This window comes from Croceicoccus sp. BE223, assembly GCF_031457155.1.
In the GTDB taxonomy this organism is placed as follows: Bacteria; Pseudomonadota; Alphaproteobacteria; order Sphingomonadales; family Sphingomonadaceae; genus Croceicoccus.
The window spans coordinates 57672-115075 of the sequence record NZ_JAVDWB010000007.1 but is presented as its reverse complement, the minus strand read 5'-3'; the positions used below and the strand labels follow the sequence as shown (position 1 = coordinate 115075).

The window sequence follows — 57404 nt, the reverse complement described above, 5'->3', positions numbered from 1 at the left end:
GCGATCAAGGCCGGGAACGGATTTGCGTGCATCACCTGGGCCCCGGAATGGGGCGGGGCGGGCGGCACCGCGCTGGAAGCGGTCATCTTCCGTGAGGAAGAGGCGCGACGCGGCGTACCTGACGCGTTCTTTGGTATCGGTCTCGGCCTCTGTGTGCCCACGATTATCCGCTATGCCACCGACGCGCAAAAGGAGAGCCTCGTTGCGCGGGCAGTGCGGGGCGAGCAGATCTGGTGCCAGCTCTTTTCCGAGCCGGCTGCCGGGTCCGACCTCGCCGGCGTTCGCGCCAGGGCGGTGCAGGATGGCGACGACTGGGTGATCAACGGCCAGAAGGTCTGGACGAGCGGCGCGCACTATGCGGACTATGGCCTGATCATCGCGCGCAGCGATCCGGACCAGCCCAAGCACAAGGGGCTGACCATGTTCTTCGTGAAGATGGATTCCCCGGGCATCGAAGTTCGCCCCATCCACCAGATGTCCGGCGGTATGGAGTTCAACGAGGTCTTCTTCAACGACGTCCGCATTCCCGACGAACAGCGTCTGGGCGAAGTGGGCGAGGGATGGAAGGTCGCCATTTTCGCGCTGATGAACGAACGTGTGCAGGGCGGCAAGGAACGCGGTGTCCCGGCAGCGGAGACAATCGCACTGGCTCGCCGGACCCCTACCGGTGATGCGACGTTGGCAGACGACGGCTCGTTTCGCGCGGCCTTCGCCGACTGGTACGTGCGTACCCGCGGCGTCCAGCTGACCCGCTATCGCACGCTTACCGCGATGTCGCGCGGCCAGACGCCGGGACCGGAGGCGTCGATCGGCAAGCTCGTTACCGCTTTCGAACTTCAGGAAATGTCGCGTCTCCTCGTCGAGGCGCAAGGGCCCTATGGACTGGTGGACGACCCCGCCTTGTCCATGCTGCAGGCCGAGGTGCACCACGATCTGCTGCACGCGCCCGGCATCCGCATCGCGGGCGGCACCGACGAGATTCTACGCAATATTATCGCTGAGCGCGTGCTGGGCCTGCCCAAGGGACCGCAACCCGACAAGGGCACGGCATTCTCCGAGACGAGATGAGATCAGTCGCGCTCGACTGCAACCCAGGCGCGAGAAGCGGCCGCGCGCCTTGTTGCATCGAGCACCGCCTCGACGTGAAAGGATGCCTCGAAATCGGGCCATGCGCTTTCACCATGCCGGATCGCGCGGATCATCTGTTTCACTGCTGGTGCGATATCATGCACTTGCGGAATTGTCGGCGGTTTCGCAAACACGATGCCGTCGGGTTCAAGCAAGTCGGGATCGAGGTCGAGTGAGGCAAGCGGCTTGCCGCCCGCGGCTCCCAGCAGGCGCAGGCGGGGTCCGCAAGCAAAACCTTCCTCGTCGATGGTCATTACCGTCATGTCCTGACAGGTAATTTCCATCTGCCAGCCAGTCTTCCCGGGTGAGGACCAGCCAAGCGCCAGTGTGCCCATCACTCCCGAACGGAAGTGCAGCAAAAGCTGCGCAGTGTCCTCGACTTCAGGTCGCATCACGGTGCCGTCGTCAAAACGCCATTCGGGCCGGGCAATCTTGACCTGTGCGGCAACCTCCTCCACCGGGCCGAGCAGGCAGGTCAAGAGATGCAGCGAATGGGTGCCCAGGTTGCGCATGGCCGATGCCCCATGCTTGCGCACGCCGAACCATTTCCAGCCGGCGCCGCCCGCATCGGCGGCAGCGAAATGGCTGATATGAAGCCGGGCGTTGACCGCGAAAGGCGCGCCGGTCGTGCCAGCCTCGATCATGCGCTTCACCTGCCGGTGGGCAGGCTGCCACGGGAACACGGAATCCAGGACGCAGACCTTGCCTGCCGCCCGCGCTGCATCGCGTATCCGTCGCGCGGAGTGGAGGTCGGCTGCAAAATTGGCGCTGGCGAACACATGCTTGCCATGTGCCAGTGCAGCCAGCACCATCGGCATTCGGAGATCGGGCCGGGTGCCGACGTCGATGATATCGAGTTCGGGATCGGCGCACATTGTGGCCGCATCCCAGAAGGGGCGGCCGATGCCATATTCGCGTGCCGCAGCCTCAGCCGTTTCCCGGCGCGAAGTGCATACGGCCGTGACCTCCGCCTCCTGCGTAGCGTGCCAAGCGGGCAGATGCGCGCGCATGCCCCAGTTCGCGCTGACGATGCCCACTTTCAGTTTGCGAGCCACGTTTTCTAACCCCGGCCGATGAAGGGCATGGCGGTGGCAATCACCGTCATGAATTGCACATTTGCAGAAAGCGGCAGGCCCGCCATGAACAACACTGCGTCAGCCACGCTTTTAATGGGCATGATAGGTTCGGCAACGATGCGGCCATCGGCCTGCTGCATTCCTGCGACGAGGCCTGCGGCAGCGCCCGTTTCCGCATTGCCGATGTCGATCTGGCCGCAGGCGATCTCGTGTGCCCGGCCATCGAGCGCGATCTGGCGCGTCAGTCCGGTGATTGCGTGCTTGCTGACGGTGTAGGGTGCCCCATTGGGCCGCGGGACGTGAGCTGAAACGGATCCATTGTTGACGATCCGTCCGCCCTGCGGTTGCTGCGATCGCATGATGCGATACGCAGCGCGGGCACACAGGAAGGCGCCCGTCACGTTGGTTGCCAGCACCCGCTCGAAATGGCTCAGTTCCACTTCGCCGAATTCCGTTTTCGGCGCCGAGGTTCCGGCGTTGTTGAATAACAGGTCGATGCGCCCGTAACGCGCGAGCGTCTGCGAGAACGCCAAGTCGACCATGGCCTCGTTCGCCACGTCGGTTGGGCAGACCAGAGGCGGCGTTCCAGCCAAGTGGCACTGCTCCGCGGTCTCTTCAAGGTGCTCGCGCTTGCGACCCAGCAGCGACAGTCTCCACCCCGCGCGATCGAGCGCTATCGCGGTCGCCCGGCCAATACCGCTTCCCGCGCCGGTGACGACGGCGACTCTTGCGATCGGGCCAGAACCTGTCATCGCAGGACCGTAAGGCCATTTCTGATGACGGTTTTGCCGCGTTCGGGCACCTGGGCCTCGAACGAGATCGTCTTGTCGTCTTCTTTCCAGAGCTTTATCCGCAGTGTGTCGCCGGGGAAGACCGGAGAGGAAAAACGCGCCTGGTGGCTGGCGACGATGCCGGGGTCGAAATCGCAAAACGCCTCGACGACCGCGCGGCAGGTGAATCCGTAGGAGCACAGGCCGTGCAGGATCGGTCCGTCGAAGCCTGCGGCCTTGCCGCGCTCGGGGTCGATGTGCAGCGGGTTGCGGTCGCCCGACAGCCTGTAGATGGCGGCCTGGTTGCCCGCGGTGCGGTAGTCCACGATCTTGTCGGGCTCACGCTCGGGGGTAGGGTGCGGCTTGGGCGTGGGTGCGATCGACCCGCCCGAACCGCCGTCGCCGCGGGCGACGATCGTGCGCTCAAGCGTGGCGATCGGCTCGCCGTCGGCCTTGTCGCGCAGGACAGTCTGGCGAACGATTATGGCACCCTTGCCTTCGCCCTTGTCGAAAACCTCGACCACGCCGCTGTCGGCGACGATCGTGGCAGCGACCGGCATCGGGCGATGCAAGATCGTCTTTTCCTCGCCGTGCAGCACGAGCTTGTAGTTCACGCCCAGTTTGTCGGTCGGCACACCCGCGCCCCACGCGACGACCGTGGCAAGCGTCGGCAAAGCCCGCAGGTCCTGCTCATAGACGAATGGCAGTTCGTCCGTGTTCATCGGATCGTTGCCCATGCCCACGCCCAACGCATAGAGCATCGTCTCACGGTCGGTGTAGGTGTATTCCTTTCCCGTTTCCCTGAGTTCGAGAATGGCGGGATAGCTGATCGGCATCGGGAACAATCCTCTTATAATGTTTCAATGCGCAGGGCGAGGGGCCTACTCGCTCTGCGGTCCGTATGCCGTGACCCATTTGGCGGGACGATCCGGGAAGAAGATTTGGCCTTCCTCGGCTGCCTTGGCGATGTCGTGGGCGCTCAGATCCTCGCCGGGAACGAAGCCGTCAGTCACCTCGAACCTGCATTCGCCGACCCAGCCACCGCCAGCCATAAGCGTCTTGCCGGTCTGCTCGCCAGACAGGTCGCTGACCATGTACAGCAGCGTCGGGGCGACGCGGTCAATGTGGAAGACCTTCTTGTATTCGTCGGGCATGTGTGCGGTCAGGGCCGTGGCGGCGGCCGGCGCGATATTCCATGCGCGGATGCCGAATTTCTTGCCCTCGATCGCGAGCGAATTGGTGAAGCCGATTGCCCCGCATTTGGCGGCGCTGTAGTTGCTCTGCCCGAAATTGCCGCGGATGCCGGCGGTGGAGGTCGTGTTGACGATGACGCCGCCCGATCCGTTCTCCTTCATCCAGGTGAACACCGGCTTCGTCGCGGCGTAGAGCGCCTTGACGTGGACGTGCATGACTGCATCCCACTGCGACTCTTCCATTTTGACGAGGGAGGCATCGCGCAAAATGCCCGCATTGTTGACGAGGATGTCGACCCGACCGAACGCGTCGAGCGCGCTCTTCAGCAAACTTTCGCCGCCTTCGATGCTGCCCACGTCGGCAACGTTGGCGACAGCCTTGCCGCCGGCATCGACAATCCCCCGAACCGTGCCTTCCGCCGCTTCGGGCGAGAAGTCGTTGACCACCACGGACGCACCTTCGCGCGCCAGGGCCTGTGCATACGACTGCCCCAGTCCGGCGCCAGAGCCGGTCACAATGGCGACCTTACCGTCAATCAGACCCATACCGTCAAATCTCCTTTGCCAATCCGACGGCCTTGGCAATCGGGTGAAGTCGCATGCACGACATTGACTGCTCATAAACGCGCACTCTCAACCCGCTTGGAAACGCCGGGGGAGATTGCGCGCCACCATCTTGGGTTACTTGGGCTCCCACACCAACTGCAGTTCTTTCATGCCCATAACGCCGCCTCCGAGTGTGACGGGCTCGAAGCCCGGCTTGAGCGAGAACTCGGGAATGCGCTTGAGCCATTCGTCGATCGCCACCTGGATCTCGCGGCGGGCCAAGTGCGATCCGAGGCACCGGTGCGGGCCGAAAGAGAAGGCGTTGTGCCGGTTGGGGCTGCGCTCTAGGTCGATGATCTCGGGGTTTTCGAACTCTTCGGGGTCGCTGGTTGATAGCAGGGTCGAGCCGGCGACCATGTCGCCCTTCTTCATCGGCACGCCGAACATGTCGGTGTCTTCGCTGACGATGCGGCCGGTGGTGACGACCGGGAAAGCGCGAAACAGCTCTTCCACCGCGTCGGGGATTTTCGATGGATCCTCGCGCAGCATCTTTTGCGCCTCGGGGTGCTCCGCAAGGTAGCGAAAGTGGAACGTGAGCGAGCTGACCACCGTGTCGAGCCCGCCGATGAACAGCAGGAACACCGTGCCCATCACTTCCTCGTCGGTGTAGGGACGGTCACCGGCTTTGAACTGCAGAACCTCGGAGACGAGCGTCCCAGGGCGGGGATTTGCGCGGTGTTCGGCGATCTGCTCGTCGAGAAAGGCCTTGACTTCGCCCATGGCCTGCCCGCGCTTGGTGCGATCATGGACGATCATGTCGGCCCAGTTGCGGAATTTGTCGAGTTCGTCGTCGGCCATGCCCATCAGTTCGAGGAAGATGCGCACGGGCATTTGTTCGCCGAAGGCACGGATGAACTCGCACTCACCTCTGTCCTTGATGCTGTCGACCAGTTCGGCCGCCATCTCGCGCATGCGCGGCTCGAGCTTGTTGATGCGACCTGGCGAGAGCAGGGGGTTGAGCGGTGCGCGGAACTGGGCGTGTTCAGGCGGATCAACCTCGAGTGGAAGAAGCTTCCAGGTTTCGCCCATCGCAAAGCTGCGCGGTTCGGCCGAGCTGAACAGGTTGGCTTCCTGCAGCATCTTGCGGATATCCTCGGCACGGGTCAGCACCCATGCGCCCTTGCCTTCCCCCCCTCGGTCCTGATGGCTCAGCGGCGAATAGAAGACCTTTGGACCCTTATGGAACTCGGCGATCTGCTGATGCGGGCAGGAACCCAGGCCAGTGCGGAAATCGAGGAAACGCACTAATTCCGAGGGGACGTGGTCAGGTATTTTCCACTCTGTCGTGCGCTGCGGTTCGTCGTGCGTCATGGGTGCGCTCATCGCGATTTCCTCTCGTTTTTGCGCTCGTGTCCGTTTGGCTCGACTCGGCGCGCGTTCAGTCTGGTTCCCATGTTCGACATTACTGATGGTTTTACAGTTTTCAAGCAATCAGGCTTCTCCTAGCACCCCTCTTCGCGCTCGCAACATGGCAGGGCGAAATTATTGTGTTGTAAAATTAGGCACTTAGCATTTTAATCTTATTAAGAGGCGATGTTCCCTAATACCGGGTTATGGAGAATGTCTCATCAAATGATAGTTGACACTCTTTCAGTTATGGAACATTTTCAGATTTAAGGAGACCGTCCCGCGAACACTGATCGGGACAGGTTTGGCGGGGTAGGGCCTGCAATTACAAGATCTTGGGAGAAGTCATGGCTGAAGCTGATTCGTCTGCGGGTCGGATTACCGACGAGGACATAGAGCGTGCGCGCCGTCAGATCGGCGTGCCGAAATTCGCCTACAACAAGCCGTTCAACGAATTGGCTTCGCCCGATGGCATGCGTCACTTCGCCTTCAACTACGGTGACGACAATCCGCTGTTCAACGACCGTGCCTATGGCCGCAAGACACGTTGGGGCGACCAGATCGCCCCGCCCCTGTTCCTGCACACCACCGGCACCAACATGACGCCCAAGCCCGACGCCGAACTGAAGGCGCTGTTCAAGGGGCTCTTCCGCGGCGTCGGCAAGTACTACACCGGCGTCGACTGGACATGGTGGCGTCCGCTCTATCCCGACCAGCAGGTCTTCGTGGAGCGCGTGACCTCGGACGTGTCGATCAACGAATCGTCATCGTTCAGTGGCGGACGCACAGTTACCGAGACGTATCGCGACCTCTATGTCGACCATGCTGGTCTGCCCGTCGGTAGGCGCGAGGAGCATTACCTGTCGGCAGAGCGAGGCGGAACGAAGAAGAGCGGGAAGTACGCCGACATCAAGCGCCAGACCTACACGCCGGAAGATATCGCTAAGATCGACGAAGTTTATGCGAAGGAAACGCGCCGCGGCGCGGAAACCCGCTTCTGGGAAGACGTCGAGGTGGGCGAGGAAATGACCCCGCTGGCCAAGGGGCCGCTGACCATGGTCGACATCATCTCCTACCACATGGGGATGGGCCTTTCCTCCAGCGGCATCGGTCCGCTGGGCCTGGGCTACAAGCAGCGAAAGAAAATGCCGGCTTTCTATGTCGAGGATTCGCACGGCGTGCCCGACGTGGTGCAGCGCGTGCACTGGGACCACGAGCGGGCGCAGCAGCTCGGCCTGCCCAGTTCCTATGACTACGGCCAGATGCGCACGAGCTGGCTGATCCACCTGTGCACCAACTGGATGGGCGACGATGCCTGGCTCTGGAAGTTTTCATGCCAGTCACGCGCGTTTAATTTCATGGGTGATACCACGATCTGCTCCGGCAAGGTCGTCGCCAAGCGCGAGGATGGCATCCACCGCGTCGTGGACCTCGAACTGGCGTCCATGAACCAGCGCGGACAAAACACCGCGCCTGGCACAGCGACCGTCATCCTGCCCAGCCGCGATGCGGGCCCCGTGGTTCTGCCGCAGCCCGAGAATGCGATGCTACTGGCCGGAGCGAAAATGCGACAGCCCCCTAATGGGAAAGCTTAGCTTTTCGGCAGTTTAGGACACGATGATCAGGAAGCGATCAAGCGAACAGTTACAAAACAAGAATGGGAGAGCGAGAGATGGCAAAGCTAAGCGGCACGAAAAGAGCCCAGGGCCAGTCTGTCAAGCGGGCGAAATTGGCTGCGTCGGATACCGCCAAGGGCGGCGCCTCACAGTTCAGCGTTGAATACCTTCTCTTCTTCAGGGCTGTGGCAGACAACCTCAGCTTTACAAAAGCTGCGCGCGAATTGAACATCGATCAATCCTGGCTCTCTCACAAGATCCGCCAGTTCGAGGAGATGCTGGGGATCACACTTTTCATTCGCAACACCCGCCATGTCGAGCTTACGCCGGCAGGCCGGGTGCTGCTAGAACCGGTACAGCGCCTGTCCACGTTGGTCGAGGAAACCCGTGCCGTTACCGAAGCGCTTTGCGAATCGATGAAGGGCGTGCTTCGCGTCGGCTGTTTGCCGTTCAGCTTTCCCGATCCGCTGCGAACCGCGTTGATGGATGATTTCATCGACCAGCACGAAAACATCCGCCTGCAGGTTACCAGCGGTCCGACGCCGATGTTGCTGGATCAGCTGCGGCTCGGCAAGATCGACCTTGCCTTCGTCTCGGCACCCTTCGACGAAACCGACCTCGACTTGCTGCTGCTGCGCGAAAACGAGTTCTGCTTCCTGATCCCCAAAGATCACATCCTAGCCTCGAAACAGGTGATCGAAGAGCACGACGTCGACGGCATGAAGCTCATCATTCCGTCGCCCAATTATCATCCGGCGGCGTTCGAACTCTACTACAAGCCACTCTCCAAGGCCGGGGCGATCCTGGAATCGATCCCCGAGTTCCAGAGCGCGGCCACCTATGCGCAGGACAGGCTGCAGCCCGTGGTCTGCACGCGCTATGCGGCGGAACGTTACAACAACGAGAACTTCGTGCGCCGCCCGGCTCGCTTCCTGCCGCCGTGCCGCAAGTATCTCGCAAGGCTGAGCGAGCGCCAGACGCCGTCGCAGATCCTGATGTGGGAATTGGCCGAAAAGTCGCTGCAGGAAGTGCACAAGGTAGCCGCCTGAAACTTCCGGCGTATCGTTGCCGAGACGGCCAACCCTGTATGGCGAGGGGCCACAACACGGCTTCCTCGCCGCTATTTTCCTACCTGCTTGGCGAAGGAGCGCAGTGATGGACCTCGGTCTGGCCGGTCGAAATGTCATCGTGCTGGGCGGAACCCGCGGAATCGGCTTCGAAACTGTGCGCCTGCTGGCCGAGGAGCGCGCCAATGTTGCCGTCGTCAGTCGAAATCCGACGGCGGCGCAGGCCGACCTTGACGCGTTGGCCGCGCGACATGGCGTGAACGTGATCGGGATCGCCGCCGATGCCTCGCAGGCGGGTGCGGTCGAGCGGGCAGTGGCAAATGCCATTGCCGCGCTGGGTACGATCGCGGGCATGGCGATTACCAACCACTGGATGGGCAAAAGCCGGGATTTCCCCTTGATCGACGACGACGAGTGGGAGAGCTATTTCCAGCATTCGCTCATGGCGGTGGTGCGCGCGGCGCGTGCCATCCTGCCGCACATGGCCGATGCGGGCGGGGGCAGCCTTGTCATCACCAGCGCCTATTCCGCGCGCGCGGCCAAGCCGTTCATCCCTGCCTATGCCGCGTTCAAGGCCGCGCTGAACAACCTCGTCAAGTCACTTGCCAAGGCCTACGGCGCGGCGGGCGTGAGGGTGAACGCGGTTGCACCGGGGGCGATCCGCACCGGCCGCTACGACGAACGTCTTGCGCTGCTGCGGGCCGAACGGCCAGAGATCTCGCAAGGCGAGGCCGAGGCGATCATGCTGGGCCGCATGGAGATGAAGGTGGCGCTCGATCGCATAGGAGATCCAGCGGAGGTTGCCGAGCTAATCGTCTTTCTGCTGTCCCGCCGCGCTGCCTATGCCACCGGGCTTATCGCCAATATCGACGGCGGCACCGATTTCTGAACGGGAGAACATTCCTTGACGCGTAGAGTTGCGATCGTTTCACCGTTGCGGACACCTATCGGCCGCTTTCTCGGCACGCTGGCGCCGGTCAAGGCGGAAGAGCTCGCCGCCCACGTCATCCGCGGCGTCGTCGATCGCTCCGGCGTCGATCCCGAACGGATCGAGGATGTCGTCATGGCGCAAAGCTATGCCAATTCCGAGGCGCCGTGCATCGGGCGTTGGGCCGGCCTGGCGGCGGGCCTGCCGATCAGCGTGCCGGGCATGCAACTGGATCGTCGGTGCGGCGGCGGCCTGCAGGCGATCGCCACCGCGGCCATGATGGTGCAATCGGGCACGGCGGATTGCGTTCTGGCGGGCGGCGTCGAATCCATGTCCAACATCGAATACTACACGACCTCGATGCGCGGCGGGGCACGTGCGGGCAGCGTGAAGCTCTACGACAGGCTCGACCGTGGCCGCGAACGTTCGCAGCCGATCGAAAGGTTCGGCGTGATCTCGGGCATGATCGAAACGGCCGAGAACCTTGCTAACGACTACGCCATTACGCGAGAGGCATCGGACGCATTCGCCGCCCGCAGCCAGAAGCGCGCCGCGGCCGCGTGGGCCGATGGCCGTTTTGACAAGGAAGTGCTTCCAGTTCCCGTTCCGCAGCGCAAGGGCGACCCGCTGATTTTTGCGAGGGACGAGGGTATCCGAGCCGAGACGACCACCTTTTCTCTGGGGGCCCTGCGTCCCATATCGAAGAACGGCACCGTGACCGCCGGCAATTCCAGTCAGCAGAACGATGCTGCCGGCGCCTGCTTGGTCGTGGCAGAGGAGAAGCTGATCGAACTTGGCCTCGAGCCGATAGCATGGTTCACCGGTTGGGCGGCCTATGGTTGCGATCCCTCGCGAATGGGCATTGGCCCTGTTGGCGCGGTCGCCCACCTGTTCGAGCGGCAGAAGCTAGGCTGGAATGACATTGACATACTCGAGATCAACGAAGCCTTCGCGGTTCAGGTCCTGGCCTGCCTCAAGGATTGGGGCATTGATCCCGACGGCGAGTGGGCGGATCGGATAAATCCCAACGGATCAGGTATCTCGCTGGGCCATCCCATCGGCGCGACCGGTGTTCGCATCATGACCACGATGCTGCATGAAATGGAGCGCAGCGGCGCCAAGCGCGGGCTCGAGACGATGTGCATCGGTGGCGGCCAAGGCATTGCCGCGGTCTTCGAACGCCCCTGATCCGATGCTGCCGAGTTAAGGCGGGAAATGCGATAGTTGCACGTTAGCGGTAATGGCCCGACGCCGCATCACCGACTAAACGGGACATTCAAGCCGGTCTCATTAACCGGTCCGAGCAAGGAACGAGAGCAGAAAATGGTCAAAGTAGTCTTCAAGAAGGAAGGGGCGGACGACCGCGTCGTTGAGGGCGATGAAGGCATGAGCGTCATGGAAACCGCGCTCAACGGCAATATTGGCGAGATCCTCGCCGATTGTGGCGGAGCTTTGTCGTGCGCGACCTGCCACGTCTATGTCGCCGAGGAGTGGCAGGACCGCGTCGGCAAACCCGACGATGAGGAAGAGGCGATGTTGGAAATGGCCGTCGATCCTGACGATCGCAGCCGCTTGTCGTGCCAGATCAAGCTTTGCCAAGAGCTCGACGGGGTAGAGATAATTCTCCCCAAGTCGCAGCTTTAAGAGGGGAAATTCGATGGGTCTGCTTGATGGCAAGGTCATTGCGATTACTGGTGCCGGGCGTGGCATCGGCCGCGCCTTGGCGTTGGAGTGCGCCGCACAGGGCGGGAGCGTCGTGGTAAACGATTTTGGCGGTTCGCTCTCGGGCGAGGGTGCCGACCACGGACCCGCCCAAGCGGTCGTCGCCGAGATTCAGGCTGCCGGCGGCAAGGCTATCGCGAATCTTGCCAGCGTGTCCGACCCCGAGGGTGCGGCCAGCATCGTCGAAGATGCGATCAAGACGTTCGGTCGGATCGACAGTGTTGTGAACAACGCGGGGGTATCCCGCGACGGAATGTTCCACAAGATGAGCCACGAAAACTGGCTCGCCGTCATCGACGTCCACGTCAACGGATCGTTTTATCTCTCTCGCGCCGCGGCCCCGCACTTCCGCGACCAGAAAAGCGGCTCTTTCGTTTTCATGACATCGACGTCGGGCCTCATCGGCAACGTCGGCCAGTCGAATTATTCGGCAGCGAAAATGGCGCTCGTCGGCCTGTCGAATTCGCTGGCGCTGGACTTCAAGCGCTATGGCATCCGTTCGAACTGCGTCGCGCCCTTTGCGTGGAGCCGCATGACCGAAAGCATCCCCGCCGAAACGCCCGAAGCGCAAGAGCGGGTGGAGCGTCTCAAGACTATGACCAGCGACAAGGTCGCCCCCATGGTGGCCTTCTTGTGCTCAGACGCGTCGAGCGAGATTTCGGGCGAGGTTTTCTGCGTTCGCAAGAATGAAATCTTCCTTTTCAACCCGATGCGTCCGATCCGTTCGGTCCACCGCAGCGAGGGCTGGACGACCGAGACGGTGGCAAACGAATTCCTGCCCGCCATTCGTCCCAGCCTGCGCAAACTGGAGGTTTCCAGCGACGTGTTCGCCTGGGATCCGATCTGACCCATGCCCGCTAGCTCGCCCTGCTGCTTCCGAGCGGGGATGAGCTGGCGTCATGGCTCTTCGAGATAAACCTGCGGTGGCGTGCGCGAGAACAGGGTGCCAACTCCTCTCTCGTTCTTGTGCCGATTGCCCAAAATCGCCGACCCAGGTTACTGGGCGGCGGCCCGATCTTCCGGCGCGGTTATTCGCCCCGTCGATGCCACCATTGTTGCGTCGGCGGGCGAGGAACTGCCGCTGCATCCTCGTACACATTTCCTCGGTCACATTGCCCAGCAAACCGATCGGAACCGGCGCGAGCATCAGGCTCGCCTGACGAAACAAGATCGAGCAGGGCGCAGGAGCGCCTGTGCCCATACGACGCGGGATCGCGCGCGCCGGAACGTCCTCTTGCGGGCGATTTCCTGCATGCCGAGGGCGGCCGCCAAACCGCGGGTGAGAACCAGCGGCCGCCTTCGGCGCGGTCCCGGCACTTGTCTTGGGGGTGCAATTTCCTGAATAGGGATCAATACCACTTGGGACCGCAGAGTGCGCGGATTTATGTCTCTGGGGAACTTGGAAATCCGGAGTCCGATCATTGAGCGAGTCTTTTCCCGAAATCCGCGAAGCCGTCAGGCGACTGTGCGCCGACTTTCCGGGCGAATATTGGCAGAAACTGGACCGCGAACGCGAATATCCGACCGAATTCGTCCAGGCGCTGACCCAGGCCGGCTTCCTTTCCGTGCTGATTCCCGAGGAGTATGGCGGGTCGGGTCTTGGCCTTGGTGCGGCCACGGCAGTGCTGGAGGAGATCCACCGTTCGGGCTGCAACGGCGGCGCGTGCCATGCCCAGATGTACACTATGGGCACGGTGCTCAAGTATGGATCGGAAGAGCAGAAGCAGAACTACCTGCCCAAGGTCGCGTCGGGTGAACTGCGCCTGCAGGCCTTCGGCGTGACCGAGCCGACCGCCGGCACCGACACCACCCGTATCCGCACTTTCGCCAGGCGCGACGGCGACGATTATGTCGTCAACGGGCAGAAGATCTGGATCAGCCGCGCCGAGCATTCGGACCTCATGGTCCTGCTGTGCCGCACCACCCCGCGCGAAGAATGCAAGAAGCCCTCGGACGGCATGAGCGTGCTGCTCGTCGACATGCGCGATGCCGTGGGCAACGGCCTGACGATCCGCCCGATCCGCACCATGCTCAACCACGCAACGACCGAACTGTTCTTCGATGACCTGCGCGTCCCCGCCAGCAACCTCGTCGGGCAAGAGGGCCAAGGCTTCAAGTACATCCTGTCGGGGATGAATGCGGAGCGCATCCTGATCGCCGCCGAATGCATCGGTGACGGCCGCTTCTTCATCGACAAGGCCACTGCCTACGCCAACGACCGCAGCGTTTTCGGGCGACCGATCGGCGAGAACCAAGGTATCCAGTTCCCCATCGCCCGCGCTTATGTTCAGCTGTCGGCAGCGGCCGAAATGGTCGACAAGGCTGCGCGTCTGTTCGACGAGGGCCACCTCGGCGGTACCGAGGCGAACATGGCCAAGATGCTGGCGTCGGAAGCCAGCTGGTACGCCGCGGACATGTGCATCCAGACCCACGGCGGCTTCGGTTTTGCCGAGGAATACGATGTCGAGCGCAAGTTTCGCGAGACTCGCCTCTACCAGGTTGCGCCGATCAGCACGAACCTGATCCTGAGCCACGTCGCAACGCATCAGCTGGGGCTACCCAAAAGCTTCTGATCGATTGCTTTCGGAAGGGGCGCTGCATTCGCCGGCAGCGCCCCTTTCTTGTTGCGGTTAAACCATTGCCGACCGGATCTCGCGCCATTGCCCGGTCAGACTGTCACGGAAGGCGGGGTGGGCAATGGCGATGAGCGCCTCGGCCCGCTCGTCCAGCGACAGATTGCGCAGGCGTGCGACGCCATGCTCGGTCGCGACAACGTCGGCCAGGTTTCGGGGCAGTGATACCGTGGGCGTGTCGAGCCTTGTCACGATGCGGCTGATCTTTCCCTTGCCCGCGGTGCTGGGCAGCATGGTGATGGCGCTGCCGCCAGGAGAGGCCATGGCGGCCGACGCGAAATCGGGGGCACCGCCCGCACCGCTTGCCGCCAGCGCCCCCTGCCATTCGAGGTTCACCTGTCCGAACAGATCGACCGCGAGGGCGGAGTTGGCGGCGAAGAAATCGCGCTCCATGCCGATGACGCGCGCGTCGTGCGTTTCCAGCGTATCGGCAAGCCGTACCAGATCGCGCCGGGCCATCTCGGCATAGAATTCGGCCGAGCCTGCAAGGATGCCCGCGACATGGCCGCCGTCTGCCAGCGCACCCTTATCGGAGAGATAGAGCAGGTCCTCGCTGGCAAGGCCCGATCGCAGGCGCAGATTGCGGCGGCTGGCGAGCGCCCGCCACAGGGCGGCAGGGGCGGAACCGATGCCGACCTGCAACGCCGCACCATCAGGGATCAGGCCCGCGACATGGTCGGCGATCGCCTGGCCCACCGCATCGGGTGATGCCGAGGGAACCTCGACCAGCGGGCTGTTGCATTCGACGACGAGATCCGCTTGGGATAGATCGATGTGCGGGCTGCTCGGCATGGCCGGCATCAGCGGGTTTACGAGGGCGATCCGCACCCGGGCCGCCTGCCACGCAATGGCGGTGAAATCGGCGGCAATGCCCACCGATGCCATTTGCCCTTCGCCGTCGAGCGGCGGCGCGACATGGGCCATCGCCACCTCTATTCCAGCATCGCGGGCCATGTAGCGCGCCGCGCCGAAATACGAGAGTGGGAGGACGCGAACCCGGCCTTGCGCAAAGCTTTGTCGGCCAGGTCGCGCAAACAGGAAGAGTGTTTGGCAAGCATCGGCGTGGAGCCCGGCATAGTCGAAGGTATTCATGCCTGGCAGCGGACATCCGATCACGTGCACGCCCGCCATGCGTTCCGGATCTTCGGCCAGCGCATCGGCCAGCGCCAGTATCTCGCCTGTCGCGCCGGGCAAATAGATCGTACGGCCCGGCCGGAAATGGTCGAGCAAGGCTGACAGGGTCATGAAATTATCCTTTGCGGAATTCGCGCTCGTGGGCCGAAAGGCTGTGCCTTCCGCGGTAAATGTCGGCAATAACCGTGATCAGCGGAACGAGGCTGAGGGGCAGGGTGGCCATTGCGAGCACCTTCAGCGCGCCCGCGTGCGCGCCGCCCGACAGGAGATTGGCAACGAGTGGCGCGGAAAGCATGGCACCGATGTAGGCGGACGTGCGCAGCAGACCGGCGGCCGAACCGCTTTGGTCAAGCGGGGCATAGTCGAGAAGGCGCTGCTGGTTGCTCATGTTCAGGATGCCGAAGCTGGTCCCGAAACCGAACGAGACCACCAGCATGCCCACTGTCGACGGATAGGCCGAAAGCAGAAACAGCGAAGCCGCATTGCAGACCAGCACGACCGCGCCCAGGATCTCTATCGCGCAACCGCTCCGCCCGCGCGTGGGCAGCAGCGCGCCGACGAACGAGGCGACCGCGACCGGCATCAGCATCAACCCCGATGCCGTGAGCGACAGGCCCAGCGTGGCCTGCGACCATTGCGGGATGGCATAGAAAAAGCAGTAATTGACGAAGTTGAAGGCGATGTGATTGCCGTAGGTAAGCGTCAGCGGCAGGTTCGCGCGGATCAACCCGACGTCGACGAAAGGTTTCGTCTGCCGCCGCTCGACAACGATGAAGACGGCGAGCCCGGCCAGGCCGAGGCCGAGCGCCAGCGCGTCGAAGCGCGTGGTGAGGTGCATTAGAAAGAACACCAGCGCGGTCATGAACCCGGTGAACAGAGCGATGCCCGCCCAGTCGATCCTGATGCGGCCATGCTTTGCCGGATCGTGCGCGGGGACGGCAAACCAGATCGCGACGAAGGCGATCACGGCGAGCGGCAGGTTGATGGCAAAGACACCGCGCCAGCCCAGCCATTCGGTGACCACCCCGCCGAGCGGTGGCCCGATCGCCACGGCGACGGAACTGGCTGCGGCCAGCCAGCCTAGGATGCGCGCAGGCGGTTCGATGTCGGCTCGGTGCGCGCGCTGGCGGATGATGGCGACGGCGCAGGGATAGGCGCTCGACGTGCCAAAACCGATCAGCACGCGCGACGCGATCAGCGTAGCCATGTCTTGGGCGATGATGCCCGCAACGCCGCCGACGCCAAGCACCACCGTTGCCCACACCAGTGTGCGCCGCGCTCCGAAGCGATCGGCAAAGCTGCCCAGCACCGGTTGCGCGATGGCAGCGGTGAGATAAAGCGAGGCGACAAGCCAGCCACCGATTTCTTCCTGCCCCGGAAAGGCCTGCCCGATCGGGACGAGCGCGGTCGACAGCATCGCGGAATTCAGCGGATTGAGAATGGTGACGAGAAGCAGCGGCATCACCAGCCACAGCGTGAACGGTTTGCTCCCGCTGGTGCCCTGCTCTGCTGCCTTCCGGCCGATCGCCATGGTCAGCGCCGGATCAGGGTGGAGCGCCTGAGAGCTATGCGCGGCGCGCCGTCCTCGAACACGATTTCGTCATGGAACTGACCGAACCCGCGCAACTTCGGCTCTCCACCTTCGGCATAAAAGAACGAGGCAGCGTGGCGGGCGAGCAGACGGCTGTCGGACAGGCGTACGATATCGGGGTGCTCGGCCACGTGCACTTCGCGCAGGTCGGCCTTGCCGTGACCCCCCGATTGCCAGACGCGCGCGTAGAAGGCCATGATGGCTTCGCGGCCCGATACCGGTTCCATGCTCGTCCCGTTCGAACAGATTTCGAGGCGCGCCTCGGGTGACCAGCAAGCCTCGAACCGAGAAGCGTCCTCGTCGTCCTTGGCGTATTTCACGGCCGCCAGCAGGTCCAGCACCGCGCTTCGTTCGTGCGGCAACAAAGGGCTCACGTTTCGCGCCCCTCGCTCTTGAGCAACATGGAATCGACCGCGTGCAGCAATCTTCCCCCGTCCACCGGAATGACCGCTCCGGTCGTGAACGAGCTGGCGTCACTAGCCAGGAACGCGGCGGCATTGGCAATCTCGTCGGTGCGGCCGCCGCGGCGGAGAGGCAGCGAGGCGATACGCCTCGCGCCTTCCTCGCTCTCGAACAGGGTTCTGCTCCCGCTCGACTCCACCATGCCTGGCGCGATCGTGTTGGCACGCACGTTGTACTTGCCGAACTCGGCGGCAAAGTTTTTCATCATCTGCCACTCACCCGCCCGCGCTATGCAGTTGACCGAACGCTCGCCCGTCGCCTCGAATACCGAGCCCGAACCGATGTAGATCAGCGATCCGGTCCCTGCGGCGATCATGTGGGGGATCGCCATGGATGAAAGCCAGAAGCGGCTCTTTAGGACATAGAGAAGCTGTTCATCGAACACGTCATCAGGCGTGTCGATCGAACTGCCGAGCCAAGGGCGGATGGCGGGAGAGCAAAGGAGCGTCGTCAACGCACCGAAGCATTCGACCGCCGTTTCCACGAGGGAACGCAGGTGCGCCTTGTCGCCAAGGTCTCCGGCAACCGCGACGGCGACCGTCCCGCAATGGCCGTGGCGGGAATTGAGATCCTCGGCCACTGCCTCGATCTTGTCTTTTGTGCGTGCCGTGACGACAAGCCGCGCTCCGCTTGCCGCGAAGAGCTGCGCGGAGGCGAGGCCCATCCCCTCGCTCGCGCCGGTGACGATGGCGACGCGGCCCGACAGGTCAAAGGTCGCGCTACTCATTCGTGGAGCCCCGTCAGTACGCCACCGTCGATCTGGATCGTCTGGCCGGTGATGAAGCGGCCCGCGTCGCTGGCAAGATAGGCCACCATGTTCGAGATGTCCTCGGGCCTGCCCAGCGAAGGGGTCAGGACGTTGGCGCGCGACTGGGTGAGGCGTTCCGCGCTGAGGTCACGCAACATCCGCTCGGTCTCGATCGTGCCGGGGGCGACCGAGTTGCTGCGGACGCCCTTCTTGCCATAGGCAACAGCCATGTGGCGGGCGAGCATGATGAGCCCGGCCTTTGTCGTTGAATAGGTCAGACGCCGGGATGAAAGCGGCGGGGCGATACCTGCACGCGAGACGATGGTGACGATGGAACCGCCGCCGCCTGCGATCATGATGGGCACAATGGCGCGCGAGACCAACATCGTGCCGGTGAGGTTCACATCCACCGTGCGCCGCCAGACCGAGGTATCGGTGCCGAGGAGATCGAGGTCGCCGGCAAGATCGGCATGTGCGGCGTTGTTGACCAGAGCGTCGATCCGCCCGAACTCGCAGCGCGCGACATCGGCTAGTTCCGCCACGGATTCCTCGTCCGAGATGTCGCAGCGAACGCCCAGAGCGCCGTTGCCCACCTTCGCTGCCATGGCCTCGGCGCTGTCCTGCGCGATGTCGGCAAGCAGGACCCGAGCGCCCAGCCGCGTGAACAGGGCGGCCATGTCAGCCCCCAGCCCGCCGCCGCCGCCGGTGATCAGGATCGACTTGCCGGTCAGGTCGACGACGGGGGAGATAGGCGTAGTCATCGGTCGGCCCTCTGGCCTTCCATCTGTGTCCACTGGCCCTGCGATCCGCGGACCCAGCCCATGGCAGCAGATGTGCCTCCATCGATCGGGATTATCGCCCCGGTGATGTAGGATGCCATGTCGGACGAGAGGAACGCGGCAAGGTCACCACATTCGTAGGCCTCGCCCTCGCGCAGGAGCGGGATCACGCGGCGCATCCGGTCGTCCTGTTCGGGGGTAGGCACGCGCCACTTGCTCTCGTCCACCGGACCGCTGCGGTTACCGCGTCCACCCGGCGTGATGGTATGATCGGGTGCGATGCAGTTGACGCGGATGTTGTCTCCCGAAAGCTCCAGCGCCATCGAGCGGGTGAAGCTGATCATCGCCGCCTTGCACGCCGCATAGACGGCGACATTGGGGCCCGCACGCATCCCTTCGATCGATGCCACGTTTATGATCGAGCCACCGCGGCCGCCACGCGCCATGATCGGCGCGGCCGCATGCGTAGCGGCCAGCATGGAGACGAAGTTGATGTCGATGTGCCGGCGCCAACTGCGCTCGCTCTGCTCGAGGAAGGGTTTATAGGCGACGCCGCCCGCATTGTTGACCAGAATGTCGATGCGACCGAATTTGTCGTCGGAAGCCGCGATACATTCGCGGATCCTGTCGGTGTTCATCACGTCGGTTGGAAAGGCGAGGGCGGTGCAGCCCAATTCGGAAATGCGCGCCGCTACCTCGTCGCACCGTTCGGGCACGATATCGGCGATCACGAGGTCCGCGCCAAGCTCCGCCATGGCGAGTGCGCAGGCTCGGCCGATGCCTCCACCGCCGCCGGTGACGATTGCAACCTTGCCCTTCAGCGAAAGTCTTTGAACGGCGTTCATCAGGATCCTTCCCTGTGTTTGTTCGCAAACTTGACGGGGCGTCAGCTATTTCGCAATGCTCACTGCGCTTCAATCTAGGTGACTACATCCATGGCTCGTCCAAAGCAGAATCTTTATGGTCAAGAAATGGGGAGCAAGGGCTTTCTCACCCGCGAGAAAATCATCGCGACGACGACCGAATTGCTCGGACGCAGGCCGCTGCGCGAAATCAAGGTTGCTGAAATTGGGCAGAGTGCGGGGGTCTCGACTTCAACATTCTACATCTATTTCGAAACCGTGAGCGATGCTGCGCTCGCCGCGATCGAGCGAGTGAACCAGGCGAGTCCGGAAATCATCAATTTGATGGAAAGCCCTTGGCCGCGCAACAAGCTCCTGCAGAATTCGCGTGCGCTGGTGAACATGTACTTCTCGATCTGGGACAAGCATCACGCCCTTTTGCGGGTGCGCAATTTCGTCGCGGACGAGGGGGACAAGCGTTTCATAGATGCGCGTCGCCGTTCAATCGAACCGCTTCTCTTGCGGTTTCAGGACAAGGTCCGCGAATTGCAGGAGGACCTGCCGGAGGAGCGCAGGCTCGATCCTGCCTCGACTGTGTCAGTCCTGCTTGCTATGCTGGAACGCACCGCGCAGGTCATCCGCCTGCCGTCGGCGCACAGGGCAACCCGTCCGCGCCAAGTGGAAACCGCGGCATTCCTGGTTGCCAGCGCGCTGAGCGGCGGTGTGCCTTTCCTGGACGAGATGCCGGCCGCCAAGGGGCAGTCTGGGGACTATTTCAAGGGCGACATCGAAGGCGCGGCCTCGAACTAATCAGGCCGAGCAGGCTGCGCCCTTTTTAGAAATCGCCCTTGCAAAGCGCACAGGAGGTGCGGCCATCGATGGCCGCACCAGCTGTTTTCAAGCGTCGCCGAGGATCATCGCTTGTCAAGCGCGAAACCCGACTTCTCGCGATCCCACGTTGTGTCAGTGCAGCCTTCGTCGCGCAGTTGGTACTTCAGCACACGGCCCACGGGATTGCGCGGCAGGTCGTCACGAAATTCGAAAAAGCGCGGCACTGCGAAGTAGGGGACCTTGTCGACGCACCATTTGCACAATTCCTCTTCGGAGATGCTGGCGCCATCTTGCAGTGTGATGGTTGCCTTAACCTCGTCTTCGGTTTCGGCAAGCACGGCGTGGACCGCCACATCCTTGACGAACGCATGCTTCTTGAAGGTCGCTTCCAGCTCCTGGCTCGAGATGTTCTCGCCGCGGCGGCGCAGGTAGTCCTTCTTGCGGTCGACGAAGAACAGAAAGCCGTTCTCGTCCATGCGGCCGATGTCGCCGGAATGGAGCCACATGTTGCGCATGATCTTGAGCGTGTCTTCGGGACGGTTCCAATAGCCCATGAACATGATGTCGGGGTGGCGCGGGCGGATGATGATCTCGCCTGGCTGGCCGATCGGGACTTCGTTGTCTTCGTCATCGACGATACGGACATCGAAATCCTCGTTGATCTTTCCGGCATTGCCAAGCGGGCCTTCCTCGTGGTCGGCCAGAGTCGTGACGCGCGCGGCCTCGGTCAGGCCATAGTTGTGCGAGCCAGTGATCTTGACGCCGAAACGCTCTTTCCACATGCGCTGTATGTCGGGTGGGAAGGGCGATCCGCGCACCGCATAAACCTGTCCGAAGCAGCGCTTAGCAGCTTCGTTTTCGGGTGCGTTGGCGATGAAGGTCAGCATCGAGCCGAGCAAGTTTACGATGGTTGCGCCCGAACGTTCGATATCATCCCAGAACTTGGAGACCGAGAAACGGGGGAAGACCGCGACGCGCGCACCCACCATCGCCGAGGACAGGACCGAGCCGCCCAGTGCGTTCATGTGGAAGAACGGAAGCGGAGTCCAGTTCACGGTCTTCTCGTCGCGCGCTTCGCGCTTGAGGATCTGGCGTGCTACGTTGCAACAGTAGTTGTGCGAGATCATGCAGCCCTTGGACGGGCCGGTCGTGCCGCCGGTGAAGATGAGCATGCACAGTTCGCCCGGCTTGTTCTCGTCGGGGATCGCCTCGTCCTTATCGACGTAAGCCGCGGACAGGCGCTCTGCTTTGAGGCGGTTATAGGTCGGCAGGGGCTCTTCGTCGCCGCGGACCAGAACGTGGGTCGCCTGCGGAAGGTCGTCCTCGATGTCGTTCAGGCGAAGAGCGTAGTCCGGTTCCATTACAAGAACCTGCGCGCCGGCGTCATCGAACTGGTGGCTGAGGAAGCCGCCCTTGTAGGCGGTGTTCACGGGCACGTGCACCGCTCCGATCTTGTTGGCCGCGAACCAGAGCGAGATCGAATCGACGTTCGAGTCGAGCAGGCTGCACACCCGGTCGCCACGCTTGACGCCGCGCGCCAGGAGGCCATGCGCCAGGCGGGTCGAACGGTTGTCTACGTCGGCGTAAGTGTAGGTTTCGCCTTGAAAATCCAGCCAGATGTTGTCTGGATAATTGGCAACTGCGCGTGCCAGGACCTCGGTGACGGTTTCGCGGACGTCGGAAGACCAAACTGGGAAGGTCAACTCTTTATCTCCCAAACTGATGAAGCGTCAGTAATATCCTCCGTTGCCGCTGCCTGACAAGGAAGCCCCTGCGCGGTCTAAGGTGCGACGGTCCTGAAAACGTCGATGTCGAACCTTGGGCAAATCGATCGCTCACGCAACAATCACCCTCATAAAGGGAGAGAACCGAGTGATGCGCTATTCCGGAAAGGTGGCGATAGTGACGGGCGGGGGGCGCGGCATAGGCTTCGCCGTCGCCCGCAGGCTGGGCGTCGAGGGAGCGTCCATCGCGATCGCCGACCTCGATATGGGCCATGCCGAGAATGCCGTAGCGCGGCTCAGGGCGGACGGCATCGAGGCTGAGGCGTTCTGCTGCGATGTCGCAGACGAGCCGAGCATCGTCGCCACAGTCCGCGACGTGGTCGCGCGGCTGGGGCGGTTGGACGTGCTGGTCGCCAATGCCGGGCTGCACCTGACCGGCTATACCAAAACGCCCTGCGAGCTTTCGGGCGACGACTGGCGCAGATTGATGGACGTGAACGTGATCGGCATCGTCAACGGCGCGCGCGCCAGCCGCGCGGCGATGCGCGAGCGCGGCGGAGGGGTGATCGTCACGATATCCTCGATGGCAGGTTACAAGGGAGAGAACGCCTACGGCATTTCCAAGCTGGCAGTGAACGGGCTGACTGTCGCGCTTGCCAAGGAACTGGCCGCGGACTGCATCCGCGTGTGCGGCGTGGCCCCGGGCCTCGTCGATTCTGAAGAAGCCATGGCGCGCTTTCCGCAGGAGCGGCGCGAGAAATATGTCAACGAACTGCAGCTTGTGAAGCGGCTGGGCCGCACGGACGACATCGCTGCTGCAGTAGCGTTCCTTGCCAGCGAAGAGGCCTCCTTCGTGACGGGAGAAACGATGATAGTCAGCGGAGGTGCATTTTGCAGGATCTGAGCACGAGGGTTCCTGCAAAGGAGCCGCACGAGACCGAGACCGTCCACACGTCCGGGGCCGGCGAGCCAGTCGCGCATCGCCCTTGGTACATGCTGTTGCTTCTGGCGCTGATCTACATCTTCGGCTCGATCGACAGGGCAATTCCCTCGGTCATCGTCGAGCCTTTGAAGAATGAGTTCGCGTTAAGCGATTCGCAGTTGGGCCTGCTCACAGGCTTCGCATATTCGGTGCCCTACGCGCTTGCCGCGCTGCCGACCGGCTGGCTGATCGACCGGATGGACAGGCGCATCCTCTTGGCCATCAGCTCCACGATCTGGAGCTTGCTGACGGCCGTTGGCGCTTTTGCGCAAAGCTTTACCATGCTGGTGCTGGCGCGCGTGGGCGTCGGTGCGTCCGAGGCGCCTGCCTCGCCGGGTAGCCTCTCGCTCATCGGCGACCTGTTTCCCAAGGAGCGCCGCGGGACGGCGGTAAGCCTCTACTATGCCGGCACGGCGACCGGGCAGATGATCACCTTTCTCGTCGGCGGCTGGCTGCTGCTTCATTTCGGATGGCGCTCGCTGTTCATGATCGCGGCGATCCCCGGGCTGATCCTTGCCGCCCTGCTGTTCTTCACCTGCAGGGAGCCCCGGCGTGGACAGTTCGACGACGAGGGCGTCGCCGCAAAGGAGCCGGTCAGCTACCGCAAGGCGATGGGTACCATCGTGAAATCGCTGCCGCTGCGTCATGCGATCATGGCCAACATGCTGATGACGGGCGTGCAATACGCGGTGATGGTCTGGACGGTTTCGCTCCTGGTCCGCATTCACGGGATGAGCACGGAGCGCGCCGCCATGGCCGTGGGCCTTGCCGTCGGCCTGGTCATGATGGTGGGTTCGCTCGTCGTCGGGTTCGTTGCGGACCGCTATGCCAAGGGCGACGCCGCCCGCATGGCGACAGTGCCCGCCATCGGGACGATCTGTGCCGGCCTTGCGGGCATCGCGATGTGCCTGATGAACTCGCTGGTTCCGGCGCTGGCCTTCATGGCTCTCCTGGCCTTCTTCATGGGGATCAACACCGGGCCCGGTTATGCCACGCTGGTCAGCATGACCGCATCGAACATGCGCGGATCGGTGCTCTCGGTCGCGAAGATCGCGTCCATTCTCGTCGGGAACGGGTGCCTTGCCTACTTCACGGGCGCGGCAAGCGATCTGATCGGCGGCGAGCAATCCTTGCGCTGGGCGCTCCTTCTGACCGTGATCTTCTTTTTCTGGGCAGCGCTGCATTACGCTTTGGCGGCCCGCTCGTGGCGTAATCGCAAGGCGACGGAGATACTGTAATGGCGATCAAGGGCAAGACGATCCTGGTGACCGGCGCGACCGGGCAGCTGGCGGGCGCAGTGGCGCGCGGTTTGGTGGGCGACAACGAGGTTATTGCGCTGGCGCGCTTTTCCGCGCCGGGATCGCGCGAAGCGCTGGAAGCGGCGGGCGTGACCTGCGTGCGGGGCGATTACGTGACGCGGGATTTCGACGAGGCACCCGAAAAGGTGGATTACGTCTTTCACGCCGCCGCCAATACCAAGCCCACCACCATGGATGAAGGGATGCGCGACAATGCGGAAGGCACTGCCTTCCTCATGCACCGCTATCGCGATGCAAAGGGCTTCCTGCACGTGTCGGCCACTGGCTGCTATGCCGCGCATCCGGATCCGGAACACGTTTTTACAGAGGATGAGCCGCTGGGCGGATCGACCTATTTCGCACCCATGTATGGCGTGTCGAAGACCGCGACCGAGGGCGTGGTGCGTTCACTGTGCCGGATCTATGATCTGCCTACGATCATCGGGCGCATGAATGTCGCCTATGGCGGCCCCTATTTCGATGGCGGATTGCCGGGGCGGCAGCTTGACCAGCTGCTGGCGGACGAACCGATCAGGCTCCAGCGCGGCCAGCGCTGGTTTCAGGCGCCGATCCACGAAGACGACATAACCCGCCATGCGCTGATCATGCTGGAAAAGGCGACCGTACCCGCAACCATCGTCAACTGGGGCGGGGACGAGGGGGTCGAGGTGGAGGCTTGGGTCCGCCATCTGGGCCGCCTCGTCGGGAAGGAACCGATCTTCGAATATGACGACAGGCCGCGCGCGGCCAGTTGGATCGGCGATCATTCGCGCCGCATCGCGCTGGGCTGCGAGTGCAAGGTCGACTGGCGCGAGGGCATGAAGCGCATGATTCGCGCACGCCGCCCCGACGTGACGATCATCGAGGATATGTGATCATGGCAGGATTACTGGAAGGCAAGGTCGCACTGATTACCGGTGCGGGCGGCGGAACGGGCCGTGCCTATGCCCTGATGTTCGCCGAAGAAGGGGCATCGGTCGTGGTGAACGACCTTTCCACCACACCCGAAGGCGACGGCGAGGCTGCCGGACCGCCGATGGCCGAGAGCGTCGTGGAGGAAATCCGCAAGGCCGGCGGCACGGCGGTCGCCGATCACGGCGACGTGTCGGACCCCGCCTCCGCGCAGGCGATGATCGATAGGGCCGTTCGCGAATTCGGACGGCTCGACATTCTGGTCAACAATGCAGGCATCTTCCGCGAACGTCCGTTTGCCGAGATGAGCCTGGCCGACTGGAACGCCATTATGGATGTGCACCTCAATGCCAGCTTCACCCTGGCGCAAATGGCGTTCCGCGAGATGATGAAACAAGGCGACGGGGGCGTGATCGTAAACACCACGTCGCGCACGGCGTTGCGCGGCAAGGCGCTGCAGGCCAATTATGCCGCGGCCAAGGGCGGGACCATCTCGCTCACCCAGACCATCGCGCTGGAGGGCGAGGAACACGGCATTCGCAGCGTGTGCATATCGCCGCGCGGCGTCACCCGGGGTTGGGAAAATGCGAAATCGGTATCTGCCGGCATGTTGACCGACGAAGTGCGGCAGAAGTTCTCCCTGCGCGGACCGGCCCTGGCGGTCACATGGCTGGTCAGCGATCTGGCAAAGGACATCACGGGCCGCACCTTCTTTGCCAGCGACGAGGCGATCAGCGAAGTGCGTTGGGAACAGGCGCCCGGCTTCACCCCCACGGCCGACTGCACCGCGCAGGATATCGCCGCCGCGGTGGAAGCGGGTCGCGTGATCTATCCCGGTGAATTCGACCCCAACAGGATCCAGTGAAGATGACGCCGCGCTACAACCATGTCTGCCTGACCGTCGGGGATCTTGACCGTTCGGTGGAATTCTACAGCAGCCGGTTCGGGCTGTCTGTCCAGAGGCGTGACGGCCCGCACGAAGGTCCTCGGGTCGATTGCATGACCGGGGTCGAGGATGCGGCGCTCGATGTCGCGTTCCTGTCGGACGGGAATTTCATCCTCGAACTGATCTGCTTCACCCGCTCGGCAGGCGAGCACTGCCGCGCCCTGCCCGCCAACGAAGTCGGATCGCCGCACCTCGCGTTCGTCACCGACGACGTGCGGGGTCTTTACGAAAGCTGGCGCGCAGACGGCGTGCACTTCCTGTCGGAGCCGACTTATTCGAAGGGTCGCGATGCCTATTCGGTCATGCTGACCGACCCCGATGGCATCATGATCGAAATGCTCGAACATTCCGCGCTCTGCGACGACCAGCTTAAGCGCGCACGAAGGGAGCACACCGATGTCGCTTAATCCCCAGACACTCATCGAGCGCGCGCGCGCCAATACCGGCCTGCAGGAATTCGGAAGTGCCCCGTTCCGCCAGTCGCTGGACATCCTGTGCAGTTCTCTGCGCGAAGAAGCGCGCCTGTCCGAAGAGGGTGCGGCCAAGGCGGAGGCGCTGCTGACCGGGCACCTGGAGGAAAGGCTTAGGCTGGAGGATTTCATCTCCCGCCACCCCGAGGTTCTCGATCCGCCCGTAGCCCCGGCGATTTTCCAGATTGGCATGCCGCGCAGCGGAACGACCGCCCTAGCCCAGCACTTGTCGGAGGATCCGGCGCTCCGATCCATCCCGCGCTGGGAATCGAAGCGCCTGACACCGCCCGAAACCGGCTCTCATGGCGAGCACGATCCCCGAATCGCAGAGATCCGCGCCGAGTTCAAGGAAGCGTTTGCCGAGATGCCGTGGCGGCAGAAGATTCTGCCGAACAACTACGACGATCCGGCCGAACACGGCTTGCTGATGGCGCTCACCTTTCTCAACTTGCAGTGGCCCACGCTCTTCCGCATTCCCACGTGGACGCAATGGGCGCTGGAACAGGACCTGACGCCGGGTTACCAATACCTCGCCCGCGTGCTCAAGGTGCTGCAATGGGCAAGGCCGGCGATGCGCTGGAACCTGAAGCTGCCGCCCGATCTCTTCGCGCTCGAAGCGATCGCGGAGGTCTTTCCCGACAGTATCTTCGTATGGTCCCATCGCAACCCCGTCGCCGCCATCTCGTCGGTCTGCAGCCTCTGCGCGCAAGTGCGCGAGAAGCAGGGCGGGGCGACGGTCGACCCGCTCGAGATCGGTCGGGAGCAGCTTGAATTCCAGGCGCTCGGCGTTGACCGGGCGATGGCCGCGCGCGACCGGCTGGGCGAGGACAGGTTTGTGGACGTGCGGCAGGCCGACCTCGGCCGGGATACGATGGGTACGATCTGCGCCCTCTACACATCGCTCGGGCTGGAGATGAGCGACGCGTATCGGGCGAACCTGGAAACCCGTATGCGCGAAAAGCCGCGCGGCCGCTTTGGCGCGCACGATCACGAACTTGCAGCCTATGGCATAGACGAGGCCGACGTGCGTGGGCGCATGGCCCGCTATGTCGCACGCTTCCACCCAGACCTGGCGCTTGCGTGAAAGACCGAAGGATCCTGGTGACCGGAGTGACCGGCAAGGCCGTCCTGCCGGTGGCGGCCGCACTGGCCCAAGACAACGAGGTGTTCGGACAGGCGCGGTTTTCGGACGACCTGTCGCGCGAGCGCGTGGCGGCGCTGGGCATCGTGCCGTGCCGGGCGGATCTTGCCGAGGGTGGGTTTTCGGAGCTGCCGGACCAGATCGACCACCTGCTGCATTTCGCCTGGACCCGGCTGCCGGCCGACCGCCTCGAGGAAGCGATGCGCGTGAACGTCGAGGGGGCAGGGCTCCTGCTCCACCGCTATCGGCGCGCGCGCTCGGCGCTGGTCGTCTCGTCCAGCGCCGTCTATCGCGGGCATCCCGACCCCCTGCACCGCTACCGCGAGGGCGATCCCGTGGGGGCTGGTCCTTCGGTGGCGGCGGAAACGAGTGCGGTATGCAAGATCGCGCTGGAAGGAGTTGCCCGGCTGGCCGCGCGCACCAGTGGTCTGCCGATCACCATCGCCCGGCTCAACACGGTCATGGGGCCGCACCGCGCCTACTATGGCAAGCAGGTCGAGGCGATCCTCGCCGGGCGCGAGATCGTGCTGCCCGCTCATGACAACGCCCACAACCCGGTCCACGTCGAGGACATGGCATGGCAAGTCGAGCCGCTGCTCGAAGCTGCGTCTGCCGCGGCGCTCACGGTGAACTGGAGCGGGGACGAGACGGCCATCAGCCGGGACGTCATTGCCCGCATCGCGCGGCGCACAGGGCAAGAGGCAAATGTCATCGTGCGGACCGTGCCGGGGCTTGCTGCCGGCACGGTGACCGACACTGCGAAGCGCATGGCCATCACCGGGCCGTGCCGGAGCAGCTTCGACGAGGCGCTGGACAGGATGCTGGACGAGATGTTGGACGCAAAACCTTCCACCATTGCGCAGCGCGACTGGGACTATGCCAATCCGTGGCAGGACCGCATCTTCAGGGGGGAAGGCGAGGCATGACGACGACCGCGATGGATGTGGCACGCGACAGCGATCTTTCCGGTCAGACCGTGCTCATCACCGGAGGAACCTCTGGTCTCGGCATCGAGACAGCCAAGGCTCTGGCCGAGGCGGGAGCGGACCTCGTGCTGACAGGGCGCAACATGGATGCGGGTCAGGCGGTGATCCATACGCTCAGCGAATGCGGCGAGGGAAGGCACCGGCTTGTAGCGCTCGACCTGGCCGATCCGGCGGACATCGCACGCTTTGCAAGCGAGCTTTGCGACGAAATCGGCCGGATCGACGTGCTGATCGCCAACGCCGGCATCGCGCAGACGCCGCAGGACCGGCTGGCCAACGGGCTGGAGCTGCGATTTGCCACCAACTATCTTGGTCATTTCCTGCTGGTCCACGAGTTGTGGCCGCTCTTGGCCGCGCGCGGGTCGCGTCTCGTCCTTTTGGGATCGGCGGGGCACAAGGGGCGGGCTACCACGATCGGCGATCTGTCATGGGAACGTCGCGAGATCGACCAACGTGTCGCCTATGGGGAATCCAAGGCGGCCATTTCGCTATTCGCGGTCGAGGCGACGCGGCGTTGGCATGCCAGCGGCATCTTTGCCAACTGCGTGCTTCCCGGCTCTGTGGTCACGGGGCTGCAGCGCCACCACACGCCCGAACGGATGCAGGAAATGCTCAAGATTGGGGAGAGCGGTGCAGGCGGATCGGTGTTCACGACTCCGCAGCAGGGCGCCGCGACCAGCGTTTGGGCAGCAATTGCGCCCGAGCTGGAATCTGTCGGCGGACTGGTGCTGGAGGACTGCGGACTGTCGCGCATCGCCGGGCGCGAAACGCATCCGTTCAAGGGCTACGAGCTCCACTCCACCGATAGCCAGCGCGCGCGCGAGCTTTACGATGCAACCGTGGCGCTGATCGCGGCGCGAGGCATCCCGTTCCCCAACGCCGCCCCGTGAATGCCGTCAGTGCGAGCCGACGGCCGTCAGGCTGACCGGCACGCGCAGTACGTCGCCCGGATCGATCGTGTCCTCGCGCCAGCGGACGGAGCCGGTCGGTCGTTCGAGATAGCGCCTGATGCGGAGGGGCACCCCTTCGACCTGGAAGGCAAGCGCCTTGTCGCGCCAATTGCGATCGTCGACCGTGGGCCGGTCGCGGGCGCGGAGATAATCGTTCCACGTCGCATAGTGGAAGCGTTCAACCCACAGATCGGGGTCCGAAATGTCGCGCGCGAGCGAGGTTCCGTAGGCCCCGTTTCTCTCGCGCGAGCGACGTACGTCGCGCATGGCGTGATAGAACTTGCGGGCATCGTTCGCGTGGACCCGGTATTCGATCTCCACCACCAAAGGCCCGCTTCGCCCGGTCAGGTCCATCTTGATCAAGGGATCGCTACTGGGCGGGGGGGCGGCCTCGGCCGAGGAAACGCGCGGCATCGGCAGCACGAATCGCAACAAGGTGGTGGAAGCCATCAGTGCGGATGCCGCGCCCACCGCCACGGCCACGCCGTGCTTTGCCGCCAAAACGCCCCAGAACAGCGAACCGAGGGCAAGACCGGCCGCCACTGCCGCCTGGAACGCGGCGAGCGTACGGCCGCTGACCCAGCGCGGCGAGCTGACCTGTACCGACACGTTGCAAGTGGCGATCGAGATCATCCACGACCCGCCGGCAGCGAAGGTGGCCAGCACCGAGAGGGCAAGGAACGGGCTTAGGGCGATGGTCGCCAGCGCCGCCGCCAGCCCCAGTGAACAGCCCATCAGGATCGTTTCGGAACTGAAGAGATCGCGCAGACGGCTGGTGAGCAGCGCGAAGCTGACGGCACCCAGACCGAACCCGCCCAAGAGGAAACCGTAGACTTCCGGCCCGCCGCCCAGTTGCGCATCAGCCACGAGCGGCAGCATCGAATAGACCGCCGCACCGCCCAGCGATATGGCGAGCGAGCGCAGCAGGACCCGCATGACAGGCGGCGAATAGCGCACGAACCGAAGCCCGGCGAGCATCGCATGGTCCAGCCTTTCGGGTGGCAAGCGAGGGGGCGGCGTCTCGCGCTTCCACAGGAACAGCGCGACGATGATCGGGATGTAGAGAACCGCGTTCACCGAAAAGGTGAAGACCATTCCGGCAGAGGCGATGACGAAGCCGCCGATGGCCGGCCCGACGCTGCGGGCGGCGTTCGCAGACATCGAATAAAGCGCAACGGCTGCGGGAAGCTGCCTGACGCCGACGATCTCGGCAGCCGAGGCCTGCCATGCAGGTGAGTAGAGCGAAATCCCGGTGCCGGTGATGAAAACGCCCAGCAGGATCAGCGCGGGCGAGATCACGCCAAGCGCCGCCGCCATCGCGAGGAGCGTCGAACCGGCCAACGAGATGCACAGCGCGCCGATGGCGACACGGCGCCTGTCGTACATGTCGGCAATCGCGCCCGCAGCGATGGCAAGGAGCATGACGGGCAGCATGGACGCGCTCTGCACCATGGCGACGAGGTCTGCCTGTTGCGTGATCTGGAGCATCGTCCAGGCGGCGGTGACGGCCTGCATCTGTTGGCCCAGGTTCGACAGAAGGCTCGCGCCCCAGATGCGCCGGAACGTCGGATCGCGCAGGGGCGCGCCGACGGTGGTGCTTTCCCCTTCTACTTCCGTATCGGATTCAGTGGATGCAGTTTTGACCAATGTCGTCCGTTCGCCGTGCAGCGGCCGCGAGATCTTCCCACAGCCGGAAACCCTACTGTTGCGGGTTTGATCCGCACTAACCCGCAGGTCACTGCTGTCAACGCGGACACTTGAACGCAAAGGCTCCCAAAAAGGCTCGATTGCAGACGATTCCTCCGGGCCGGGCGGCGATAGGACTTGGCGACCCGTTCTGCGCGCCCTTATTTCCGGACCGGGCATGTGACATCGATGGTCCGGAGGAAGCGTGTTGGCGGAGGGACTTGCAGGAAGGGTCGCGCTGGTGACAGGGTGTGGTCGGCAGGACGGCATCGGCAGGGCTGTCGCCCTGAGGCTCGCGGAACTGGGCGCGGACATCGTGGTGACGGACTTTGTCGCGGAAGGCATACGCAACCTCGGCGAGGCGGAAGGCGATCGCGATAGCTGGCGGGGCATCGGCACTCTCGCCGAGGAAATCGCCGCGATCGGGCGACGCAGCGCAGCGATCACCGGCGACATTTCCCGCGCGGATCACGCCGCTGCGATGGTGTCTGCCACGGTCGAACGGATGGGGCGGCTCGACATCCTCGTCAATAACGCGGGCGCGGCGCATGGCGCCGATCGCGGGCCATCGTGGGATATCCCTGTGGAGGCATTCGACACGGTCATGGCGATCAACACCCGGGGCACTTTCCTGATGAGCGCGGCGGCCGTGCGTCACATGCTTTCCCGACAGGAAGGCGAGGCGACGCACGGTCGGATAATCAACATCGCATCTGGCGCCGGAAAGCGCGGGTTCTCCGACCGGACGGCGTATTGTGCGTCGAAGTTCGCGGTGGTGGGCATCACCCAGAGCATGGCGCAGGAACTGGGCGACAAGGGGATTACCGTCAATGCCGTCTGCCCCGGCACGATCCAGACCAGCAGGGCGGTGGCTCGCGATGCGCGCGGCGCTGCACCCGATCCGTCGAAGCGCGGCATGATCGCCCCCGCCGTGCCCCGCGCCGGCACGCCCCGCGAGATTGCCGACACGGTCGCGTTCCTCGCCTCGCCGTCGGCGGGCTACATCACCGGACAGTCGATCATGGTCGACGGCGGACTGCTGATGGTTTGAAGACCCTACGGCCGTTCGTCCAGCATGGAGAGCATGCCGTCGCTGCCGTTCTCATAGTTCCTTGCCGCACCTCGCACGTTGAGCGCGGTGGCGCGCCGTTCTTCCTGGAACGTGAAGCACACCCCGCTCTGGCCGCGATCGGCGGCAGTGCGGATCGTATCGGGGTCGAGCGTTCGTCCTGACGCGACCATGACCGCGCGCCGCAGGACGGTGGCGGCCTCGGCATCGGCGATGTCCATCGCCTCGGTCCGGGCGCGGAAGCCCTTGGTCAGCGATTGGCCCGCCCAGTCGGCAGGGCCGCTGATCTCCCGTTTGTCGAGCTCCCAGTGCAGCACTTCCTCGCCGTCGCGCAGCAGGCGGGCGGTGCCGGGGCCTAGCAGGCGGCGCCGGCCCGGTTCCCAGGCAATGATCTCGCGATCCTCGACCAGCGCCTCGTAGCGGCGATGCCTGCGCCCCGACGCGGCATGCCCCATGGCGAGACCTGCCAGGTCGAACATGTGGGTGCATTGCTGGCGCATGTCGATCATGGCGCCGACGTCGCTCGATCGCGGCAGGATGGCCTTCCCGATCATTCCCTTCAGATGCGCGCCCGCCAGCGGGCAGGTGGTGAAGGGCACGCGGGGCGCAGCGGCGCGTATGTCGGTGATGACGGTGCCGTCATGCTCCAGCGTTATCCCGAAATGGTGGAAATCGTCTTCCAGCCATGCGACGACCGCGCCGTCATCCTCGGCGCGAATGTCGATAAGCCTGCGCAAGCGGCCGTCGGTACGGGGAAAACTGTCACTCATGTCAAATCTCTCAGGCATCCCGGATATCTGCCGACAGGCCCATTAGCGTGCCATCGCGCCTCGTGGTCAAGCGGAAGGGCGGCCGGGAAGCCGCGCGGCCGGCCCGCCCGCGGTCCGCGCCCGGGTAATTATGGGTCGTAAACGCATAAAGCGCACGCACCCGTCCGGTAAAAGGCGGAGAAATGGGATAGGAAGACGCCGCAGACACGGCGACCACCAGTCGGCCCTAGCGGAGAGAGAACTTGGCCCAAGCAGCAGCACCCGTCGAATTCAGCAAGACCCTGGCCGGGCGGCAGGCGGAGTGGATCGCCTCACTCACCTACGAAAGCATTCCGCAAGAGGTGCGTACCCGCGCGCGGCTGCTGCTCCTCGATTACTTGGGCGTTGCGCGGCGCGGCGCGACGCTGCCGCAGGTGGAGCCGGCGCGCGCCCTGCTGGCCGATCTCGACACCGCGCCGCAATGCGGGCTCGTCGGCGGGGGGCGGGCGACGGCCGCCTATGCCGCCTACGCCAACGCAGCTTTCGGCCATGCGCTGGAATACGACGATGCGCATTGGCTGTGCGGCCATCCCGGTGTCTGCGTCATCCCGGCGGTGCTGGCCTTGGCTGAGCGCGAGGGGATCACCGGACAGGCTCTCCTCACCGCGATCGTGGCTGGCTATCAGTCGATGGTCTGGTCGATGGGGCCGATCAATCGCCGCACGCTCGACATCGGGTGGCACGGGATGAAGGTAGGCGGCGTGTTTGGCGCGGCAGCGGGCGCGGCCAAGGTGCTGGGCCTCGACGCGCTGCAGATCGCCAACGCCCTCGCGATTGCGGGCAGCGACGCATCGGGCACGATGGAATACGACCAGTCGGGCGGCGAGGTGAAGCGTTTTCACGCCGGCATGGCCAGCCGCGCCGGCCTTGAGGCGGCAGTCCTGGCAAAAGCGGGCCTGACCGGTCCACTCACGATCTATGAAGGGCTGCGCGGCATCCACAAGCTGTTTTCAGAGCGCGATCATCTCGATCCCGAACTGTTGTGGGACGGGACTTGGCACATCATGAACACGTTCGTGAAGCTCTACCCCATGGTCGGCACGACTCATGCCGCGCTCGACGCCGTGGGCAAGGCGCTGAATGAACTCGAAGCGGGCGCAGGACCCGTCCGCGCTTACGACATCGAGACGATCGAGATCGGCATCGTCGACTGGGCGATCCCGCACGGTGCGGCGATCTTTCACCCGCACGACATGCTGAGCGCCCAGTTCAGCCTCGCCTTTGCCTGCGCGCTGCGCGTGGTTCGCGGCCAAGTTGCCATCATGGATCTTGCCGATCCCGCGATCCGGGCGGATCCGGCCATCAATGCGCTGGCCGACCGGGTGAAGCCGTCCGCGATGGAAGTGCCGGCCGGAAGCGATCCGCTATTCGGCCACGCCCGCGTTGTCCTCAAGGACGGCAGGAACGCCACTGCCCTCCAGCCCGCGCCGCGTGGCCATCCGGCCAACCCGGCCCGCGAGGAGGACATCGCGGCCAAGTTCCGCGAGGTGCTGGCCGGTCTCGTTTCCGACGACGCGATCGAGGCCGTACTGCGCGCCGGGGACGCTCTCTATACGAGCGATAGAGCTCCCGATTTCGTCCAGCTTATCAGCTGATCAATCCATCCGAAGTGGAGCAAACCAGATTATGCGTTTCAAGGACAAGGTGGCGATCGTCACCGGTGCCGGACAGGGCATCGGCGAGCATTACGCCAAGGCGCTCGCCGCCGAGGGGGCGGCAGTCGTCGTTGCCGAGATCAACGAAGATAACGCGCGCACGGTGGCCGAAGCAATCGTCGCCGAAGGGGGGCGTGCTATCCACACGCGCACCGACGTGTCGAGCGAGGACAGTTGCGCCGAATGCGTCGAGCGCACCGTGGCGGAATTCGGCGGCCTGGATTTCCTCATCAACAACGCGGCGATCTTTGCGGGCATGCGCCGCAAATCGTGGATGGAAATCGAGCTCGACTATTATCGCCGGTTCATGGCGGTGAACTTCGAAAGCGTCCTGTTGATGACGCGCGCCGCCTATCCGGCGTTGAAGGCGCGCGGCGGCGGTTCGATCGTGAACCAGTCGTCGACGGCCGCCTATTATGCGGGCAACTACTATGGCCTTGCCAAGCTGGGCGTGAACGGACTTACCATCGCGCTGGCCAAGGAGTTGGGTCCCGACAACATCCGCGTCAACGGCGTGGCACCGGGGCCGACCAATACCGAGGCGACCCGCACTTCGGTGCCCGAGGATCGCCTGAAGGGCATCATCGAGGCGCTGCCGCTGCGCCGCCTGGGCGAAACGCAGGATATCGTGAACACGGTGCTCTACCTGTGTTCCGAAGAATCGTCGTGGGTAACGGGCCAGACCTGGTCGGTCGACGGCGGTCAGCTGATGCGGCCCTGATAGCCCCTCAACCGGTAAAGAGAGTGGGCGGCGTGCCGGGCATGGCGCGCCGCCCCTTTCATGTTCGCGGGTCCCTGCCGGTCAATCGCGGCTGCGGGTCATGGCATCGAGCACCGCGCGCCGGGTCATCGTGTCGACGAGGTGGGCGCGGTATTCGGCATCGGCCTGAACGTCGCTGTTCATCTCGGTGATCGGGGTGTGGATGCCTTCCAGCGCCTCGACGCTGAACTGGCGGCTCAGCGCTTCTTCTGCCTCCAGCCATCGGTAGACGCCGCTGCGGGCCGCTCCCGTCACACCGACACGGACGATCTCGCCGAAGCGAGCGACAAAAACCCCCGCCAAGGCGAAGCGCGACGCCGGATGCCGGAATTTCTGGTAGGATGCCGCATCGGGGATCGCGAACTCCGCGCCCGTCACAAGCTCACCTTCGCCCAGCGAGGTTTCGAAAACGCCGAGGAAGAAATCGTCAGCGTCGATGTCGCCGCCCGTGGTGTTGATGGTGGCGGCCAGCGCAAGGCAGGCCGACGGGTAACACGCCGACGGATCGGCATTGGCGATCGATCCACCCATGGTGCCGCGCGAACGGACCATCGGATCGCCGATCCATCCGGCAAGGTCGGCCAGCGCGGGGATCGCCTCGCGCACGTCCTTGCTGGCGGCGACGTCGGCGTGCCGGGTCATGGCCCCGATGCGTAAGGTCTCGTATTCTACGGCGATGCCACAGAGTTCGTCGCAGTCGCGCAAGTCGACAATATTCGCTGTCTGCGCAAAACGCAGCTTCATCATGGGGAGGAGCGACTGCCCGCCGGCAAGAAAGCGCGAATCCCCCAGCTGTCTCTGAAGCGCGAGCGAACTCGTGACGTCGGAAGCGCGGTGATAGTCGAATGCGTGCATCGCCTTATTTCGCCTTTCCGCTTGCCGCGTCGTGTGCTTCGTTGGATTCGGGATCGAGTTCGGATATCTGTTCCAGCATCGACCTAGTGCTATCTACCACTCGTTCCTCGCCCTCGCGACGGACGGGCGCGCTTCCGCCGTGCGCCGCCATCGCCCTTGCCCCGGCGCGGACCGATTTGACGATGTTGTGATAGCCGGTGCAGCGGCAGATGTTGCCTTCCAGCTCCTCACGGATCTCCTCGTCGGTGAAATCCGGGCCGAGGCGTTCGACGATCTTGATCGAGGCCATGACAAAGCCCGGCGTGCAGTAGCCGCATTGCAGACCGTGGTTGGCGCGGAATGCCTCCTGCATGGGGTGCAGGTTCGCGCCGTCGGCGATCCCCTCGATGGTCGTGACCTCGCCGCCTTCGCAGGACATTGCGAGCGTTGTGCAGCTCTTGATCGGGCGGCCGTTAAGATGGACGGTGCAGGCCCCACATTGCGTGGTATCGCAACCGACATGGGTTCCGGTCAGCGAGAGTTCTTCGCGCAGGAGTTGCACCAGCAAGAGCTGTCCTGGCACCTCCCGGCTGACGGGGCGACCGTTCACGGTCAGTTTCAAAGTGGGCATCGCTTAGTTCTTTCCAAAAATTCCGGCTGTCGGGCAGCATGGGCTAGGGGCCTCGTCATCATGGCGCGTCGACCGCCGCGCGCAGTCTTGCCATGCCGCCTGCGTCCCTGATCGCCTTCCACACGCGCATCGGGGTGGCAGGCATGTCGAAATGCTCGATCCCCAGCGGCTGCAGCGCATTGCACACGGCGTTGAGTCCGGCGGGCAACGCGCCGACCGTGCCGCTTTCGCCCGCGCCCTTTATTCCCAGCGGATTGTTGGGCGAGGGGACATTGTTGGCGATGGTCCTGATGTTGGGCAGGTCCAGCGCGCGGGGCATCTGATAGTCCATGAAACTGCCGGTCTGGAGTTGGCCGTCCTCGTCATAGGCGATGAATTCGCCGAGTACCTGGCCCAGGCCCTGCGCGACGCCGCCGTGCATCTGGCCGGCCACGATCATAGGGTTGATCGCCTTGCCCACATCCTCGCAAACCACGTAGGAAACGAACTCGGTCTTTCCGGTCTCGGGGTCGATCTCCACCTCGCAGACATGGCAGGCATTCGGGAACGTGGGCCCGTCGACGCGGATCATCTGCTTGTGCGACAGGCCCGCCTCGACCCCTTCCGGCAACCGCATCGGCTGGTGGGCGAGCTGCGCCACTTCGGCAAGCGTGGCGCTGCGGTTGGTTCTGCGCGCGCTGAACGTGCCGTCGTGGAATTCGATCTCCTCGGCGTCGGCTTCCAGCAGGACCGCGGCGACCCGCTTGGCCTTGGCGATGAGCTTTTCCGCAATGGTCTGGATCAGCACGCCGCCCACCACCGCCGCGCGCGAACCCGCGCTGCCGAAGCCGGAAGGCTGCTCGTCGGTATCGCTGGGTAGGTAACGGATCTTTTCCGGCGGAACCGACAGAAATTCCGATGCCAGCTGGCGCATCGTCGTTTCCTGCCCCTGACCGTGGTTGTGAAAGCCGGTGCCGATGGTGACGGAACCATCCGCCTCGATCGTGATGGAACCCATTTCGTCCATCAGCCCCACGGCAATTTCCACCACTTGCGCCATGCCGATCCCGCGCAGCTTGCCGCGGCGCAGGGATGCGATGCGGCGCTGTTCGAACCCGTCCCAGTCACTCGCTTCCCTGGCGATGCGCAAGCCTTCGGGATAATCGCCGCTGTCATAGGTGAAGACGAAGCCGGTGTTAAAGGGGAACTGGTCAGCCGGGATCAGGTTGCGTTCGCGCAAGTCCGCCGGGTCCATGCCCAGCTTCATCGCTGCCTTGTCGACCAGTCGCTCCACCACCACCGTCGCCTCGGGCCGGCCAGCGCCGCGATAGGGGCCGATAGGCACCGTGTTGGTAAAATAGGTTTCCACCTCGGCATGAACGGCGACAAAGGTATATACGCCCGACAGGTGCCCGATATTGCCGAATGCACAGTGCATGTTGGCAAGCGTCATGTACGGGCCAAGGTTCGCCTTGCCGCGATAGCGCAGGGCAAGGAACTTCGCGTTCTCGTCGAGCGCCAGTTCGCAGTGCGCCAGATGATCCCGCGAATGGCAGTCCGAAAGGAAGCTCTCCGACCGCTCCGCGACCCAGCGGACTGGGCGCCCGAAGCGGCGGGCGGCCCACAGGACCAGCGCCAGTTCGGGGTGCGGCACGCCCTTCATGCCGAACCCGCCGCCGACATCGTGTGCCGCAACGCGGATGCGGTTGAGCGGGACCTTGAATATGCAGTTGGCCAGAAGGCCGCGGATCATGTGCGGGCTCTGCACCCCGGCGGTCAGTTCGTAGCGTCCCTCGTTTTCGTCCCAGATGCCCAGGGCGGTGCGCGGCTCCATCGACGACACGGCAACGCGGCTGACCACGATGTCGAGATCGACGACCGTCGCCGCGCCATCGAACGCAGCGTCGACCGCGGCCTTGTCGCCGAAGCTGTCACGGGTGTGGAGGTTGCCGGGACATTCCGGCCAGACCAGAGGTGCGTTGGCGGCGAAGGCGTCGGCCAGCGAAGGGACGCCAGGCAGCGGCTCGTATTCGATGGTCAGCAGTTCGGCGGCGGTCTTGGCTTCATCGACCGTTTCGGCGATGACGATGGCCACAGGTTCGCCGGCGTAACGCGCCGTGCCAAGCGCAAGCACGGGCAACGGCGGTTCCAGGCTCTCGCCGCCGCCTGGTGCTGTGCCGCGCACCATCGTCGGAAATCCGCCGAGAGCGTCCTCCGCCGCGTCCGCTCCTGTCAGAATACCCACGACCCCGGGCGAGGCCAAGGCCGCCGCCGTATCGATCGCGCCGATCCTGGCGTGGGCATGGGGAGAGCGCACGACATACATGCGGGTGGAACGCGGCGGCACGATATCGTCGGTATACCTGCCTTCGCCTCGCAAAAGGCGCGCATCTTCTGTCCTGTGCACGGATTGGCCGATGCCGAACTTCATCTGTATTCCTGTCCCATGTCGCGTTGTCGAAGCGCCGTTGTGCCAAATTTTTAAGGCTTGCGGGCATTGGCGCGCAGACGATTTCCCGTCACCTTAGGGAGTGCCATACTTAACCGGCAACGCAATCCCGCGAATTTGGCGGAACTGCGCCCTTTCAGATCAATCCGGCCAGGTACGCCGGCGTTGAACCGGCCTGTTTCCACGGTTAACCCAAGGGTCAATTTCAAAGATACGGCAAGGGATGCGCTGATGGCGTTCAAGATGGATGGTGAGTTTGTTCTGCCCGCAACGCGCGAAGAGGTGTGGGCGGGTCTGAACGATCCCGAGGTCCTTTGCCGCTGCATCCAGGGCTGCCAAAAGATGGAGCGCGTGGGCGACAACAGCTTTGCCGCCGAGGTGAAAATGAAGATCGGCCCGGTTACGTCGGTCTTCGCCGGCAAGGTAGACCTGCTCGATCTCGATCCGCCCAACGGCTATCGCATCGAGGGCAGGGGCGACGGCGGCGCGGCAGGGTTCGCCAAGGGCGGCGCAGTCGTCACGCTGGCCGATGCCGAGGGCGGTACGCGCCTGCGCTATGACGTTAATGCCGACATCGGCGGCCGTCTTGCGCAATTGGGCGGCAGGCTCATCAATGGTGTTGCCAAGCGGCAGGCCGACCAGTTCTTCATGAACTTTGCCGCGACCTTCGAGGGTGAAGCAATGGCGCCATTGGCTGCCGGCACCGCCACTGCTGCTGCCACGCCAGATGCCGTTCCCGTTGCGGCAGCGGCGCCAATCGCTGCTCCTGCGGCCGTATCGCACGTGCCCGCATACCATGCGCCCGCGCCCTTGCCGGCCGCGCCCTGGGCATGGCTGGTCGCATTGGCCGTCGCGGTGCTGGCCGGCTTCCTCCTAGGACGCAGCAACGTTGCTGACTGGGGCGTGATCGCGATGATCTTGCTGGCGCTTGTCAGCGCGGGCGCCGGCTTCACCGCCGGTCGGAATCGATAAGGATGGACAAGATGCGTTTCGCGGGAAAATCGGCAATCGTAACCGGTGCAGGCAAAGGCATCGGTGCCGCAACGGCGCGCCGCCTGGCCGCCGAGGGAGCCAATGTCGTCTGCGCAGACAGGGACGAGGCGGCGCTGACGGAGATTATGGCGACCATCTCAGGCGATGGCGGCAAAGCGTTCGCGGTGACGGCCGACGTGTCGAAGCCGGAACAGGTCGAGGCCATGGTCAGCGCTGCGATCTCGCATTTCGGCGCGCTACACCTGGCGGTCAACAACGCCGGGATCGGCCTGCCATCGGCGCCCACGGCAGAGCAGAGCCTTGAAAACTGGAACACGATGATCGCCGTCAACCTGTCGGGCGTTTTCCACGGGCTGAAGTATCAGATCCCCGCCATCCTTGCATCGGGCGGCGGTGCGATCGTCAACGTCGCCTCGATGTTCGCCCACCATGCGTTGCGCGGCCATGCGGGATATACCGCGGCGAAGTTCGGCGTAGTTGGACTGACGCGCACCGCGGCGGCGGACTATGCGGACAAGCCGATTCGGATCAACACGGTTTGTCCCGGCGTCATCGATACTCCGCTGGCGCGCAGCGGAGGGGACGATACCGATGCCGTTACCGCGATGATCCCCGTTGGCCGGCTGGGCAAGGCCGCGGAAGTGGCTGGTGTCATCGCCTTCCTGCTGTCCGACGATGCCTCGTACGTGACGGCCAGCGAATACGACGTGGACGGCGGCATTCTGCACTGAGACGCGCGCGCAATACCGATCGATGAATCTTTAACAGGATGACGGGCCGATCCGATCGTTGCCGGACCCGGCAATTCGCAACCCAAGAATGCACCACGGAGTCTGGACGATGGCAGAAGGCAACCTGACCGCCGGCACGATAGCGATCTTCGCGTTCCTGATCGTCACCCAAGTGCTGGCGGTGGCGTTCCTGCCCAGGACCGAGGCGTTCACCCATCCCACGTGGTCGGTGATCTTCGTCATCACGATGGGCCTGTCGCAATATTCGTTCGCCTGGCTGCTGCACAAGGGGGCACCGATCAGCACGCTGATCCCCATCATGGCCGCGCTCATCCCGCTGGCGCTGATCTTTGTCGGCGTGTTCGTCTACAAGGAAGCGGCGTCGCTGCTGCGCGTGGTCGTGCTTGTCGGCGCCTGCGGCCTGATTGGCTGGGCCAGCACGATGAAGTGATTGCATCCCGAGGGACGCAAAAACAGGGGCCGCGCATCGCTGCGCGGCCCCTTTTTCGTTTTGGCAGGTGCAGGGTAACTTACATGTTGGTCTGCAAACGGATCCCCACATAGCGATGGAAGTCGCGCGAGATGTTGCCGAACTGCACGCCGATGAACTGATCGGCGCTGGTTAGGTTGTTGTAGTAGTAGTGATCGGTCAGGTTGCGGCCGAAGATGGAAACCCGCCAACTGTCGTCGGGGCTGCCGAGGCCTACCGAGGCATCGAGGAAGCCTGCCTCGGGTTCGCGGAGCAAGGGATCCTGGGTGAGCGAATACTGGATCGAACTGCGCCAGTCATACCCGACGCGCGCGTAGAAGGACAGTTCGTCGTTCAGCGGTCGGTCGAGGTCGATCGAGGAAACGACCTTCCAACGCGGCGTGCCGATGGCCTGCCGGCCGACCAGCGAGATCGTTCCGTCGGCACGGCAATCGCCCACGCCCGGAGTGGCCGAGGGGCCGCAAACATAAGAGATCGGTTCCCCATCTGCGCCGGCTCCCGCATAAGTAGCGTCGTTGTAGACGACGGCAGAGCGGATGGTCAGCCCTTCGAACAGTTCGATGAAGCCGTCGACCTGGAAACCCTTGGTCTTCAGGTCGCCGGCATTGAGCAACGAGGTGAGAATCGTGCCGGGAATGACGGTCGATTGCTGGATGTTCTTGACTTTCTGGTAGTAGAGCGAAGTGTCAAGACCTGCACGGCCACCCATGAATCGCAATTTTGCGCCAATTTCAAAGGCGCCTGCGATCTCCGGCTTCAGGAGCAGTTGCTCCTGTTGCGTGATGCCGCGACCTTGCGCGACGGCCGGCCCCTTATAGCCTCGATTGTAGGAAGCATACAGGTTGACCGCATCGACCGGCATCCACTGGATGCCAGCGCGGCCCGACAAGTTGTCGTAGCTTTTCGAGTCGCTGATATCGACATCGCTGAGCTGTAAGCCCGGTCCGATCAATTCGTCACGCGACGGATCGTAACTGCTCAGCGGTACGAAATATTCCTGACCCTGGTACAACGGGCTGACTTTTTCATGCGTGTATCGCAACCCGCCGAAAAGGTTGATCGTTTCAGTCAGTTCGAAGGTCGCGTCACCGAAAACAGCCCAGGTATCATCCTTGATCTCGGAATAGGTCCGGGTGATGCTCACGGCCGCATCAGGGCTTTGTTGGCCGGTCATCGGATCGATACGGCCGATGATCACAGGAATCGAATTGTACCGCGTCTCTTCGTAATTTTGATAAAAGCCGCCCGCCACGATGTTGAGAGGGCCGAGATCGACGTTGAAGCGCAGCTCTTGTGACCAGTAATTATAGTCGAAATCAGGAACCCCGCCCGGTACTTGTACAGTTTCGATCGGGTACCCAAAAGTATTATCACCGTAGCCGCCATTGATTGCATAGCCAATCGGGCCACCATCGATGTCGATGCTGGAAACCGCGGAATAATTACGATAGCCGGTGATTGAAGTCAGCGTGACCTTCTCGCTTAGATCAGACGTGAGCTCGCCGATCAGCGAATAGGATCTGGACCTGTTGCCCGACGCATAGTTCTGGTTGATTACGTCACGACCCCGACCGAACACGTCTCCGAACACAAAGCGTTGAAAATCGCCAAACGCCCCGCTGTTGGGCAGGATGATGAAGTTCGCGCCATAGGTCGAATTCGAACGATTATAGTTGGCGGAGAAGATGAACTGGGTCGACGGCGCGAAATCGACCAACACCTTGCCCTGAGCGCCATAGGACTTCTGCCCAATGACATCGGGGCCGCTCAGGTTGTCGACGAGTGGGTCGGAGTAGCGATAGTACCCGTTCACCCGAACGGCCGCATTCGGCGAAAGCGGGGTGTTCACAGCAGCCCGTGCCAGAACTTCCTTGTCGTCGGTAAATTCGAAGAGGCCGGTCATGCCGGGCTCGTAGGTCGGGTTCTTGGAAATGATGTTGACGACACCACCGGTCGAATTCTTGCCGAAGAGCGTGCCCTGCGGTCCTGAAAGCACTTCAATTCGATCGATGTCGGCAAGATCGACGATGAATTCCGCCTGTCGGGCGACCGGCATGCCATCGATCACCACCGCGACGCTGGGCTGCAGGCCGCCTTCGTCTCCCTTCGACTGCACGCCGCGGATGGCAAGCGTCGTCGATTCCACACTGTAGCCGCCGCTGAAAGAAACCGCTGCCGAAACGCGCTGGATCGAGGCAGCATCGGTAATGCCGGCATTGACCAACGTTTCGCCCGATGCGGCCTGAACGGTCAGCGGGACCTCACTCAACCGCTGAGAGCGCCGCTGTGCCTCGACGATGATTTCGTTGGAGTTGTCCGCACGCTGAGCGGATACTTCGCTTTCGCTTGTGTTATCTTGTGCATGCGATGGAGCGACAAGTGACAGGGACAGCAGGGCTGAGCTCGCGACAAGCATGGATTTGCTCGATCGAAAAACCAACGATCTGGTGCACTTACCCTGACGAACTTTCATGTTCATCCTCTCCCTATTTTTTTGCGCTCAAGCGCCTTCGGTGCAAACCGCGGCCATCCTCGCATCACCGAGTTACTTCATTGCGAGAAGGCGTTCTTAGAGGGAAATAAGGGATTTGAGGGGCAGCTCTCTTAATTGCTATTTTTTGGCGGCTTGCGGCACAAATGCGGCGGCGGCAGCATTGCTGCCAGCCTGCAGTATTAGCAGTAAAACGAGAGAGTTTTCGATGGCGTCATCCGATCGTACAGCAATGGCCTCGTGTCCGGGCCACGTGCCTAGCGAACTTGTCTCCAGCCTGGATTGGTATGGAATGACTAATCTTGGCGCTGATCCATTCATGCATCTGGCGCAATTGCACGATGGCGAGCCCGTCGAATTCATTACGTCCAACGTGCGCAACCGGCATGGCAGTTGGCTATTGAAACGCGAGGTGGATATCCGTTCGGTAATGATGAACACCGATTGTTTCACGAGCCACGGAATTTCCGGGTTCGATCAGATCATCGAGAATTTCGACGGTTTGTTGATCCCGACCGAGGCGGACCTGCCCGAACACACCGCTTATCGCTCCTTCATGACTCCGGCCTTCGCACCGCGTCGGATCGCAGAGATGGATGAGGTCATCCGCAAGAGGGTGCGGCAGGTCATTGCGCGCGTCGGCCCACGAGGAGGCTGTGAATTCATGGCCGAGGCCGCTTATTACATGGCAATCGCACCTTGGTGCGAGATCATGGGCCTGGACTATTCCGAAGCCGATCGCTGGATCCGGTTTCCCGTCGGCATCCTTCAATATAACGACGATCGCGCCGAATTGATGGCCGAAATGATCGAAGCGGCCCGCGGACTTTACCGTGAACTGAAGGGAAGTGATCGCGAAGGCCTGCTGGCCGCTTTCGTCAACACGCCCTTCGACGGTGAGGTCCCATCCGAAGCGAGTGCGATCGGTTTCATCGTCTTCATGCTGATAGCCGGCGTTGACACGGTCGGGGCCACGCTCGGCTTTGCCATGCGCCAGATGGCAATGGACAAGGTCCTGCGCACCCGGTTGCGTTCCCATCCGGCGGATGTTGCGCCGTTCGTCGAAGAGGTGCTGCGCCGCTACCCCGTCGTTGCGACCAATCGCTATGTGAAGAAGGACGTGAAGGTGGGCAGCGTCACCATGAAGGCGGGGGATAATGTCATTCTGCCGATGTCGATGGCCAATAGCGACCCCGCCGCCAACGCCTGCCCCATGGCGTTCGACGTCGAACGCGGTCGGACGCGAACGATGACTTTCGGCGCAGGCATGCACATGTGCATCGGTTCACGCGTCGCGCGCGCCTTGCTGCAAATCGCGGTGGAGGAATGGCTGCTCGCCATTCCCGATTTTGAAATCCCGGATGACGCGCCGCTTGTCGCACGCGTAGGCGACGTGATCGCGCTGACGGCGCTGCCGCTGAGTTATCCGATTACCAGCGCAGCCACAGTTTGATCACCGCGTTGGATCGGCCCGACCGCACTTCGGGCGGGCGTGCGGGATCGATTGCAAAGTCCGGCACGAGACGAAGCCATTCCCGCAAGATGATATGCAGCTGGATGCGGGCAAAGTTCTGACCGAGGCAGCGGTGGATGCCTGCCGCAAAAGTGTAGTGCGCGCCCTTGTTCGGGCGGTCGAAGTCCACTTCCAGCGCATCCGCGAAGACCGCGTCGTCGAGATTGTAGAGCGCCGTCGGGACCATCACCAAGTCGTCCTTGCGAAACAGCGTGCCGTGGAAATCGAAGTCGCGCATTACGAGGCGCCCGGTGTTGAAGATCGCGAACCGACGCAGGAGTTCTTCGACAGCGGTGGGGATCTTTGCTGGATTCTCGACCAGTGCGCGACGATGTTCCGGATGCTCGGCGAGGAATTTCATGTGGAATCCCATCGAGGCGGTTACCGTGTCCAGCCCTCCCAGAAGCACATTGATCGCGGTGGCCCTGATTTCCTCCTCGGCAATGCCCCGGTTTCCGATACGCGCTTGCAAAAGGCGGCCGAGGAAATCGTCGGTCGGCCGTTTGCGCCGCTCTTCCAGCCTTTCTTCGATGTAGGCCAAGATATCCGCCATACCCTGTGCAAATTCGCGGGGATCGTCACTGCGCGTGACTTTGCCTGCCGGGGGCAACAAGATTTCCGCGTCCGAGATGGGCAGGCCCATGAAGACGAGGAAATTGTAGATCGGCATCACATGGCCGATCGCATCCTGAAATTCGCATTCATTGCCGGACGAAACCACGCCGCCGATAACCTCGCGTGCGAGCGACTGGGCGTCGTCGTGAAAGGCGCGCAATCGTGCCGGCGAGACCTCCGGATCGAGATGGCGGCGGAAATCCCGGTGTATGGGAAGGTCGAGCTGTCCGGGAAGGAACTGCAATTCGGCATCCCGGAAAAGCGCCACGCCCCGGCTGGAGAAATTATCGTAATCTCGGAAGATTTCGCCGATCTGCGACGCGCGCGTGGCGACCCAATGGCCCCCGTTGTGGGGGGTATAGAATGGTTCGGGGTGGCGATCCTGCCATTCCTTCCACCCGGCATGAAGGTCACCGCCTTTTGGCCTGACTGCAAAAAAGTCAAAATCGACGATACGTTCGGGGGCAATGTCGGGCAGGGGCCATGCTTGGGTCATGTAGAACTCACCGTCTGGATGACACTATGTCGGTCGATACGCTGCGCCTGTTCAGGCCAGCGCGCGGGGATGTCCCAGAAGCCAGTTGCCCCCCGTCCACGGCCAGCACTGCCCCGTCTCGAAGAACTCGTCGCGCAGCATCATGGTCACCGCGTTGGCGATATCCTGCGGGCGGCTAATCCGCCCCAAGGGCGTGAGCTTGACGAAATCGCCTACGAACGCGTCGTAATCGGCGCCATATTCTTCCAGTCCCTTGCGCAACATGTTGGTATCGTTGGTCGAAGGGATGATGGTGTTGATGCGCAGCCGCTTGGCCCGATACTCCACGGCCGCCGCCTGCACGAAGCGGTCGGCGGCACGCTTGGCGGCGGCATAGCCGGCGATGCCGGACAAGGTATCATAAGCGGAGAACGACGAGATCGCGACGATCGCGCCGCCATCGACGATCTTTTCCGCGACGGCCTGCACGAACCACACGGTGCCGAAGTAATTGATCTTTGTCATCTTCAGCAAATGGGCTTCGTCGATCTGGGCGATCGGGCAGCGATCGGACAGGCCGGCGAGATTGGCGGCAACGTGAAGCCCGCCAAACGTGTCGACGCAATGGTCGACCAGGTTGCGCACCGCCGCACGGTCGGTCACGTCGCATTCGAGCGCGCTGCCGCCGATTCTTGCCGCAAGCTTGTCGAGCGCCTCGGCGCCCAGGCCGGATACCACGACTTTCGCGCCTTGGTCCGCCAGTTTGCAGGCCACCGCCTCGCCCATGCCACCGGGCGTGGAGGCACCCATCACGAGCGCTACCTTGCCTGCAAAATCGTCCATGATGCGTTATCCTTATCGTTTTCGATCCGTCTCCGAATTGGGCTAGCATAGGGGATGAAGGCGCAAGCTCTCAACGATGCCGCGCGATCGGCCTAGATCAGTATCGATCGATGCAGTGGGTAATCTCATCACTGGTCACGCTGATGTGCGGGGGCGCGGTCGTTCCTGCCTTTTGCACGTCATTGCGCGATCGGAGTTTGCAATTTGGCGCTTGGCGGAGGGACATTAATCGCGTTCAACCTCGCAAATAAGATCGGCGCAATGGAGCAGGAGGGTCGAGGTGAAATTGAAGGGCCGCAAGGCTTTGGTTACGGGCGCGGGCCGCGGTATCGGCAGGGCCATCGCAAGACGCTTAGCCGAGGATGGCGCGATGATTGCGGTGGTGACGCGCGGCGCCGCGGCGGGTGAGGAAACCGTTCGCGACATCATCGCCCTTGGCGGCAGCGCAGAACTGATCTGCTCCGATCTCAACAGCGAGGCGGCAGCGCAGGATGCGATGGCGCGAGCGATCGGCGCATTGGGCGGCCTCGACATTCTGGTCCATAACGCCGGAGTTGCCGAAGCGCGTGCGCTGGGAGAATCCGGGGGAGCGTTCTTCGACACCATGACCGCGGTCAATTTCCAGGCCGCGCTCTGGCTGACAGAGGCGGCGCTGCCTGCCTTGCGGGCAAGCGGGCACGGGCGGGCCTTGTTCACTTCATCGATTACCGGGCCAAAGATGGCGATTGCCGGATTTGCGGCTTACGGCTCGACGAAGGCCGGTCTCAACGGCTTCATCCGGATGGCTGCGGCAGAACTCGCCGGTCATGGCATCACGGTGAACGGCGTTGAACCGGGCGCGACTTTGACCGACGCGTTGACGTCGGCAATGGGCGATGCGGCGGACGCTTTCGGACGCAGCATGCCGCTGGGCCGATTGACCCGGCCCGAAGACGTGGCGGCCGCAATGGCCTTCCTTGCCTCCGATGATGCCGCGATGATTACCGGAGCAACGATCGCCGTCGACGCCGGACAGGGGCTGGGTATGCAATCGCTCGGCTAGCATGCGGGCATCGGTGGAAAGCGGGAATGGGTCGGCCCGCTTTCCACCGAACGCGGTCTTGCCCGTTTTTGGCGGGAAGGCGAACTGTCGGCAGGTGGCTGGTTCAGGGACACGGCGCCGCGCCGTGTCGTGAGGGAAGGGCACCACAAGTCTGCCGTCAATGGCGGCTGCAACCTCCCCGCACGCGAACGCGGCGCCCTAAGCGTTCAGACCGCCGTCCAGGATCAATTCGGCACCCGTCATGTAGGATGATTGATCGGATGCCAGGAACAGCACCGCCTGAGCGATTTCGGACGTGGTGCCGAAGCGCTTCATTGGAACGCTCTGCCGCGCCGCGTCGATCAGGTCCTGGCCGGCAGCCTGCCGCAACATCTCTGTTTCCACGCCGCCCGGCATCACGCAGTTGACGCGAATGTTCTTCGCGACAAGATCGAAAGCGGCGTATCGGCTAAGCCCGCGAAGGCCCCATTTGCTGGTGCCGTAGCCGACATAGGACGGCAAGCCGCGCACTGCCGCGGTCGACGCGATATTGATGATCGAGCCGCCTTCCTCGGCCATGATCGGGACAACGGCCTGCATGCCGAAAAGCGCGCCCATGACATGGATGTCAAAGTAGCGACGCATCGCTTCCGGCGAGATCGTCTCGGTCGCTTCATAGCCGGTGATCCCGGCATTGTTGACGAGGATGTCGACCTTGCCGAAATGCTCTTTCGCCAAACCGGCGACGTCCGCCCAATCCTTTTCGCTTGCGACGTCATGGCGCCGGAATATGCAGTCAGGGCCGAGCTGTTCTGCCGTGGCCGCACCGTCTTCATTGATATCGGTGATGACCACGCGCGCGCCTTCCGCGATGAAAAGCCGGGCCTCTTCCGCTCCCTGCCCACGCGCGGCTCCGGTGATGATCGCGACCTTGCCAGCAAGAATATTCATGGTGAACCTTTCCGGTGTGACCGTTTCGTCGGCCGCGCCTGCCGCTCAGGACCGCCCCTCCATCAGCGCGATGTAAGTGGCGGAATCGAAGTATTCGCGCCCCTCGACGATCAGCCCGTCCTTGACGCGATAGATGAAGAGGTAGCGGTTGTCGTAACTGCCGCCCCGCCTGGTCTTCGCGTGGCTGGTGACTTCGGCCACGACATGCTCGCCCTGCGCAATGATCAGGCCGACGGTGGTCTGCAACGGTTCGGCCAGTTCTGCGAAAACTTCCGCGGCCACTGCCGCCAGGCCCGCCCGGTCAACTGTGGCGCCATATGGGGCCGCGGCGACGATCTGGTATTCGACATCGGGACTGAAGCGGGCGAACGCCTGCTCGTGCCTGCCTGCGTTGAGATCATCGAAAAAATCAAGGATGGTCTGGCGTGCGTCCGTATGGCTCATGTCTTCTCCCGGCGGGTGCATCATCGTTATCAATGGTCTTGCGGCTTTTACTGCCGCATCAATCCGGGAGCGCGTAGTCCGGAAACTGCCGCCCGATCGCCTCGCGTGCCTGGCGATACCGTTCGGCGACGAGCTCGATGTCTTCAGGGTGGGTAAAGATGAAGAACTCTTCATTCTCCACGCCGGCCACAGTCATCCGTCCGACAAGATCGGGGTCGAGGCCATGTTCTTGCAAGAACTGTGCATTAGCCTCGTTTCCACGCTCAGGACCGCCGAACTTGTCGGGTCGCGACCGGCGGCAATCCCACACTTGCGTATTAACCGCGCCGGGGCATAGCGCACTGAATCCGATCTTATCGCCATATTGCCGCTGCATTGCCGCCATGTATCCAAGCGAAGCATGCTTTGAGGCGACGTAGCCTGCCACGTTCGGGTGGGGCGCGCCCAGCGCGTTATGCGATGAGGTTGTGCAGATCCATCCCTTGCGGCCGGCTTCGATCATGCGGCGGGCAAACACACGCGTGCCGTTCATGACCCCGAAGAGGTTGACGTCGAACTGCCAACGCGCTTCTGCCTCGCCTTCGGCAAGCGGATCGCCATCGGCTGCGACCCCGGCATTGTTGAAAAGGAGGTCAACGGGGCCCACCGCGTTCCACGCGAAATCCGCGAGTTGCTCCATGGATGCCTCGGTCGAAACGTCGCAAGCAACAGAAACGGCCCGAACGCCCGAAGCGGCCAAATTGGCCGCAACCTTTTCGGCGGCCCCCGCGTCGATATCCGCGATCACGATGGCCCCGGCCTTGGCGGCGGCGAGGGCTCTGACGATACCAAGGCCGATTCCGCTGGCCCCACCGGTAACGACAGCCGTCTTGCCTTCGATTTTCATTATCTCGATCTCTCCAGACATTCTCTACCAACCTGCGCAAAGGCTGGTTCCGGTCACCGTACGCCTCTTAGCGTTAGTGCTATTACAAAAGCCTAGACCGCTCTCGGGGGGTTGCAATTGCCTGGCAGAATGATTGTTTCGGTAGATAGGGGATTGCTACCTAGACCGTGCAAGTTGGTTGAAACTCGCATAGGCGGATCTAGCACGCCGGTTGGCAGAAGACGGAAGCGCCGGTAGCTTAGTGGACATATTGATGCCCGCCATAACCGTCTCGTATTTCGGGAAACGTCCCTCGGCAGCCACTTTTAATCAGATGAACCAGGCAGTGGGGACGATGTATGCTTTACTTACGAATTTGGGCAGGGGACCCGACTGCGTCGCATCCCCTGCCAAGTCGATCGATTAAAACTTAAAGCGAGCGCCTGCTCCGAAATAAGCTTGGGCATTGCGAGGTACTCTGACGATGTGACGACCGAGAACGCCAGTCACCGAAAAAGCATCGTTCACATAGAATTGATCTAGAACGTTTTTGCCAAAAATGAAAACTTCGTAACGCTCGTCAATGTCACGAATGCCGAGAGTAAGATCAAGGATTCCGTATGATTTCTGAACTGTCAGATCGTCCTGGTTCAGTTGAAACTGAACTTTGTCCTTCCATGAATAATTCACGAGACCATAGAAATTAAACGGCAATCCATTCGTAGGTATTGTGAAAGAGGCGTAGGTATTGAACGCCCACTTTGGCGTGTTGGTCGCGGGGAACCCGGAAACATCTTGCGTTTCTGGAGTACCGTCATTGTTGGCATCAATATTACAGTTCTGCGCCAATTCGTTACCCAGGAATCGTTGATCGGCAAAGCAAGCCTGCAACAGATTCTCGATTGTCGCATCCAGATATACGACCGAACTGCCAACCACGATATCATTCGTAACCGCCGCCGAAAGATCGAGTTCAAATCCCTTGATATCTAGGTCGCCGGCGTTGAGCGTTGTCGTATTCACCGTGCCCGGCACAAGTGCCGAGGCCTGAAGATTTGTGACATCGATCTTGAATGCTGCGCCGTTGAGCCGGACGCGACGATCGAGAAGCTCGGACTTGAACCCGACTTCGTAGTTGTCTGCCTGGGTGGGGGCGAGGAAACTCAGATCGTCGGTATAACTGATCGGCGCTGCGGGCCCGACCTGTCCACGACTTACCGTTCCGTAGACCGAAAACGTGTCTGAAATTTCGTAGGACGCGCCAACGCGATAGGAGATGAAATCTTCCTTTGCGCTCGCTTCGCCTTGTACTAGAGGGCGTTCGAAAATGCCGGAAGTATCGAGGACACCTGTTGCCGGGTCGTACCGGGCATCGAGCTGCGCTAGACTGAACAGTGCGAACTGGTTGCGGTTGGTCAGCGTCTTGGAAATCTTCTCTGACGTCCAACGGATTCCGCCGAAGACATCGAGACTGTCCGTCACGTGGAAGGTTACGTCGCCAAACGCAGCAAACGTTTCTACGCTATAGCTGTTATCCTGAATATTGGCATTCAGGATATACTCGTCGTTTGGTGTTGCTGTGCCGCCGAAGTTAGCTCCGTTCCCGAAAGCCGGATTAAAATAGTCTGCAAGCAGGAGAGGAGTTGCATTGATGAGATATTCATCGAACGTTTGATAGAAGCCCCCTGCCGTCCAGTCAAAGCGGTCATGGGATCCCTCAAATCGCAATTCCTGCATGAAATAGTCAGAATCGACCTGACGAGCCGGATCCTCGCTCGTTCCGCCGGCAAGAACGACGGGGCTCTGCGAGATGGTCGTGCTGATGACAGGATAAATCAGCCCACTTGGGCCGAATAAATAATTGTCAGGCGCAGCTGGAGTACCATCGACGTCCGGCCCGGAATCGTCGCTGAACGTACGATATGCCGTGATCGACTTCAATTGGATATCGTCATTCAGTTCCACCGTCAGATCGGCGGAAAAACCGTACGCGATATTCTGGTTGTTGGCAGGCGTATTGGTCGACGTTGCAAACGGATCATCGAGGATTTTCTGACCCAGTGCAAGGTCTCCGTTGCCGAGCGCATAAACCCGCAAGCCAGCCGCAGCATCGACGTTAATGCCGCGAAGGAGGTCGGCACGGTCAGTACCATCGACACGCAGCGCGATGCCCGGCGTGAAGCTATGATCGCGCTTGCTATAATCGCCATTCAACATCAGGTTGACACCGTCGGAAATGTCGAATTCCAGCTTCCCGGACACGGCGACGGTCTTAAGAGCGGCGAGATCCGGGCCGGTGTAATTCTTGATGAATCCAGATCGGTCCGAGTAGACGCCTGCGAGACGATACCGGACATCTTCCGAAATCGGTCCGCTGAGAACACCTCGGATGGTATATTCTTCGTCAGAAGTCGCCGTGGCTTCGACTTCACCCTCGAAATCCCTGGTCGGGCGATTTCGGGTGATGTTGATTGCGCCACCGGTCGAGTTCCGACCGAAGAGCGTTCCCTGAGGGCCGCGCAGAACTTCGATGCGCTGCACATCGCCCACGTCGGTCACGAATTCGCCTGCACGAGCGAGCGGGACACCGTCAATGACCAGCGAAACGCTCGGCTGAATGCCGCCGGTGAATGCGTATGAGCCGACGCCGCGGATATTGAAATTCGTCGCGCCAGGCGTGAAGCCGGCCTGGAAGTTGACCGATGGAGAGATTGTGCTGATCTGGTCGATTTCCGAGAATTGCGATTTTTCCAGGAGATCTTCGCCTATTGCGGCGACGGAAATCGGAACGTCCTGAAGGTTCTGCTCGCGCTTTTGCGCAGTCACAACGATGACATCCAGGCCACCCTCGGCGGAAGCTTCGGGAGAACCTGCATCACCTTGCGGGGTTTCCGAAACCTGGGCGAGAGCGGGGCTGGCCAATGCTATGGCCGCAAGCGACGCTCCCATCAAAAGTGATTTTACCATCATCATGACCTTCCTCCCGTTGTTATGTGACGCCGCGGTCGCCTTGAGCGTTCAGCGGCGGACCGACATGTCGTAGTGATAGGAGATGGGATCATCGTCTGACTATCATCCAGGTTTGCCGATTGCGGGATAGATCTCCCGAACGCAGCGGAAGTCCGCAGATTCAGGGTTGCATCGTTCAGTAATCGGTATTGAAGGTGCCTCCAGCAAGTCTGCGAGTGATCGGCGCGATGAACACCTTCTGCCCGTTATCGTGGGAGGTCCAGCAGGAGTCCGAGCACTCCTGCTGGGTTCAGCGCTACGAGCGCGGCGGCTGCTTTTTCGCCACTTCCGGGAGGCACGCGGCCGGCGCGGCAAGATGCCGGCGAAAATAAAAAGCGAAATGACCTTCGTCCATAGCGGCCGACAAAAATCGCCTCGATCCATAGCGATCGGCAAAATGAGGTGCGTCCATGACCTCGAAAGCGCGCTCAGGCCGGCTGGGAGGCCCGTCAGGGCTCGGTACGGCTCCGGGAGGGGCTGGGGGCAGCCAGAATGACGGTCAGCAGGGCCTCACGGGGTTCCTAAGAGGCCGCGATTCGAGCCTGAAAAGGCCCGATTTGCCCAAAAAACGCCGAAAAAGGCCGTCTCTAGCCGATTTTTCAACGATTTAGAGGCTCACCGCCATTCTGAATATCTTCCAATTTGCGATTCTTTCGCAAGTTAAGATCGGTGGGACAGTTTCACGAGTCAGTGGGGTGGATGCCGGCGTTTTCCCTCATAATTTATAGATTTATGGGGTTATGCAGAGCTTGCGCGCTCGACCCGCCATTTGACCTACATCCGGGAACTCGCGTCTGGATGTCGTTGTACGGAATCGTCGAGGGCATCGGATACGAGTTGAACTTCAGGGATCGGGACAGGTTTCAGGCCCGTGATCGCTTGTCGCAGTTCTAGTGGATTGGTCGCGTCAGAGATCGAGGTCAGGGTCAGCGTTGGTGGTGATCGCCAACATCCGAACCCATGGGATGACAAGGCTGGACACCTGATCGCAGCACCCTGCTTGTTGGCGGGGTGCGACGGGCTTACTGCATCCTGATGATGCCTCGACAACCTATCTCCGAGCCGGAAAGTGCCACTGAGCTGGTCGATCACGCGAAAGCCAAGTTGCTGGCCACTGCCGAAGCTCTTTTTGCCCGGCAATCGATCGATTCCGTTTCCTTGCGGGAAATTGCGCAAAGGGCCGGGCACCGCAACGTGGCCGCGGTGCAGTACCACTTCGGCGACCGGTTGGGTCTTCTGCACGCGCTTTTCGAGTGGAGGGTCATCCAGATGGAAGCGCCGCGGGGCAGGATGCTGGCCGAACTGGATGCCAACGGGATGTCCGACGATCTGGGCGGCCTCCTCCGCGCGATTTGCGAACCGATCCTCGATCTGGTCGACGATGAAGGGGTGCACACTTACGCGGCCTTCATGTGCCAGTACCTGACCCAGCTGCGCCCGTCGGGTATTCTGCATGCCTACGATCTCCAGCCCGTCAGGACGGCCAATCTCCACCTCCTGCAGGAACGCGTGCTGGGGATCATCGGCGGCAACGACATCATCGACGGCGATCAGCGCCTGGGCCTTGCCTACCTGATGGTCATGAACGCCATCGTTTTTGCCGATACGGAAAAACTGCCCATCAAGGATCCCGCCAGGTTCCGCGCGCGATTCGACGAGGCGGTGCGCATGGCTGCGGCGGCGCTGGCCGCCTCGATGGATTGAGGCTCAGGCCAGGATCGCGAAGCTGCGTTCCCAGAACCAGAACGAAGCGGCGATGCCGATCGTGCTGATTGCGGCAATGCGCAGATGCGGAACGGGCCCGGCCTCGGCGCGGGCGGCAAGCCGGCGCGTGGCGACGATGGCGCCGAACACCAGCAGCACGAAGGCCGTCTGGCCGATTTCTACGCCGAGATTGAAGCCGACGAGGGAGAGCGTCATCGAGGTCCGGGCCAGACCGATCTCGGCCAGCGCCCCGGCAAAGCCCAATCCGTGCAGGGTGCCGAACCCTGCGGCGACGAGCGCGGGGTGCCGCGAGAGCAGGGTGTCCGCCTGCCCGCGCGCCAGTTCCACGGCGACGAAGACGATGCTGAGCGCGATCAGCGCCTCCACCGCCGCCGCATCGACATGGACCATCCCGAGCGTGGCAAGGGTGATCGTCAGGGCGTGGCCCGCCGTGAACCCGGTGACGGTCGTGATCGTCCGCCGCAGGGTCCCTGCGACCAGCACGAGCAGAACCAGAAACAGCAGGTGATCTGCGCCGAGCGCGATGTGTTCGACGCCGATGCCGACGTACGACGCGATCACGCCCCACGGCGTTTCCGCCTGCGGCAGGTCGAGACGGGTCGAACCTGGTGGGGACACGGCCGCATGCATGGTCCCGTCGATCATCTCGGTCCGCAGCAGCAAGGCCGATGCGGGAACGGCCTCGGGATAAGCGAGCACGATCGCGGCCGGGCGCACGTCTTGCGGGCAGGCGAATAATGTCGTCGTATTGCCCTCGCGCAGAAGACGGCACGGCGGACCGAGCGAGACTGTCGGCGCGGCAGAGGGCTCGATGTTCGCCGGGAGCCGGGTCTTCAAGGCGAAGTGACCGGGCGTCAGTTCGCGCAGGTCGATGACGATCGGCAGGTTCTCATGCGCCAGAGCCGGCACTGCGGTGAGAGCACAGCAAAGCGCCAGCACGGCACGCATTAGGCCGCGCAAGGCGCTCATCGCGCTTCCGGTAAGGGCAGCACGTCGACATCGACGGCGGTGCGGTAACGCCCGATCACGCCTTCCACCGCGCGTTCGAGCTCGGCGTTCTGCCTCGCCCGCTGCCAGTCGTCGAGCACGGCGGGTCGCGCATCCTGGAACGGGGTGGTGCGGGCCGCCGAGCGCGCGGAAACCCGGACGAGATGATACCCGGCATCGGACGCGACCGGGCCTTCCCATCGATCGGGCGCGACCGGCAGCTGCTCCAGTGCCTTGCGGAAACCTTCGCCAAGCTGGGCCTCGATCGCCGACGGGCCGGCGTTGCGGTAGCTGCGCTGGTAGGCGAAGCGGTCGCCGCCGGCGCGCCAGTCCGTGACGCCGGCGCGCAGGGCAGCTTGCGCGTCGGCCCGTGCCTGCGCGCCGCCGCGGCGTTCGCTGCCGAAGAAGATGTGATCGAAGCTTGTCTCGACCGGTCGGCGGTAGTTGCCCGCATGGGCGGCGTAGAAACGGCGGAGCACCGCGTCGCCGGGGTCGCT

Annotated in this window: 52 protein-coding genes (2 of these 52 cut by a window edge); 26 read left to right on the top strand and 26 right to left on the bottom strand. The window is 62.8% G+C overall.

Translation table 11 applies throughout. The annotated features are described in order from the left end of the window. A protein-coding gene (locus tag J2X37_RS14240) for an acyl-CoA dehydrogenase family protein (protein ID WP_310022503.1) crosses the window boundary here: on the top strand, positions 1 to 1068 show its 3' portion. 135 nt of this gene lie to the left of the window's left edge; the window shows 1068 of its 1203 coding nt (coding positions 136-1203); the start codon falls outside the window, past its left edge; it ends in the stop codon at positions 1066 to 1068. 2 nt (positions 1069 to 1070) lie between these two features. Here the strand turns inward: J2X37_RS14240 and J2X37_RS14235 are convergent, their stop codons facing one another. From J2X37_RS14235 to J2X37_RS14215, 5 genes are all read right to left on the bottom strand, one after another. Further along, positions 1071 to 2183, bottom strand: a complete 1113-nt coding sequence (locus tag J2X37_RS14235) for a Gfo/Idh/MocA family oxidoreductase (RefSeq protein ID WP_310022501.1) — start codon at positions 2181 to 2183, stop codon at positions 1071 to 1073. A gap of 5 nt (positions 2184 to 2188) precedes the next feature. Further along, complete coding sequence (locus tag J2X37_RS14230; RefSeq protein WP_310022500.1) at positions 2189 to 2956, bottom strand: SDR family oxidoreductase; 768 nt, start codon at positions 2954 to 2956, stop codon at positions 2189 to 2191. Next, positions 2953 to 3810: a MaoC/PaaZ C-terminal domain-containing protein gene (locus J2X37_RS14225; protein ID WP_310022498.1), complete on the bottom strand. Its 858-nt coding sequence runs from the start codon at positions 3808 to 3810 to the stop codon at positions 2953 to 2955. The genes J2X37_RS14230 and J2X37_RS14225 overlap by 4 nt, the downstream gene beginning before the upstream one ends. Positions 3811 to 3855: 45 nt before the next feature. After that, positions 3856 to 4713 (bottom strand): SDR family NAD(P)-dependent oxidoreductase, encoded by an 858-nt coding sequence (locus J2X37_RS14220; protein WP_310022496.1) that lies wholly within the window; start codon positions 4711 to 4713, stop codon positions 3856 to 3858. Positions 4714 to 4848: 135 nt separating this feature from the next. Continuing rightward, on the bottom strand, positions 4849 to 6096 hold the full coding sequence (locus J2X37_RS14215) for a cytochrome P450 (RefSeq protein ID WP_310022494.1): 1248 nt from the start codon (positions 6094 to 6096) through the stop codon (positions 4849 to 4851). Between the two features lie 371 nt (positions 6097 to 6467). On the opposite strand from J2X37_RS14215, the gene J2X37_RS14210 reads away from it, so the two are divergent. From J2X37_RS14210 to J2X37_RS14180, 7 genes are all read left to right on the top strand, one after another. After that, the gene (locus tag J2X37_RS14210) at positions 6468 to 7715 is read left to right on the top strand and encodes a MaoC family dehydratase N-terminal domain-containing protein (protein WP_310022492.1); all 1248 of its coding nucleotides are present in this window, start codon (positions 6468 to 6470) and stop codon (positions 7713 to 7715) included. 77 nt (positions 7716 to 7792) lie between these two features. Then, positions 7793 to 8785, top strand: a complete 993-nt coding sequence (locus tag J2X37_RS14205; RefSeq protein WP_310022491.1) for a LysR family transcriptional regulator — start codon at positions 7793 to 7795, stop codon at positions 8783 to 8785. Positions 8786 to 8891: 106 nt separating this feature from the next. Then, entirely contained in the window at positions 8892 to 9692 is an 801-nt protein-coding gene (locus J2X37_RS14200; RefSeq protein WP_310022489.1) for an SDR family oxidoreductase, read from the top strand. A gap of 15 nt (positions 9693 to 9707) precedes the next feature. Next, positions 9708 to 10919 (top strand): acetyl-CoA C-acetyltransferase, encoded by a 1212-nt coding sequence (locus tag J2X37_RS14195; protein WP_310022487.1) that lies wholly within the window; start codon positions 9708 to 9710, stop codon positions 10917 to 10919. A gap of 135 nt (positions 10920 to 11054) precedes the next feature. Beyond that, positions 11055 to 11375, top strand: a complete 321-nt coding sequence (locus J2X37_RS14190) for a 2Fe-2S iron-sulfur cluster-binding protein (protein ID WP_310022485.1) — start codon at positions 11055 to 11057, stop codon at positions 11373 to 11375. 13 nt (positions 11376 to 11388) lie between these two features. Continuing rightward, on the top strand, positions 11389 to 12300 hold the full coding sequence (locus J2X37_RS14185; protein ID WP_310022483.1) for an SDR family oxidoreductase: 912 nt from the start codon (positions 11389 to 11391) through the stop codon (positions 12298 to 12300). 574 nt (positions 12301 to 12874) lie between these two features. Then, complete coding sequence (locus tag J2X37_RS14180; RefSeq protein WP_310022482.1) at positions 12875 to 14026, top strand: acyl-CoA dehydrogenase family protein; 1152 nt, start codon at positions 12875 to 12877, stop codon at positions 14024 to 14026. Positions 14027 to 14083: 57 nt separating this feature from the next. On the opposite strand, the gene J2X37_RS14175 is transcribed toward J2X37_RS14180, so the two are convergent. Genes J2X37_RS14175 through J2X37_RS14150 form a run of 6 tightly spaced genes read right to left on the bottom strand, consistent with a single transcriptional unit; the run spans position 14084 to position 19645 of the window. Continuing rightward, the gene (locus J2X37_RS14175) at positions 14084 to 15331 is read right to left on the bottom strand and encodes an acetyl-CoA hydrolase/transferase C-terminal domain-containing protein (protein ID WP_310022480.1); all 1248 of its coding nucleotides are present in this window, start codon (positions 15329 to 15331) and stop codon (positions 14084 to 14086) included. Between the two features lie 4 nt (positions 15332 to 15335). Further along, a complete protein-coding gene (locus tag J2X37_RS14170; protein WP_310022477.1) occupies positions 15336 to 16751 on the bottom strand; it encodes an MFS transporter in 1416 nt (471 codons plus the stop codon). 2 nt (positions 16752 to 16753) lie between these two features. Further along, a complete protein-coding gene (locus J2X37_RS14165; RefSeq protein WP_310022475.1) occupies positions 16754 to 17185 on the bottom strand; it encodes a nuclear transport factor 2 family protein in 432 nt (143 codons plus the stop codon). Then, on the bottom strand, positions 17182 to 18000 hold the full coding sequence (locus tag J2X37_RS14160; protein ID WP_310022473.1) for an SDR family oxidoreductase: 819 nt from the start codon (positions 17998 to 18000) through the stop codon (positions 17182 to 17184). The genes J2X37_RS14165 and J2X37_RS14160 overlap by 4 nt, the downstream gene beginning before the upstream one ends. Further along, entirely contained in the window at positions 17997 to 18782 is a 786-nt protein-coding gene (locus J2X37_RS14155) for an SDR family NAD(P)-dependent oxidoreductase (protein WP_310022471.1), read from the bottom strand. The genes J2X37_RS14160 and J2X37_RS14155 overlap by 4 nt, the downstream gene beginning before the upstream one ends. Beyond that, entirely contained in the window at positions 18779 to 19645 is an 867-nt protein-coding gene (locus J2X37_RS14150; protein WP_310022470.1) for an SDR family oxidoreductase, read from the bottom strand. Before J2X37_RS14150 ends, J2X37_RS14155 begins: the two co-directional genes overlap by 4 nt. A 90-nt stretch (positions 19646 to 19735) precedes the next feature. Here J2X37_RS14150 and J2X37_RS14145 point away from each other — a divergent pair, with 90 nt between their 5' ends. Then, positions 19736 to 20452, top strand: coding sequence for a TetR family transcriptional regulator (locus tag J2X37_RS14145; protein WP_310022468.1), 717 nt, complete (start codon positions 19736 to 19738; stop codon positions 20450 to 20452). 104 nt (positions 20453 to 20556) lie between these two features. Here J2X37_RS14145 and J2X37_RS14140 read toward each other — a convergent pair whose 3' ends face one another. Next, positions 20557 to 22176 carry an AMP-binding protein gene (locus J2X37_RS14140; protein ID WP_310022466.1) on the bottom strand — a complete coding sequence of 540 codons (1620 nt, stop codon included), beginning with the start codon at positions 22174 to 22176 and terminating at the stop codon, positions 20557 to 20559. A gap of 172 nt (positions 22177 to 22348) precedes the next feature. Between J2X37_RS14140 and J2X37_RS14135 the strand changes: the two genes are divergently transcribed. From J2X37_RS14135 to J2X37_RS14100, 8 genes are all read left to right on the top strand, one after another. After that, entirely contained in the window at positions 22349 to 23101 is a 753-nt protein-coding gene (locus tag J2X37_RS14135) for an SDR family oxidoreductase (protein WP_310022464.1), read from the top strand. 89 nt (positions 23102 to 23190) lie between these two features. After that, positions 23191 to 24417: an MFS transporter gene (locus J2X37_RS14130; RefSeq protein WP_310022462.1), complete on the top strand. Its 1227-nt coding sequence runs from the start codon at positions 23191 to 23193 to the stop codon at positions 24415 to 24417. Then, complete coding sequence (locus J2X37_RS14125; RefSeq protein ID WP_310022460.1) at positions 24417 to 25352, top strand: NAD(P)-dependent oxidoreductase; 936 nt, start codon at positions 24417 to 24419, stop codon at positions 25350 to 25352. The genes J2X37_RS14130 and J2X37_RS14125 overlap by 1 nt, the downstream gene beginning before the upstream one ends. Before the next feature lie 2 nt (positions 25353 to 25354). Then, positions 25355 to 26254 (top strand): SDR family NAD(P)-dependent oxidoreductase, encoded by a 900-nt coding sequence (locus J2X37_RS14120; RefSeq protein WP_310022458.1) that lies wholly within the window; start codon positions 25355 to 25357, stop codon positions 26252 to 26254. A gap of 2 nt (positions 26255 to 26256) precedes the next feature. After that, complete coding sequence (locus J2X37_RS14115) at positions 26257 to 26742, top strand: VOC family protein (RefSeq protein ID WP_310022455.1); 486 nt, start codon at positions 26257 to 26259, stop codon at positions 26740 to 26742. Continuing rightward, on the top strand, positions 26732 to 27889 hold the full coding sequence (locus J2X37_RS14110) for a sulfotransferase (RefSeq protein WP_310022453.1): 1158 nt from the start codon (positions 26732 to 26734) through the stop codon (positions 27887 to 27889). The genes J2X37_RS14115 and J2X37_RS14110 overlap by 11 nt, the downstream gene beginning before the upstream one ends. 17 nt (positions 27890 to 27906) lie before the next feature. Beyond that, positions 27907 to 28872: an NAD(P)-dependent oxidoreductase gene (locus J2X37_RS14105; RefSeq protein ID WP_310022449.1), complete on the top strand. Its 966-nt coding sequence runs from the start codon at positions 27907 to 27909 to the stop codon at positions 28870 to 28872. Then, entirely contained in the window at positions 28869 to 29822 is a 954-nt protein-coding gene (locus J2X37_RS14100) for an SDR family NAD(P)-dependent oxidoreductase (RefSeq protein WP_310022448.1), read from the top strand. Before J2X37_RS14105 ends, J2X37_RS14100 begins: the two co-directional genes overlap by 4 nt. Before the next feature lie 6 nt (positions 29823 to 29828). On the opposite strand, the gene J2X37_RS14095 is transcribed toward J2X37_RS14100, so the two are convergent. Continuing rightward, positions 29829 to 31529 carry an MFS transporter gene (locus J2X37_RS14095; RefSeq protein ID WP_310022445.1) on the bottom strand — a complete coding sequence of 567 codons (1701 nt, stop codon included), beginning with the start codon at positions 31527 to 31529 and terminating at the stop codon, positions 29829 to 29831. Positions 31530 to 31809: 280 nt separating this feature from the next. Here J2X37_RS14095 and J2X37_RS14090 point away from each other — a divergent pair, with 280 nt between their 5' ends. Beyond that, positions 31810 to 32619 carry an SDR family oxidoreductase gene (locus J2X37_RS14090; RefSeq protein ID WP_310022442.1) on the top strand — a complete coding sequence of 270 codons (810 nt, stop codon included), beginning with the start codon at positions 31810 to 31812 and terminating at the stop codon, positions 32617 to 32619. A gap of 5 nt (positions 32620 to 32624) precedes the next feature. On the opposite strand, the gene J2X37_RS14085 is transcribed toward J2X37_RS14090, so the two are convergent. Beyond that, positions 32625 to 33374 carry a DUF2889 domain-containing protein gene (locus tag J2X37_RS14085; protein WP_310022438.1) on the bottom strand — a complete coding sequence of 250 codons (750 nt, stop codon included), beginning with the start codon at positions 33372 to 33374 and terminating at the stop codon, positions 32625 to 32627. A 275-nt stretch (positions 33375 to 33649) separates the two neighbouring features. On the opposite strand from J2X37_RS14085, the gene J2X37_RS14080 reads away from it, so the two are divergent. Next, entirely contained in the window at positions 33650 to 35041 is a 1392-nt protein-coding gene (locus tag J2X37_RS14080) for an MmgE/PrpD family protein (RefSeq protein WP_310022436.1), read from the top strand. Positions 35042 to 35072: 31 nt separating this feature from the next. After that, positions 35073 to 35822 (top strand): SDR family oxidoreductase, encoded by a 750-nt coding sequence (locus J2X37_RS14075; protein ID WP_310022435.1) that lies wholly within the window; start codon positions 35073 to 35075, stop codon positions 35820 to 35822. Positions 35823 to 35903: 81 nt separating this feature from the next. Here the strand turns inward: J2X37_RS14075 and J2X37_RS14070 are convergent, their stop codons facing one another. Genes J2X37_RS14070 through J2X37_RS14060 form a run of 3 tightly spaced genes read right to left on the bottom strand, consistent with a single transcriptional unit; the run spans position 35904 to position 39736 of the window. After that, entirely contained in the window at positions 35904 to 36716 is an 813-nt protein-coding gene (locus tag J2X37_RS14070; RefSeq protein ID WP_310022432.1) for a xanthine dehydrogenase family protein subunit M, read from the bottom strand. 4 nt (positions 36717 to 36720) lie between these two features. After that, the gene (locus tag J2X37_RS14065; protein ID WP_310022430.1) at positions 36721 to 37326 is read right to left on the bottom strand and encodes a 2Fe-2S iron-sulfur cluster-binding protein; all 606 of its coding nucleotides are present in this window, start codon (positions 37324 to 37326) and stop codon (positions 36721 to 36723) included. A 58-nt stretch (positions 37327 to 37384) separates the two neighbouring features. Further along, positions 37385 to 39736: a xanthine dehydrogenase family protein molybdopterin-binding subunit gene (locus J2X37_RS14060; RefSeq protein ID WP_310022428.1), complete on the bottom strand. Its 2352-nt coding sequence runs from the start codon at positions 39734 to 39736 to the stop codon at positions 37385 to 37387. 249 nt (positions 39737 to 39985) lie between these two features. Here J2X37_RS14060 and J2X37_RS14055 point away from each other — a divergent pair, with 249 nt between their 5' ends. The 3 genes from J2X37_RS14055 (at position 39986) to J2X37_RS14045 (ending at position 41929) form a co-directional block, all read left to right on the top strand. Further along, positions 39986 to 40726: a carbon monoxide dehydrogenase subunit G gene (locus J2X37_RS14055; protein ID WP_310022425.1), complete on the top strand. Its 741-nt coding sequence runs from the start codon at positions 39986 to 39988 to the stop codon at positions 40724 to 40726. An 11-nt stretch (positions 40727 to 40737) separates the two neighbouring features. Beyond that, the gene (locus J2X37_RS14050) at positions 40738 to 41478 is read left to right on the top strand and encodes an SDR family NAD(P)-dependent oxidoreductase (RefSeq protein ID WP_310022423.1); all 741 of its coding nucleotides are present in this window, start codon (positions 40738 to 40740) and stop codon (positions 41476 to 41478) included. A gap of 109 nt (positions 41479 to 41587) precedes the next feature. Further along, on the top strand, positions 41588 to 41929 hold the full coding sequence (locus tag J2X37_RS14045; RefSeq protein ID WP_310022420.1) for a hypothetical protein: 342 nt from the start codon (positions 41588 to 41590) through the stop codon (positions 41927 to 41929). A 79-nt stretch (positions 41930 to 42008) separates the two neighbouring features. Here J2X37_RS14045 and J2X37_RS14040 read toward each other — a convergent pair whose 3' ends face one another. After that, positions 42009 to 44441 (bottom strand): TonB-dependent receptor, encoded by a 2433-nt coding sequence (locus J2X37_RS14040; protein ID WP_310022418.1) that lies wholly within the window; start codon positions 44439 to 44441, stop codon positions 42009 to 42011. A 337-nt stretch (positions 44442 to 44778) separates the two neighbouring features. On the opposite strand from J2X37_RS14040, the gene J2X37_RS14035 reads away from it, so the two are divergent. Further along, positions 44779 to 45912: a cytochrome P450 gene (locus tag J2X37_RS14035; protein ID WP_310022415.1), complete on the top strand. Its 1134-nt coding sequence runs from the start codon at positions 44779 to 44781 to the stop codon at positions 45910 to 45912. On the opposite strand, the gene J2X37_RS14030 is transcribed toward J2X37_RS14035, so the two are convergent. Beyond that, entirely contained in the window at positions 45890 to 47083 is a 1194-nt protein-coding gene (locus J2X37_RS14030; RefSeq protein WP_310022413.1) for a cytochrome P450, read from the bottom strand. The genes J2X37_RS14035 and J2X37_RS14030 overlap by 23 nt on opposite strands. 51 nt (positions 47084 to 47134) lie before the next feature. Continuing rightward, entirely contained in the window at positions 47135 to 47905 is a 771-nt protein-coding gene (locus tag J2X37_RS14025) for an SDR family oxidoreductase (RefSeq protein WP_310022411.1), read from the bottom strand. Between the two features lie 280 nt (positions 47906 to 48185). On the opposite strand from J2X37_RS14025, the gene J2X37_RS14020 reads away from it, so the two are divergent. Further along, on the top strand, positions 48186 to 48947 hold the full coding sequence (locus J2X37_RS14020; RefSeq protein ID WP_310022409.1) for an SDR family oxidoreductase: 762 nt from the start codon (positions 48186 to 48188) through the stop codon (positions 48945 to 48947). A gap of 198 nt (positions 48948 to 49145) precedes the next feature. Here the strand turns inward: J2X37_RS14020 and J2X37_RS14015 are convergent, their stop codons facing one another. The 4 genes from J2X37_RS14015 to J2X37_RS14000 all read right to left on the bottom strand — a co-directional run bounded on the left by J2X37_RS14015 (position 49146) and on the right by J2X37_RS14000 (position 54159). Next, a complete protein-coding gene (locus tag J2X37_RS14015; RefSeq protein WP_310022406.1) occupies positions 49146 to 49877 on the bottom strand; it encodes a glucose 1-dehydrogenase in 732 nt (243 codons plus the stop codon). 45 nt (positions 49878 to 49922) lie between these two features. Next, entirely contained in the window at positions 49923 to 50321 is a 399-nt protein-coding gene (locus tag J2X37_RS14010; protein WP_310022404.1) for a nuclear transport factor 2 family protein, read from the bottom strand. Positions 50322 to 50379: 58 nt separating this feature from the next. Further along, a complete protein-coding gene (locus J2X37_RS14005) occupies positions 50380 to 51228 on the bottom strand; it encodes an SDR family NAD(P)-dependent oxidoreductase (RefSeq protein WP_310022402.1) in 849 nt (282 codons plus the stop codon). 381 nt (positions 51229 to 51609) lie between these two features. Continuing rightward, positions 51610 to 54159, bottom strand: coding sequence for a TonB-dependent receptor (locus tag J2X37_RS14000; RefSeq protein ID WP_310022400.1), 2550 nt, complete (start codon positions 54157 to 54159; stop codon positions 51610 to 51612). Positions 54160 to 55233: 1074 nt separating this feature from the next. On the opposite strand from J2X37_RS14000, the gene J2X37_RS13995 reads away from it, so the two are divergent. Further along, on the top strand, positions 55234 to 55899 hold the full coding sequence (locus J2X37_RS13995) for a TetR family transcriptional regulator (protein WP_310022398.1): 666 nt from the start codon (positions 55234 to 55236) through the stop codon (positions 55897 to 55899). Between the two features lie 3 nt (positions 55900 to 55902). Here the strand turns inward: J2X37_RS13995 and J2X37_RS13990 are convergent, their stop codons facing one another. Together J2X37_RS13990 and J2X37_RS13985 are read right to left on the bottom strand one after the other, a co-directional pair. Further along, complete coding sequence (locus J2X37_RS13990) at positions 55903 to 56889, bottom strand: HupE/UreJ family protein (protein ID WP_310022396.1); 987 nt, start codon at positions 56887 to 56889, stop codon at positions 55903 to 55905. Further along, on the bottom strand, positions 56886 to 57404 hold the 3' portion of the coding sequence (locus J2X37_RS13985; RefSeq protein ID WP_310022394.1) for a peptidylprolyl isomerase. It continues 366 nt past the right edge of the window; only the last 519 of its 885 coding nucleotides appear in the window; its start codon lies beyond the right edge, outside the window; its stop codon occupies positions 56886 to 56888. The genes J2X37_RS13990 and J2X37_RS13985 overlap by 4 nt, the downstream gene beginning before the upstream one ends.

Bases quoted from the DNA above. Each gene is read 5' to 3' on its own strand.
- J2X37_RS14135 (WP_310022464.1), top strand. From the start codon at position 22,349: ATGCGCTATTCCGGAAAGGTGGCGATAGTGACGGGCGGGGGGCGCGGC.
- J2X37_RS14205 (WP_310022491.1), top strand. From the start codon at position 7,793: ATGGCAAAGCTAAGCGGCACGAAAAGAGCCCAGGGCCAGTCTGTCAAG.
- J2X37_RS14010 (WP_310022404.1), bottom strand. From the start codon at position 50,321: ATGAGCCATACGGACGCACGCCAGACCATCCTTGATTTTTTCGATGAT.
- J2X37_RS14175 (WP_310022480.1), bottom strand. From the start codon at position 15,331: ATGACCCTGTCAGCCTTGCTCGACCATTTCCGGCCGGGCCGTACGATC.
- J2X37_RS14190 (WP_310022485.1), top strand. From the start codon at position 11,055: ATGGTCAAAGTAGTCTTCAAGAAGGAAGGGGCGGACGACCGCGTCGTT.
- J2X37_RS14125 (WP_310022460.1), top strand. From the start codon at position 24,417: ATGGCGATCAAGGGCAAGACGATCCTGGTGACCGGCGCGACCGGGCAG.
- J2X37_RS14000 (WP_310022400.1), bottom strand. From the start codon at position 54,159: ATGATGATGGTAAAATCACTTTTGATGGGAGCGTCGCTTGCGGCCATA.
- J2X37_RS14230 (WP_310022500.1), bottom strand. From the start codon at position 2,956: ATGACAGGTTCTGGCCCGATCGCAAGAGTCGCCGTCGTCACCGGCGCG.
- J2X37_RS13995 (WP_310022398.1), top strand. From the start codon at position 55,234: ATGCCTCGACAACCTATCTCCGAGCCGGAAAGTGCCACTGAGCTGGTC.
- J2X37_RS14035 (WP_310022415.1), top strand. From the start codon at position 44,779: ATGCATCTGGCGCAATTGCACGATGGCGAGCCCGTCGAATTCATTACG.
- J2X37_RS14150 (WP_310022470.1), bottom strand. From the start codon at position 19,645: ATGAACGCCGTTCAAAGACTTTCGCTGAAGGGCAAGGTTGCAATCGTC.
- J2X37_RS14050 (WP_310022423.1), top strand. From the start codon at position 40,738: ATGCGTTTCGCGGGAAAATCGGCAATCGTAACCGGTGCAGGCAAAGGC.
- J2X37_RS14200 (WP_310022489.1), top strand. From the start codon at position 8,892: ATGGACCTCGGTCTGGCCGGTCGAAATGTCATCGTGCTGGGCGGAACC.
- J2X37_RS14185 (WP_310022483.1), top strand. From the start codon at position 11,389: ATGGGTCTGCTTGATGGCAAGGTCATTGCGATTACTGGTGCCGGGCGT.
- J2X37_RS14110 (WP_310022453.1), top strand. From the start codon at position 26,732: ATGTCGCTTAATCCCCAGACACTCATCGAGCGCGCGCGCGCCAATACC.
- J2X37_RS14005 (WP_310022402.1), bottom strand. From the start codon at position 51,228: ATGTCTGGAGAGATCGAGATAATGAAAATCGAAGGCAAGACGGCTGTC.
- J2X37_RS14155 (WP_310022471.1), bottom strand. From the start codon at position 18,782: ATGACTACGCCTATCTCCCCCGTCGTCGACCTGACCGGCAAGTCGATC.
- J2X37_RS14055 (WP_310022425.1), top strand. From the start codon at position 39,986: ATGGCGTTCAAGATGGATGGTGAGTTTGTTCTGCCCGCAACGCGCGAA.
- J2X37_RS14160 (WP_310022473.1), bottom strand. From the start codon at position 18,000: ATGAGTAGCGCGACCTTTGACCTGTCGGGCCGCGTCGCCATCGTCACC.
- J2X37_RS14210 (WP_310022492.1), top strand. From the start codon at position 6,468: ATGGCTGAAGCTGATTCGTCTGCGGGTCGGATTACCGACGAGGACATA.
- J2X37_RS14075 (WP_310022435.1), top strand. From the start codon at position 35,073: ATGCGTTTCAAGGACAAGGTGGCGATCGTCACCGGTGCCGGACAGGGC.
- J2X37_RS14040 (WP_310022418.1), bottom strand. From the start codon at position 44,441: ATGAAAGTTCGTCAGGGTAAGTGCACCAGATCGTTGGTTTTTCGATCG.
- J2X37_RS14060 (WP_310022428.1), bottom strand. From the start codon at position 39,736: ATGAAGTTCGGCATCGGCCAATCCGTGCACAGGACAGAAGATGCGCGC.
- J2X37_RS13990 (WP_310022396.1), bottom strand. From the start codon at position 56,889: ATGAGCGCCTTGCGCGGCCTAATGCGTGCCGTGCTGGCGCTTTGCTGT.
- J2X37_RS14145 (WP_310022468.1), top strand. From the start codon at position 19,736: ATGGCTCGTCCAAAGCAGAATCTTTATGGTCAAGAAATGGGGAGCAAG.
- J2X37_RS14100 (WP_310022448.1), top strand. From the start codon at position 28,869: ATGACGACGACCGCGATGGATGTGGCACGCGACAGCGATCTTTCCGGT.
- J2X37_RS14015 (WP_310022406.1), bottom strand. From the start codon at position 49,877: ATGAATATTCTTGCTGGCAAGGTCGCGATCATCACCGGAGCCGCGCGT.
- J2X37_RS14030 (WP_310022413.1), bottom strand. From the start codon at position 47,083: ATGACCCAAGCATGGCCCCTGCCCGACATTGCCCCCGAACGTATCGTC.
- J2X37_RS14170 (WP_310022477.1), bottom strand. From the start codon at position 16,751: ATGGCGATCGGCCGGAAGGCAGCAGAGCAGGGCACCAGCGGGAGCAAA.
- J2X37_RS14065 (WP_310022430.1), bottom strand. From the start codon at position 37,326: ATGCCCACTTTGAAACTGACCGTGAACGGTCGCCCCGTCAGCCGGGAG.
- J2X37_RS14115 (WP_310022455.1), top strand. From the start codon at position 26,257: ATGACGCCGCGCTACAACCATGTCTGCCTGACCGTCGGGGATCTTGAC.
- J2X37_RS14070 (WP_310022432.1), bottom strand. From the start codon at position 36,716: ATGCACGCATTCGACTATCACCGCGCTTCCGACGTCACGAGTTCGCTC.
- J2X37_RS14025 (WP_310022411.1), bottom strand. From the start codon at position 47,905: ATGGACGATTTTGCAGGCAAGGTAGCGCTCGTGATGGGTGCCTCCACG.
- J2X37_RS14120 (WP_310022458.1), top strand. From the start codon at position 25,355: ATGGCAGGATTACTGGAAGGCAAGGTCGCACTGATTACCGGTGCGGGC.
- J2X37_RS14220 (WP_310022496.1), bottom strand. From the start codon at position 4,713: ATGGGTCTGATTGACGGTAAGGTCGCCATTGTGACCGGCTCTGGCGCC.
- J2X37_RS14130 (WP_310022462.1), top strand. From the start codon at position 23,191: ATGCTGTTGCTTCTGGCGCTGATCTACATCTTCGGCTCGATCGACAGG.
- J2X37_RS14225 (WP_310022498.1), bottom strand. From the start codon at position 3,810: ATGCCGATCAGCTATCCCGCCATTCTCGAACTCAGGGAAACGGGAAAG.
- J2X37_RS14045 (WP_310022420.1), top strand. From the start codon at position 41,588: ATGGCAGAAGGCAACCTGACCGCCGGCACGATAGCGATCTTCGCGTTC.
- J2X37_RS14215 (WP_310022494.1), bottom strand. From the start codon at position 6,096: ATGAGCGCACCCATGACGCACGACGAACCGCAGCGCACGACAGAGTGG.